This window comes from Streptomyces sp. NPDC049585, from assembly GCF_040675615.1.
GTDB lineage: Bacteria > Actinomycetota > Actinomycetes > Streptomycetales > Streptomycetaceae > Streptomyces > Streptomyces luteosporeus.
Genome location: NZ_JBFAPE010000035.1, coordinates 1 through 54,700, shown reverse-complemented (window position 1 = coordinate 54,700; position 54,700 = coordinate 1). Strand labels below are relative to the sequence as shown.

56 protein-coding genes and 2 pseudogenes (1 of these 58 cut by a window edge) are annotated in these 54,700 nt (G+C 73.1%); 33 read left to right on the top strand and 25 right to left on the bottom strand.

The window, feature by feature from the left end; genetic code table 11:
• Positions 1–228 carry the 3' portion of a pentapeptide repeat-containing protein gene (locus AB0K17_RS26475; RefSeq protein WP_365984485.1) on the top strand. It extends 141 nt beyond the left edge of the window, so 228 of the gene's 369 nt are visible here — the last part of the coding sequence; its start codon lies beyond the left edge, outside the window; its stop codon occupies positions 226–228.
• A 161-nt stretch (positions 229–389) separates the two neighbouring features.
• Here AB0K17_RS26475 and AB0K17_RS26470 read toward each other — a convergent pair.
• From AB0K17_RS26470 to AB0K17_RS26450, 5 genes and pseudogenes are all read right to left on the bottom strand, one after another.
• Positions 390–1,127, bottom strand: a pseudogene (locus AB0K17_RS26470) (serine/threonine-protein kinase); the annotation flags it as partial.
• 235 nt (positions 1,128–1,362) lie between these two features.
• Positions 1,363–1,923, bottom strand: a complete 561-nt coding sequence (locus tag AB0K17_RS26465; protein ID WP_365984480.1) for a CGNR zinc finger domain-containing protein — start codon at positions 1,921–1,923, stop codon at positions 1,363–1,365.
• A gap of 54 nt (positions 1,924–1,977) precedes the next feature.
• Positions 1,978–2,172 (bottom strand): hypothetical protein, encoded by a 195-nt coding sequence (locus AB0K17_RS26460; RefSeq protein WP_365984479.1) that lies wholly within the window; start codon positions 2,170–2,172, stop codon positions 1,978–1,980.
• Positions 2,173–2,247: 75 nt separating this feature from the next.
• Complete coding sequence (locus AB0K17_RS26455) at positions 2,248–3,339, bottom strand: alpha/beta hydrolase (protein WP_365984478.1); 1,092 nt, start codon at positions 3,337–3,339, stop codon at positions 2,248–2,250.
• Between the two features lie 141 nt (positions 3,340–3,480).
• Positions 3,481–4,014: a hypothetical protein gene (locus AB0K17_RS26450; RefSeq protein ID WP_365984477.1), complete on the bottom strand. Its 534-nt coding sequence runs from the start codon at positions 4,012–4,014 to the stop codon at positions 3,481–3,483.
• Between the two features lie 177 nt (positions 4,015–4,191).
• On the opposite strand from AB0K17_RS26450, the gene AB0K17_RS26445 reads away from it, so the two are divergent.
• From AB0K17_RS26445 to AB0K17_RS26430, 4 genes are all read left to right on the top strand, one after another.
• Positions 4,192–4,599, top strand: coding sequence for a peptidase inhibitor family I36 protein (locus AB0K17_RS26445; protein WP_365984476.1), 408 nt, complete (start codon positions 4,192–4,194; stop codon positions 4,597–4,599).
• 30 nt (positions 4,600–4,629) lie between these two features.
• Positions 4,630–5,079 carry a DUF523 domain-containing protein gene (locus tag AB0K17_RS26440; protein WP_365984475.1) on the top strand — a complete coding sequence of 150 codons (450 nt, stop codon included), beginning with the start codon at positions 4,630–4,632 and terminating at the stop codon, positions 5,077–5,079.
• Between the two features lie 127 nt (positions 5,080–5,206).
• A complete protein-coding gene (locus AB0K17_RS26435; protein ID WP_365984474.1) occupies positions 5,207–5,614 on the top strand; it encodes a hypothetical protein in 408 nt (135 codons plus the stop codon).
• Positions 5,615–5,681: 67 nt separating this feature from the next.
• Positions 5,682–8,312: a DUF6185 family protein gene (locus tag AB0K17_RS26430; protein ID WP_365984473.1), complete on the top strand. Its 2,631-nt coding sequence runs from the start codon at positions 5,682–5,684 to the stop codon at positions 8,310–8,312.
• 27 nt (positions 8,313–8,339) lie between these two features.
• On the opposite strand, the gene AB0K17_RS26425 is transcribed toward AB0K17_RS26430, so the two are convergent.
• Both AB0K17_RS26425 and AB0K17_RS26420 read right to left on the bottom strand, forming a co-directional pair.
• Positions 8,340–9,008 carry a response regulator transcription factor gene (locus AB0K17_RS26425; protein WP_365984472.1) on the bottom strand — a complete coding sequence of 223 codons (669 nt, stop codon included), beginning with the start codon at positions 9,006–9,008 and terminating at the stop codon, positions 8,340–8,342.
• Positions 9,005–10,174 carry a sensor histidine kinase gene (locus AB0K17_RS26420; protein ID WP_365984471.1) on the bottom strand — a complete coding sequence of 390 codons (1,170 nt, stop codon included), beginning with the start codon at positions 10,172–10,174 and terminating at the stop codon, positions 9,005–9,007. Before AB0K17_RS26420 ends, AB0K17_RS26425 begins: the two co-directional genes overlap by 4 nt.
• 130 nt (positions 10,175–10,304) lie before the next feature.
• On the opposite strand from AB0K17_RS26420, the gene AB0K17_RS26415 reads away from it, so the two are divergent.
• The 3 genes from AB0K17_RS26415 (at position 10,305) to AB0K17_RS26405 (ending at position 13,114) form a co-directional block, all read left to right on the top strand.
• The gene (locus AB0K17_RS26415) at positions 10,305–11,225 is read left to right on the top strand and encodes an ATP-binding cassette domain-containing protein (RefSeq protein WP_365984470.1); all 921 of its coding nucleotides are present in this window, start codon (positions 10,305–10,307) and stop codon (positions 11,223–11,225) included.
• Positions 11,222–12,049: an ABC transporter permease gene (locus AB0K17_RS26410; protein ID WP_365984469.1), complete on the top strand. Its 828-nt coding sequence runs from the start codon at positions 11,222–11,224 to the stop codon at positions 12,047–12,049. Before AB0K17_RS26415 ends, AB0K17_RS26410 begins: the two co-directional genes overlap by 4 nt.
• An 81-nt stretch (positions 12,050–12,130) precedes the next feature.
• A complete protein-coding gene (locus AB0K17_RS26405) occupies positions 12,131–13,114 on the top strand; it encodes a MerR family transcriptional regulator (RefSeq protein ID WP_365984468.1) in 984 nt (327 codons plus the stop codon).
• Between the two features lie 33 nt (positions 13,115–13,147).
• On the opposite strand, the gene AB0K17_RS26400 is transcribed toward AB0K17_RS26405, so the two are convergent.
• Complete coding sequence (locus tag AB0K17_RS26400; RefSeq protein ID WP_365984467.1) at positions 13,148–14,266, bottom strand: FAD-dependent monooxygenase; 1,119 nt, start codon at positions 14,264–14,266, stop codon at positions 13,148–13,150.
• Positions 14,267–14,415: 149 nt separating this feature from the next.
• Here AB0K17_RS26400 and AB0K17_RS26395 point away from each other — a divergent pair, with 149 nt between their 5' ends.
• Positions 14,416–15,399, top strand: coding sequence for a TetR/AcrR family transcriptional regulator C-terminal domain-containing protein (locus tag AB0K17_RS26395; RefSeq protein WP_365968844.1), 984 nt, complete (start codon positions 14,416–14,418; stop codon positions 15,397–15,399).
• Here AB0K17_RS26395 and AB0K17_RS26390 read toward each other — a convergent pair.
• The 5 genes from AB0K17_RS26390 to AB0K17_RS26370 all read right to left on the bottom strand — a co-directional run bounded on the left by AB0K17_RS26390 (position 15,353) and on the right by AB0K17_RS26370 (position 18,918).
• On the bottom strand, positions 15,353–15,883 hold the full coding sequence (locus AB0K17_RS26390; protein ID WP_365984466.1) for a GNAT family N-acetyltransferase: 531 nt from the start codon (positions 15,881–15,883) through the stop codon (positions 15,353–15,355). The two genes, AB0K17_RS26395 and AB0K17_RS26390, sit on opposite strands and share 47 nt — an antisense overlap.
• Before the next feature lie 48 nt (positions 15,884–15,931).
• Positions 15,932–16,666, bottom strand: coding sequence for an SOS response-associated peptidase (locus AB0K17_RS26385; protein ID WP_365984465.1), 735 nt, complete (start codon positions 16,664–16,666; stop codon positions 15,932–15,934).
• Between the two features lie 45 nt (positions 16,667–16,711).
• Positions 16,712–17,497 carry a VOC family protein gene (locus AB0K17_RS26380; RefSeq protein ID WP_365984464.1) on the bottom strand — a complete coding sequence of 262 codons (786 nt, stop codon included), beginning with the start codon at positions 17,495–17,497 and terminating at the stop codon, positions 16,712–16,714.
• A gap of 82 nt (positions 17,498–17,579) precedes the next feature.
• Positions 17,580–18,530 (bottom strand): carbohydrate kinase, encoded by a 951-nt coding sequence (locus tag AB0K17_RS26375; protein ID WP_365968840.1) that lies wholly within the window; start codon positions 18,528–18,530, stop codon positions 17,580–17,582.
• A gap of 49 nt (positions 18,531–18,579) precedes the next feature.
• Positions 18,580–18,918, bottom strand: coding sequence for a nuclear transport factor 2 family protein (locus tag AB0K17_RS26370; protein ID WP_365984463.1), 339 nt, complete (start codon positions 18,916–18,918; stop codon positions 18,580–18,582).
• A 262-nt stretch (positions 18,919–19,180) separates the two neighbouring features.
• On the opposite strand from AB0K17_RS26370, the gene AB0K17_RS26365 reads away from it, so the two are divergent.
• From AB0K17_RS26365 to AB0K17_RS26305, 13 genes are all read left to right on the top strand, one after another.
• On the top strand, positions 19,181–20,050 hold the full coding sequence (locus AB0K17_RS26365; RefSeq protein ID WP_365984462.1) for a poly-gamma-glutamate hydrolase family protein: 870 nt from the start codon (positions 19,181–19,183) through the stop codon (positions 20,048–20,050).
• A gap of 130 nt (positions 20,051–20,180) precedes the next feature.
• Entirely contained in the window at positions 20,181–20,684 is a 504-nt protein-coding gene (locus AB0K17_RS26360; protein ID WP_365968837.1) for a SigE family RNA polymerase sigma factor, read from the top strand.
• A 61-nt stretch (positions 20,685–20,745) separates the two neighbouring features.
• Entirely contained in the window at positions 20,746–21,993 is a 1,248-nt protein-coding gene (locus tag AB0K17_RS26355) for a hypothetical protein (RefSeq protein WP_365984461.1), read from the top strand.
• A gap of 109 nt (positions 21,994–22,102) precedes the next feature.
• Positions 22,103–23,410 (top strand): hypothetical protein, encoded by a 1,308-nt coding sequence (locus AB0K17_RS26350; RefSeq protein WP_365984460.1) that lies wholly within the window; start codon positions 22,103–22,105, stop codon positions 23,408–23,410.
• Positions 23,411–23,554: 144 nt separating this feature from the next.
• A complete protein-coding gene (locus AB0K17_RS26345; protein ID WP_365984459.1) occupies positions 23,555–24,946 on the top strand; it encodes a cytochrome P450 in 1,392 nt (463 codons plus the stop codon).
• Between the two features lie 7 nt (positions 24,947–24,953).
• Entirely contained in the window at positions 24,954–25,514 is a 561-nt protein-coding gene (locus AB0K17_RS26340; protein WP_365984458.1) for an SRPBCC domain-containing protein, read from the top strand.
• A 4-nt stretch (positions 25,515–25,518) separates the two neighbouring features.
• Positions 25,519–25,989 (top strand): MarR family transcriptional regulator, encoded by a 471-nt coding sequence (locus tag AB0K17_RS26335; protein ID WP_365984457.1) that lies wholly within the window; start codon positions 25,519–25,521, stop codon positions 25,987–25,989.
• Positions 25,986–26,870 (top strand): ATP-binding cassette domain-containing protein, encoded by an 885-nt coding sequence (locus AB0K17_RS26330; protein WP_365984456.1) that lies wholly within the window; start codon positions 25,986–25,988, stop codon positions 26,868–26,870. The genes AB0K17_RS26335 and AB0K17_RS26330 overlap by 4 nt, the downstream gene beginning before the upstream one ends.
• Entirely contained in the window at positions 26,830–27,696 is an 867-nt protein-coding gene (locus tag AB0K17_RS26325) for an ABC transporter permease (RefSeq protein WP_365984455.1), read from the top strand. The genes AB0K17_RS26330 and AB0K17_RS26325 overlap by 41 nt, the downstream gene beginning before the upstream one ends.
• Positions 27,697–27,737: 41 nt before the next feature.
• On the top strand, positions 27,738–28,415 hold the full coding sequence (locus AB0K17_RS26320; protein ID WP_365984454.1) for a hypothetical protein: 678 nt from the start codon (positions 27,738–27,740) through the stop codon (positions 28,413–28,415).
• 51 nt (positions 28,416–28,466) lie between these two features.
• Entirely contained in the window at positions 28,467–28,997 is a 531-nt protein-coding gene (locus AB0K17_RS26315) for a GNAT family N-acetyltransferase (RefSeq protein ID WP_365968828.1), read from the top strand.
• Between the two features lie 381 nt (positions 28,998–29,378).
• Positions 29,379–29,822, top strand: coding sequence for an NUDIX domain-containing protein (locus AB0K17_RS26310; RefSeq protein WP_365984453.1), 444 nt, complete (start codon positions 29,379–29,381; stop codon positions 29,820–29,822).
• A complete protein-coding gene (locus tag AB0K17_RS26305; RefSeq protein WP_365984452.1) occupies positions 29,819–31,831 on the top strand; it encodes an ABC transporter ATP-binding protein in 2,013 nt (670 codons plus the stop codon). Before AB0K17_RS26310 ends, AB0K17_RS26305 begins: the two co-directional genes overlap by 4 nt.
• Here AB0K17_RS26305 and AB0K17_RS26300 read toward each other — a convergent pair.
• Positions 31,795–32,634, bottom strand: a complete 840-nt coding sequence (locus AB0K17_RS26300; RefSeq protein ID WP_365984451.1) for a hypothetical protein — start codon at positions 32,632–32,634, stop codon at positions 31,795–31,797. The two genes, AB0K17_RS26305 and AB0K17_RS26300, sit on opposite strands and share 37 nt — an antisense overlap.
• Positions 32,635–32,817: 183 nt before the next feature.
• Here AB0K17_RS26300 and AB0K17_RS26295 point away from each other — a divergent pair, with 183 nt between their 5' ends.
• Positions 32,818–33,312, top strand: a complete 495-nt coding sequence (locus tag AB0K17_RS26295) for a peptidylprolyl isomerase (protein WP_365968824.1) — start codon at positions 32,818–32,820, stop codon at positions 33,310–33,312.
• Positions 33,313–33,340: 28 nt separating this feature from the next.
• Here the strand turns inward: AB0K17_RS26295 and AB0K17_RS26290 are convergent, their stop codons facing one another.
• Positions 33,341–34,276, bottom strand: a complete 936-nt coding sequence (locus AB0K17_RS26290) for an aminoglycoside phosphotransferase family protein (RefSeq protein WP_365984450.1) — start codon at positions 34,274–34,276, stop codon at positions 33,341–33,343.
• Between the two features lie 71 nt (positions 34,277–34,347).
• Between AB0K17_RS26290 and AB0K17_RS26285 the strand changes: the two genes are divergently transcribed.
• Both AB0K17_RS26285 and AB0K17_RS26280 read left to right on the top strand, forming a co-directional pair.
• Positions 34,348–35,247 (top strand): aminoglycoside phosphotransferase family protein, encoded by a 900-nt coding sequence (locus AB0K17_RS26285; protein ID WP_365984448.1) that lies wholly within the window; start codon positions 34,348–34,350, stop codon positions 35,245–35,247.
• Positions 35,248–35,359: 112 nt separating this feature from the next.
• A complete protein-coding gene (locus tag AB0K17_RS26280; RefSeq protein WP_365984447.1) occupies positions 35,360–35,707 on the top strand; it encodes a DUF1330 domain-containing protein in 348 nt (115 codons plus the stop codon).
• A gap of 17 nt (positions 35,708–35,724) precedes the next feature.
• Here the strand turns inward: AB0K17_RS26280 and AB0K17_RS26275 are convergent, their stop codons facing one another.
• Positions 35,725–36,357 carry a TetR family transcriptional regulator C-terminal domain-containing protein gene (locus tag AB0K17_RS26275; RefSeq protein ID WP_365968820.1) on the bottom strand — a complete coding sequence of 211 codons (633 nt, stop codon included), beginning with the start codon at positions 36,355–36,357 and terminating at the stop codon, positions 35,725–35,727.
• 99 nt (positions 36,358–36,456) lie between these two features.
• Here AB0K17_RS26275 and AB0K17_RS26270 point away from each other — a divergent pair, with 99 nt between their 5' ends.
• The 3 genes from AB0K17_RS26270 to AB0K17_RS26260 all read left to right on the top strand — a co-directional run bounded on the left by AB0K17_RS26270 (position 36,457) and on the right by AB0K17_RS26260 (position 39,674).
• Positions 36,457–37,953 carry a carboxylesterase family protein gene (locus AB0K17_RS26270; RefSeq protein WP_365984446.1) on the top strand — a complete coding sequence of 499 codons (1,497 nt, stop codon included), beginning with the start codon at positions 36,457–36,459 and terminating at the stop codon, positions 37,951–37,953.
• 141 nt (positions 37,954–38,094) lie between these two features.
• Complete coding sequence (locus tag AB0K17_RS26265) at positions 38,095–38,748, top strand: DUF3592 domain-containing protein (RefSeq protein WP_365984445.1); 654 nt, start codon at positions 38,095–38,097, stop codon at positions 38,746–38,748.
• A 65-nt stretch (positions 38,749–38,813) separates the two neighbouring features.
• A complete protein-coding gene (locus AB0K17_RS26260) occupies positions 38,814–39,674 on the top strand; it encodes a hypothetical protein (protein ID WP_365984444.1) in 861 nt (286 codons plus the stop codon).
• A 96-nt stretch (positions 39,675–39,770) separates the two neighbouring features.
• Here the strand turns inward: AB0K17_RS26260 and AB0K17_RS26255 are convergent, their stop codons facing one another.
• The 3 genes from AB0K17_RS26255 to AB0K17_RS26245 are packed head-to-tail and all read right to left on the bottom strand — an operon-like array spanning position 39,771 to position 42,506.
• Positions 39,771–40,850 carry a hypothetical protein gene (locus tag AB0K17_RS26255; RefSeq protein ID WP_365984443.1) on the bottom strand — a complete coding sequence of 360 codons (1,080 nt, stop codon included), beginning with the start codon at positions 40,848–40,850 and terminating at the stop codon, positions 39,771–39,773.
• Positions 40,847–41,503 (bottom strand): HAD-IA family hydrolase, encoded by a 657-nt coding sequence (locus AB0K17_RS26250; RefSeq protein ID WP_365984442.1) that lies wholly within the window; start codon positions 41,501–41,503, stop codon positions 40,847–40,849. Before AB0K17_RS26250 ends, AB0K17_RS26255 begins: the two co-directional genes overlap by 4 nt.
• 49 nt (positions 41,504–41,552) lie before the next feature.
• Positions 41,553–42,506, bottom strand: a complete 954-nt coding sequence (locus AB0K17_RS26245; protein WP_365984441.1) for an oxidoreductase — start codon at positions 42,504–42,506, stop codon at positions 41,553–41,555.
• Between the two features lie 81 nt (positions 42,507–42,587).
• Here AB0K17_RS26245 and AB0K17_RS26240 point away from each other — a divergent pair, with 81 nt between their 5' ends.
• On the top strand, positions 42,588–43,562 hold the full coding sequence (locus AB0K17_RS26240; RefSeq protein ID WP_365984484.1) for a winged helix-turn-helix domain-containing protein: 975 nt from the start codon (positions 42,588–42,590) through the stop codon (positions 43,560–43,562).
• A 29-nt stretch (positions 43,563–43,591) separates the two neighbouring features.
• Here AB0K17_RS26240 and AB0K17_RS26235 read toward each other — a convergent pair whose 3' ends face one another.
• Entirely contained in the window at positions 43,592–45,118 is a 1,527-nt protein-coding gene (locus tag AB0K17_RS26235; protein WP_365984440.1) for an MFS transporter, read from the bottom strand.
• Between the two features lie 169 nt (positions 45,119–45,287).
• Between AB0K17_RS26235 and AB0K17_RS26230 the strand changes: the two genes are divergently transcribed.
• On the top strand, positions 45,288–46,307 hold the full coding sequence (locus AB0K17_RS26230; RefSeq protein ID WP_365984439.1) for an AsnC family transcriptional regulator: 1,020 nt from the start codon (positions 45,288–45,290) through the stop codon (positions 46,305–46,307).
• A 21-nt stretch (positions 46,308–46,328) separates the two neighbouring features.
• Here the strand turns inward: AB0K17_RS26230 and AB0K17_RS26225 are convergent, their stop codons facing one another.
• The 3 genes and pseudogenes from AB0K17_RS26225 to AB0K17_RS26215 all read right to left on the bottom strand — a co-directional run bounded on the left by AB0K17_RS26225 (position 46,329) and on the right by AB0K17_RS26215 (position 49,173).
• On the bottom strand, positions 46,329–47,147 hold the full coding sequence (locus tag AB0K17_RS26225; protein WP_365984438.1) for a DUF1206 domain-containing protein: 819 nt from the start codon (positions 47,145–47,147) through the stop codon (positions 46,329–46,331).
• 74 nt (positions 47,148–47,221) lie between these two features.
• Positions 47,222–48,433: pseudogene (locus tag AB0K17_RS26220) on the bottom strand (cytochrome P450).
• Positions 48,434–48,507: 74 nt separating this feature from the next.
• Positions 48,508–49,173 carry a DJ-1/PfpI family protein gene (locus tag AB0K17_RS26215; protein ID WP_365984437.1) on the bottom strand — a complete coding sequence of 222 codons (666 nt, stop codon included), beginning with the start codon at positions 49,171–49,173 and terminating at the stop codon, positions 48,508–48,510.
• Positions 49,174–49,386: 213 nt separating this feature from the next.
• Between AB0K17_RS26215 and AB0K17_RS26210 the strand changes: the two genes are divergently transcribed.
• The gene (locus AB0K17_RS26210; RefSeq protein WP_365984436.1) at positions 49,387–50,325 is read left to right on the top strand and encodes a helix-turn-helix domain-containing protein; all 939 of its coding nucleotides are present in this window, start codon (positions 49,387–49,389) and stop codon (positions 50,323–50,325) included.
• Between the two features lie 27 nt (positions 50,326–50,352).
• Here the strand turns inward: AB0K17_RS26210 and AB0K17_RS26205 are convergent, their stop codons facing one another.
• Both AB0K17_RS26205 and AB0K17_RS26200 read right to left on the bottom strand, forming a co-directional pair.
• On the bottom strand, positions 50,353–52,419 hold the full coding sequence (locus AB0K17_RS26205) for a SpoIIE family protein phosphatase (protein ID WP_365968807.1): 2,067 nt from the start codon (positions 52,417–52,419) through the stop codon (positions 50,353–50,355).
• Positions 52,420–52,527: 108 nt separating this feature from the next.
• Entirely contained in the window at positions 52,528–52,764 is a 237-nt protein-coding gene (locus AB0K17_RS26200) for a hypothetical protein (protein WP_365968806.1), read from the bottom strand.
• 222 nt (positions 52,765–52,986) lie between these two features.
• Here AB0K17_RS26200 and AB0K17_RS26195 point away from each other — a divergent pair, with 222 nt between their 5' ends.
• The gene (locus tag AB0K17_RS26195) at positions 52,987–53,652 is read left to right on the top strand and encodes a 1,4-alpha-glucan branching protein (protein ID WP_365984435.1); all 666 of its coding nucleotides are present in this window, start codon (positions 52,987–52,989) and stop codon (positions 53,650–53,652) included.
• Between the two features lie 85 nt (positions 53,653–53,737).
• Positions 53,738–54,613 carry a HemK/PrmC family methyltransferase gene (locus AB0K17_RS26190; RefSeq protein WP_365984434.1) on the top strand — a complete coding sequence of 292 codons (876 nt, stop codon included), beginning with the start codon at positions 53,738–53,740 and terminating at the stop codon, positions 54,611–54,613.
• The last annotated feature ends 87 nt before the right edge of the window (positions 54,614–54,700 follow it).

The window sequence follows — 54,700 nt, the reverse complement described above, 5'->3', positions numbered from 1 at the left end:
CGTTTGCGTGGGGGCCGCTCCACGATGCCGTCACCGATCAGGTTCAGCGCGTCGCCCTTCCGCTGGACGGTGAGGGTCGTGGGGTGGCGGGGCTCGAGCCGCAGCACGCGGGAGACGCTGCCCAGGTGGCCCGCGTTGACCCGGAGGGTGCGGGCGGAGGTGGTCCCGGTCCGGAAGACGGTGGTCGCGCTGTCGGCGACCCAGCCGAGGTGGTCCACTCCGAGGTAGAGGTGGACCGGTTCTCCGCACCGGTTGGTGACCTTCAGCGTCGCCTTGCCGGCGGATTCCTCGGCGGCCGGGGAGGCGGGGACGATTTCGGTGGGAGTTCTTTGCTGCGGCGTCTGCTGCTTCGGCTGCTTGCCGCTCGTCTTGAGCAGGGCCACTGCCTCGGCCATCGTCGGCCGGGCCTTCGGGTCCTTGGCCAGGAGCGCGGATATCAGGGGCTCGAGGCGGCCGGCGCGGCGCATCGGCGGGGCCTCGTCGTAGCGGACGGCGTGGGCGGAGGCCACCCAGGAGTCGCGCAGGAACGGCGAGACGCCCTCCACGGCCTCGTACAGCGTCACCCCCAGCGAGAACAGGTCGCTGCTCGCCTTGCCGGGCTGGCCCGCGGCGCGCTCGGGGGCGAGGTAGGGCGCCGAGCCGATCACGACCCCGGTCGAGGTGATGCCGGTGCCGGACTCGGGGGCGGCGATGCCGAAGTCGCCGAGCAGGACCTGGTCGTCCTCGGTGACCATGACGTTCGCGGGCTTGACGTCGCGGTGCACGATGCCGAGCCGGTGGGCGGCGTCGAGCGCGGCGAGCAGGGCCGTGGCGACCCGTCTGGTTTCGGAGACCGTCAAGGGGCCGGACCTCAGGCGATCTTGGAGTGTGCCGCCGGCGACCAGCTGCATCACGATCCAGGGAATGTCGCGCTCGACGACCACATCGTGAACGGTGACGATGTTCGGGTGGTCGCGCAGCCGGACGGCGCTGAGCGCCTCCAGCTCGGCGCGTTTGAGGAGCGCGGCCCGCTGTTCGGGCGGCATGGGCCCGGTGAGCCAGAGCTCCTTGACCGCGACATCGGTCTGCAGACGGGCGTCGTACGCCTTCCAGACGCGGCCCATGCCGCCCGAGGCGATCGCCTGCACCAACTGGTAGCGGCCACCGATGACGTCGCCCGCCTGTGCCCCCTGTGTCACTGTGCCCCCGCTCACCGTGAATGTGTGCGGCGAGAATATAGCCGGGGGCGCTGCTTCAGCCCGGGGGGAAACAGCACCTGACGGCAGCCGGGGCGTTCGCAACAGCAGTGCCTCGACAGGCCGTTGGGCCGTGAAGGGCGCGGCCGGAGGCGGGTGGGCCCGGCCTCCCGGCGCTGACCGCTCCTCAGGGCGCCGGGGTGGGCATGGTCTTCTTGCGGGCACGGTAGGCGGCTGCCTTGATTTTGTTGCCGCAGGACTCCATGCCGCACCACTGGCGGCGCTTGCCCCGCGAGCGGTCGATGTAGGTGCGGGTGCACTCCGGGTTGCCGCATTCCTTGAGCAGGGGCACGTCCGTCCCGCTCAGGAGCTCGATGGCGTGCCTCGCCACCATGGAGAGGGCCTCCTCCGGTGTGGCCTGCGTCCATCGCCCGGACGGGGTGAGCTGCGGCGCCGCGGGGGGCTTGCGGGCCGCGTTGTTCACCACTGCCAGGGCCGCCCTGTCGTACTCCTCGCCGAGCCGACGGGCGGTCACCAGTTGGTAGACGGCCTCCCGTACGGTCGTCGCCTGCTCGACATCGGCCTGTCGGGCGGGAGAGACCGCGTCGACGAGGCCGGACTCCACGTACCAGGCGTTCAGCCTGTCGGGCGTCGTGAACATCTCGAAGCGCACGGAGCGGCGTGCTCGCAGGGTTGCGGCGAAGTCGAGTGCCGGGTTTCCGCACACGAAGACATGGTCGAGATTCACATCACCATTCTGGCAGGTGACGGCAAGGTGCGGCAAGATCCGCCGCCTGCGCGGTCACAGGCCGAGGTCGACGGCGAGGCAGGAGAAGGACGTCCACGATCTCTCGGGGTCGTGGGCGTGACGTGCCGGGTCGTTCGTCGTGACGGCCTTCTCCTCGACCATGTCCTCGTAGCGTATGCGCGCGGGCAGCCGGCCGAATCGTGCCCGGCGTACCGCCGCGGCGCCGTCCGTGGTGTCCCTGTTTTCCATGGGTGAGCTCCGTTCGGTGTCGGTTCGGTGTCGGTTCGGTCTCCGGCTATGACGTGTTCGGTTTCGGCTTCGGCTTCAGAAGTGGTCCACGTCGACGACGGCCCGGGCGAAGGCGGTGGGCGCCTCCTGGGGCAGGTTGTGCCCGATCCCCGGCAGGGTGCGGTGTTCGTACGGGCCCGTGAACCTGTCCCGGTAGGAGGAACCGTTGCCGGCCGGTGTGAAGGGGTCCCGTTCGGCGTCGAGGGTGAGGGCGGGCACCTCGATGAGCGGCCTCGCGGCCAGCCGCTTCTCCAGTGCGTCGTAGCGGCGCTCGCCGTCGGCGAGGCCGAGCCGCCAGCGGTAGTTGTGAATGACGACGGCCGCGTAGTCGGGGTTGTCGAAGGCTGCTGCGGTGCGCTCGAAGGTGGCGTCGTCGAAGTCCCACGTCGGGGAGACGGTGTCCCAGACGAGCCTGGTCAGATCGTGCCGCAGGGTCTTGTCCTCCATGGCGAGCCGGCCCCGCTCGGTGGAGAAGTAGTACTGGTACCACCAGGCGTATTCGACGCGGGCGCCCAGCGGCTCCAGGTTCGCCCGGCGGTCGGTGACGAGGTATCCGCCCGCCGAGACCAGCGCCTTGCAGCGTTCGGGCCACAGCGCGGCGACGATGCCGGCCGTGCGCGAGCCCCAGTCGAAGCCGGCCAGCACGGCCTTGTCGATGTGCAGGGCGTCCATCAGGGCGATGAGATCGAGGGCGAGGGCCGACTGCTGGGCGTTGCGGAACGTCCGCTCGGAGAGGAATCGCGTCGTACCGTGGCCGCGCAGGTACGGGACGATCACCCGGTAGCCCTCCTCGGCCAGCAGCGGGGCGACGTCGACGTAGCTGTGGATGTCGTACGGCCAGCCGTGCAGGCAGACGACCACGGGGCCGTGGGCGGGGCCGAGTTCGGCGTAGCCGACGTCCAGCAGACCGGCCCTGATCTGCTTCACCTGCGGAAAGGCACTGGTGAAGGTACTGGTGGGTGCCCCTGGGGCCGCCGCGGGGGCGGTCGGTGCGGCGGTTGCGGTCTGCGGTCGCTGCAGGCCGGCTCCGGCCAGGGACACGGCGGTCGCCCCCGCTCCGAGCCCGAGGGCCCTGCCGAAGCTGCGTCTGCTGACGCTGCGTCTGGTGAAACCACGACTGTCGATCATGCGAATCACTCCGTGCGTTCGTGTGCACCGGCTTCTGCGGGATCGACTCTCGCACAGAGAGCATCACCAGTCCAGCAGGTGACGCACGTTCGCGTCACGGTGGCCGGCCGGCCGCACGCCGACCGGGCCGGCCCCCGCCTTTCAGGACGTAGCGCTCCGTATCTCGCGGGACAGGTCGATCAGTTCACCGGCGAAGAGATCGACGACGCGCTTGCGGAACTCCTCGGGCGTCAGCCGTAGGGGAACGTCGTCTCCGACCCGGCCGACGATGACGCCCGACGGCGCCTCCGCCTTGGCCTCGTCCTCCTCGTCGGTGGTGTCGAGGGTGCCGGCGAGCGCGCCGGCGACCGCGGAACGGGCCGACTTGGCCACGCTGAGGTCGTCCAGGGCGAAACCGATGTAGGCGGCGATCAGCGTGCCGGAGTCGTCGACGACGCGGATCCCCTTCGGGATGCCGTTGCCCCCGCGTGCGGTGAGCGTGACGATGCCGGACTCCGCGCCGGTCAGGGAGAGCACCGCCCGGGTCGTCCGCAGGTCGGCGAGCGCGTCGTCCGACTCCTTCCCCGCCAGGCGTTCCGCCGCACGACGGCCCTGGGCACCCCCTTCCGCCGCCCTGCGGTCGGCTTCCGCGCCTTCCGCCTCGCGGATTCCGGGCACCTGATGCTTCTTTGTCATGACGACCACCCCTCCCGCTCGCTCCCCGGCGTGCCCGTGTCGCCTACCCCGGCATCGGGCGGCAATGCGGCCCGCGCGGTGGGCAGGGCACCTCCCCCGCGCGGCGCACTCCCCCTCCAAGGGTGAAGCTCGGAAGACGACTTGGCGCCCGGCGCCTTCTCCTCGATCCTTGACACTATGAGAAACACCTTGCGTGCCCTGCTGGTTGCCGTGGCCACCGCGGTCGCCCTCCCGCTGCCGGCCCCCGCGGCGCACGCCGCCGACGGGTACGACCGCTGCCCTGCCGGCTACTACTGCATGTTCTCGGGCCTCGACGGCACCGGAGACATGATCAAGCTGCGGGGGAGCACACCGGACCTGTCCGCGCTCGGCATGAACGACCGGGCCAAGTCGGACTGGAACCGGACCTCTTCGACCATCCACCTGTGGTCCGACGTCAACTACAGCGGCTGCACCGCCGTCACGTCCGCCGGGCCGACCGGCAAGGGCAACTTCTTCCCGGCCTACCGGGACTACTTCAGCTCTGTCCAGTTCGACGGTCCGGGCGGGCAGAGCTGCGGCACACCACCCGGCGAGGGGCGCTGACCCGCGCGCCCCGGTGGCTACCCTGGTGGCATGGAAGCCATGCTGGTCAGCGCGTGTCTGCGCGGGGTGCCGTGCCGGTTCGACGGGAAGCACAAGGCCTCGCCGGAGGTCGAGGACTTCGTGGCCGGTCGCACAGTCGTGCCGTTCTGCCCGGAGGTCGCGGGCGGGCTGGTGACACCGCGGCGGCCCGCGGAGCTGGTGGGTGGTGACGGGTACGACGTCCTCGACGGGACGGCGCGCGTCGTCGAGGACACCGGGCGGGACGTGACGGCGGAGTTCCTCGACGGCGCGCGCCGTGCACTGGCGGCGGCGCGGAACGGCGGCTGTACCGAGGCGCTGCTGATGCCGCGCAGTCCCTCCTGCGGACGCGGCGCGGTGTACGACGGGTCGTTCGCCGGGAGGCTGGTGCCGGGGGACGGGGTCACGGCGGCGCTGCTCCAGCGGAACGGGATCGCCGTGCGTCCCGCGCCCGGGGTGTGACGCGGTCCCCCGACCGGCTCGGGCCGCTGCATTGCACACAGTCACGATTTCCAGCAGGCTGGAAGAGCACGGCCGGTTGAATTGCACCCCTTCCTGCGCATATTTACGCTGCTAATGCCCGCCGAATATGCCGTCAAGGAGTGAGATCACGGGAAACCCGACAATCTCTCCTGACCGGGCGCTTCCCTCCTTCGAGGAAGCCGAAGGCCTGGGACCGCAGGACAGCCCGTTCGTCCGCGACCTGGTGGCCGTGCTCGAGAAGCACGGGAACCTCGACAGATTCGGCCTGTGCCTGCTGCACGACCACTTCCCCGTCGCCGACGACGAGGTGCTGGTCGAAACGCACGACGTCGCCGCACGCACCCTGAGCATCACCGTCGAGAAGGCCGTGAGCACCGGCCACACCAAGCCCTCCCAGTGGCACTTCGTCAAAACCGGTGGAACTGGCGGCGAGCCCGAGGGCCAGGCCTGCCAGGTGATCCTGCAGTGCACTCCCGTCAGCGGCTGCCCCGGTAGTACGGGCACCGCCTCGTGAGACCCTCCCGGGCGCCGTACGACGGCAGGCGGCACGGCCCGCACCGCACAGGCCGGCACACGCCGCCGTGACCACCGGCGCCCGGGCCCATCGAAGACGGCGGACCGGACGCTGCCACGGCCCTGCGCGGCGGGGAGCGTGGCTGCGCTGCGCGCTGCTGCTCGCCTGCCTGATCTGCTGGTGGGGCGGTCTGTCCGGTGCGTCGTCGGCCGCCGGGGCCGTTCGGGCCCCGGCGGCCGACGACTGCCACACGACGCAGCTGGCCGCCACCCACACGCAGGTCCGGCTGCGGCTGGAGAACCGGGCCCGGACCGTGCCCCAGGCCACGGGGCTGATGACGGTACGGGTGCCGGCCGGCTGGATGTACGCCGACGACCTGCTGCTGGGCGAAGAATCCGAGGACTACCGGCATGCGATGCGCTGCCTGCTGCGCGGGCCGACCACCATGCAGCGCCCGGAGGAGTGGCGCCCGCACGGTCCGCGGGTGCAGGCCGGAACGTCGTGGGTGGAAGTCCGCTACGAGACGCTCTTCCGCTTCCACGCCGGCGGACACTTCTTCATCGGCCCCTGGGCGATGGACGTCGGCAACAGTACCTGGGGCCTGCAGCTCGCCGTCCCGCCCGCCCTCACAGCCGCCTACTGGGACCGGGTCGAGATCGACCTCGGCGGCCTCGGTACCGCCGCCGTCACCCCCAAACCGGCGACCGCAGGAAGTGGGCACCTGGTGTGGACAGGGTTGCACGGCTCGGCCGGCCACGCCCCGGTGGTGACGGTGAAGGTGACCCCTCCCTGGCAACGGGCCTGGACGGCCATCAACACGAACAGTGAACCCTGGCTGGTCGCCAACGCCGCCGGCATGACCACGTGGTGGGTGGGCACCTCGATCGTCCTGGTCCTGGCCGCCCTGCGCGCCCTCCGTCAGCCCGCCGGACCGCAGCTCAGCGACCTGGAACACAGCAGCAGCACCGCCCTGTGGCGGTGGGGTGTGCTCAAGGCCGCTCTGGGCGTGATGATCCTGCTGCTGTACAAGGTAATCGTCGACGCCGTCCACGCCGCCGTCAGCCGGCCCCCCGGCTGGCTCGGCTTCACCATGCGCTGGCCGGTGCTCATCGGCGCGGTGGCCGGGTGGCTCCTGGTCGTCACGGCACGCCCGAAGAGGTCTGTGCTGGTGGCCTCCTCGGCGGTCGCGGCGGTCGCCGTCGCGGTGACCGTGACACCGCCCCTGCTCGGGCTGGCCCCGCAGATGACCGTTCCCCGTCACCCGTCCGACACAAGCGGATTCGTCGTGCTGGTGGTGCTGGACGCAGCCCTCCAATGGCTGTGGCTGGTGGGCTTCGTCGTATGGGCCTGGCACCTCGCGCACCAGGGCGGCCTGCTGCCTCCGTCGGCCCGCCCCTGGCGACTGCGCCGGCTCGGCCCCGCGCTGGTGGCGTTGATCGCGCTGCTTCAGGTGTGGGCGGTCTGGGTCCTGGAACGCAAGTGGCAGCGCACCACCTGGCTCGCCGCTCACAATGTGGCCTCCTACCACACTCAGCACCTCGCGGCCCTCGACCGGGACGTGGCCTCCTACGCCGCGCAGATCCCCACCTGGTACTACACCCACACCTGGGTCCTGACCGGCCTGGCCATCGTGGCCCTGCTGCGGGCCAGGGACCTCGCCCCCGCCACGCCCTTCGCCAGCCCGGCACCACTGGACCGGCTCCTGCTGGCGGTGTTCTTCGCCGTCGTGGTCGCCTGGCGCCAGGGTTCCTACGCCGGCAGCCAGGCGTTCGCCGCGATCTGGCTCGTGCTCGACATCGCCGCGCTGTACGGCCTGCTCGCCGTTGGTCAGCGCCGCTCGGTGCTCACCCAGCATTTCGAGGGCTGCAGCGGCGACTGTTCCCCACAACTGTGCGAGACCATCACCGAAGCCGAGCGCGACGAGCTCATCGCCCGCGCCCGCCGCTACCGTGAACTGACCGCGGCCCTGCGCGCCATGGAGCAGCAGGGCGGCGAGGGCGCCCTCGGCCGGCACGCACTCGAGAAGGAACTCAGCCGGCTCCACCGCTGGCGCCCGACCTCCGACACCGATGCCGCACGCCCCTGGCTGCCGTTCCAGGTCACCGTCGTCGACGTCGCCCTGAGCTGGGGGCCGCACGCCAAATGGTGGGACAACGCCCGCCATGCCGCCGTCCTCGCGGCCGCGTTCGGCCTCCCGGGCAGCATTCTCATGGTCTGGATGGCCTACTCGCCCGAGCCCCAATGGGAGCAGCGGGGCGTGTACCTCTTCGGCGCCCCCGAGATGCTCTTCATGTTCGTCTACTGGGAGTTGGTCTGGGCCGGTGCGGGCCTGGTCCTCGGAGCACTGTGGCGCCTGCTGCCGGGCCGTCGCGGGCCCGCCCGGGCGTACGCGCTGACGGTCGCCTATACCCTGCTCATCGCCCTGGGCATCGTCGGCAGCCTCATCACCAATCAGGAGATCGGCAACGTCGCCGTGGCCATCTCCCTCATGCTCCTGGTGCTCACCCTCACCAGCCTGGCGATGGATGCGGACACCTTCCGCTCCGAACGCCGTTTCTGGCCCAACCGCATGGCGCTCCTGTTGTCCATCTACCAGATCCGCAGCTTCTCGGCGCAGGTGGCCTACATCCTGATGCAGCTTGTTGCCGTCCTGACCATTCTCAAGTTCTTCGCCGGAGGCGAGATCCGCTTCAAGTGATCGGCCGGTCCGTTCGTACGGGTCCCGTCAGCCGGTCGGGGTGACCAGCCCCGCCTCGTAGGCGGTGATCACGAGTTGGACGCGGTCCCGGGCGCCCAGTTTGGCCAGCAGCCGGGAGACGTGGGACTTGGCGGTGGCCACGGTGATGAAGAGGTCCTGTGCGATCTCGGTGTTCGACCGGCCGCGGCCGACCAGGGTCAGCACTTCCCGTTCGCGTTCGGTGATGCCCTCGACCGGTCGTGGGGAGCGCTGCGCGGCACCGGTGGGTTCGGGGCGCGCGGCGAAGTCCGCGATCAGACGGCGCGTCACGCCCGGGGCGATCAGTGCGTCGCCGGCGGCGACCACGCGGATCGCCGCGAGGATGTCGTCCAGCGCCATGTCCTTGACCACGAAGCCGCTCGCGCCGGCCCGGAGCGCGCCGTGGACGTGGTCGTCCTCGTCGAAGGTGGTCAGGACCAGGACGCGGGCGCTCGCCGGGCCGGCCGTGATGCGGCGGGTGGCCTCGATGCCGTCCATGCCGGGCATGCGGATGTCCATCACCACGACGTCGGGGTCGACCTCGCCGACCAGCCGGACCGCCTCCTCGCCGGTGGCGGCCTCGCCGACGACCTCCAGGTCGGGGTGGTCGGCCATGATCACGCGCAGGCCCGACCGTACGAGCGGCTGGTCGTCGGCCAGCAGGACACGGACGGTCATCGGGTGGCCTCCGCCGGAACGCCGACGGGTGCGGGCAGCGGCAGCCGGGCCGCCACCCGGAAGCCGCCCTCGGGACGCGGGCCGGCGCTGAGGTGACCGCCGAGCAGGCCGACGCGCTCGCGCATGCCGACGATGCCGAAGCCGTGGGCCGGGCCGTTCCCCGTGGCACCGTGCCCGTCGTCGACGACCTCCACGGACAGCTCCTCGCCCCCGTGGTCGACGCTCACCCGGCACTGCCCGGTGCCCGCGTGGCGGACCACGTTGGTCAGCGCCTCCTGCACGATGCGGTAGGCGGCAAGGTCGATGTCGGCGGGCAGCGGACGCTGCTCCCCGCTGCGGTGCACCTCGACGCGGACTCCCGCGTCGGCCGTCGCCGCCACCAGCCGCTCGATGTCGGCCAGCCCCGGCGCGGGTGCGAGCGGCGACCGCCCCGAGGCGGCCGTCGCCGCGTCCGCCTGACGCAGCGACACCAGGGTGCGGCGAAGACCCGACAGGGTCTGCCTGCTGGTGGCCTCGATGACGCGCAGGGCCTCGCGGGCCTCCGCCGGCTGGGTGTCGATGACCCGGCTGCCCACGCCGGCCTGGATGGCGACGATGCCGATGCTGTGCGCGACCATGTCGTGCAGCTCCCGTGCGATCCGCAGCCGTTCGGCGGTCACGGCCTCGGCTGTCTCCTGTGCACGCAGTGCCACCGCGTGCTCGCGGCGCTCGCGAGCGAGCAGACCGGCCGTGCAGGACGCGGCCATCGCCAGGAGGGCGATCATCTCGTTGACGGTCAGGGCGTCCCCGTGCGCGAAGACGGCGATCACCAGGAGCTGTACGACGAAGGACACGGCCACGGCGGCGATCGAGGCCCGCCGTGCGCAGGTGGCGACGACGAAGCCCAGGACGAGGTCCACCGCCAGGTACGACAGGAACCGGCCCCCCGAATCAGGCTGAACGGAGCTCGGTGCGCCGGCCACCACGGCGGTGGATCCGAGGAGCGCCACGGTCAGCGCCGCCAGCGGCGCCCGTCGTACCGCTCCGAGGAGCAGGCTCGCGGCCAGCAGTGCCCCGACACCGTGGACCGTGCCCGACGCCCGCGGCGCGCCTGTCACCAGCAGGCCCACCGCAAGGAGGTAGGTGACGGCCCCCGCCCAGGCCACGGTCTTCGTTCTCGTGTTCACGCCGGGAGACTAACCGGCCGCCCTCCACACGGCATCGGCCCGGGGACGTACGCCCAGGGGCGAATCCGGCCGCACGATTGCCGCCCACGGCCCCATGCCCGGCGGGGCGCCTCCCGGCAGTGTTGCCGTCGTGATCGAAGTCAACGAACTCACCAAGCGCTACGGCAGCAGGACGGCCGTCGACCATCTCTCCTTCACCGTGCGCCCGGGCCGGGTCACCGGATTCCTCGGCCCCAACGGAGCCGGCAAGTCCACCACCCTGCGGGTGATCCTCGGCCTGGACGCGCCCACCACGGGCACCGCCACCGTCGGCGGCGTTGCCTTCCGCCGTCACCCGCGCGGGCTGCGGCACGTCGGCGCCCTTCTCGACGCCGGTCGGGTCCACGGCGGCCGCAGCGCCGCGGCCCACCTGTTGGCCCTGGCCCGCAGCAACGCCATCCCGCGGCGCCGGGTGGACGAGGTACTGCAGGAGGTGGGCCTCACCGAGGTGGCCGACCGCCGCATCGGCGGCTTCTCCCTCGGCATGAAGCAGCGGCTGGGCATCGCCACCGCCCTCCTCGGCGACCCGCCCGTGCTCGTCTTCGACGAGCCGATCAACGGCATGGACCCGGAGGGCGTGCTGTGGGTGCGCCGGCTCTTCCGACGCCTGGCCGCCGAGGGGCGCACGGTGTTCCTCTCCAGCCATCTGATGTCGGAGATGGAGAACACCGCCGACGAGCTCGTCGTCATCGGCCGGGGCCGCCTGATCGCCGCGGAGTCGGTGGAGGACTTCGCGGCCCGCGGCACCGGGCGCAGTGTCGTGGTGGCGACGCCGCAGGGCGCCGAGCTGACGGCCGTACTGACCGCGGCGGGCGCCTCGGTCGGGCCGGAGGGCTCGGCCGGTGCCGAGAGGCTCGTGGTGACCGGGCTGCCGGCGCAGCGGATCGGCGCACTCGCCTTCGAGCACCGCATCCGGGTGGACGAACTGACCACCCGCACCGCCTCGCTGGAGACGGCCTTCATGGAACTCACCGCCGACAGCGTCGAATACCTGGCAGGACAGACCCGATGACCGCACTCTCCTCCGTCCCCCCGGCCCACCCTGCCGTCGCAGGACCGCCCGCCCGCTTCCGCGACCTGCTCGCCTCCGAGTGGATCAAGATGCGGTCCCTGCGCTCCACCCCGTGGACGATCGCGCTCACCGTCCTGTTCGTCCTCGGGTCCGCGGCCGTGGCCGCGACGACGGACAGCACCGCGGAATCCAGCCCCACCGAATTCCTGCCCTTCGATGCCTATCCGCCGGCCGGCTACTGGACGCTGATGCTCGTCGCCAGCTGCGTCGGCGCCCTCACCGTGGTGAGCGAGTACAGCAGCGGCCTGATCCACACCACCACGGTGGCCGTACCCGCCCGGGGCTCGGTGGTCCTGGCCAAGGCGGCCGTCACCGCCGCCGTATGGACCGCGGTCGGCACGATCACCTCGACCGGTTCCTTCCTCGTCTCCCAGGCCGTACTGAGCACACGCCACGCCGGCGTTGTGCTCACCCACCCCGGGGTGGTCCGGGCGCTGGTGGCCTCCGCGGTGCTGGCCCCGGTCTGTGCACTGGTCGGCCTGGGCCTGGGCGTTGTGCTGCGGCACGCCGCAGCGACCATGGTCACCAGTGTGTTCGTCCTGCTGATGCTGCCCACCATGTTCTCGGAGAGCAATCGCTGGTCGGCGGACATCAAGCACACGCTGGTGTCATCCGCCTGGAAGCGCCTGGTCGAGACCTGGGAGCCGGGCCCCGACTCCCTGGCCTACACCGCCACGGTCCCCGGCTCGTGGCTCGTGTACGTGCTGTGGCCGCTGGTCGCGGTCGTACTGGCCGTGTTCGTCGTGAGGCGCCGCGACGTGTGAGCGGTCCTCGTGAGGGCTTCCCCATCTCGGGGTTGACCTTGCCCTCCAGGGCAAGGTTTAACGTCCTTCGAGGTGAGAGGCATGCGCATCAGTGAACTGGCCCGCCGGGCGGGCGTGACGACGAAGGCCGTGCGGTACTACGAATCGCTGGGGCTGCTCGCGCCCGAGCGGCTGGCCAACGGCTACCGGGACTACACGCAGGAGGACGTCCGGCTCGCACGGGAGATCCGGGCGCTCAGCGGGCTCGGCATCCCTGTCGAGGGCACCCGGCCGTTCCTGGACTGTCTGACGGCCGGCCACCGGCACGCCGACGACTGCCCGGCCTCGCTGGCCGGCTACCGGGACGCCATCGACGACCTCACGCACAGGATCGAGGGACTCACCGCCCGCCGGACGCTGCTGATGGCGCACCTGCGGGATGCCGCCCACCGCAACAGCCGCGCTGCACCGATGCGCACTTCACCGATGTGCGCTGCACCGATCGACGAAGGAGACCACCCGATGCCCGACCACGCGCATGTGCCCGCCACCCCGCCGGTCCCCCTGGACGACGGCGCGGCCGCGCATCTGCCCGGCATGACGATGCCGCGCCTGGAACTGCAGGGGACCGGCGGGAAGACGATCGGGCTCGACGCGCTCGGGGCGGGCCGGACCGTGCTCTACGTCTACCCGCTCACCGGTCGTCCCGACGCCGACCTGCCCGAGGGCTGGGACTCCATTCCGGGAGCGCGCGGCTGCACCCCGCAGGCCTGCGGGTTCCGCGACCACCACCAGGACCTGCTCGCCGCCGGCGCGGACGGCGTGTACGGCCTGTCGAGCCAGGACACCGCCTATCAGTGCGAGGTCGTCGAGCGGCTCCGGCTGCCGTTCGAGATGCTGTCCGACCCCGGGCGGCAGCTGGCCCGGGCGCTCGGGTTGCCCACGTTCGAGGCCGGTGGGCTGACGCTGTACAAGCGGCTGACGCTGATCGTGCGCGACGGTGTGATCGAGCACGTCTTCCATCCGGTCTTCCCACCGGGCGAGCACGCCGAGCAGGTTCTTGCCTGGCTGCGGGCACAGGGGTGAGGGCGACCGGCCGGTCGTTGCACCGCGGCGGTGTCAGGCGTCGAGCGTGAGGGCGTTCTTGGCCTTCTCCAGTGACTCGTCGGCCGGTGTGCCGCCCTGGTTCTCCAGAGCGAGGGCCTGGTTGAGGGCGACGAAGGGGCGCATGCGCTCCTCGTAGCGGGCGAAGGCGACGGTGTGGTCGCCCTGGGCCCGGGCGAGTTCGTCGGCGAGGACGTATCCGCCCACCAGGGCCAGGCTCGTGCCCTGGCCGGAGAGCGGGGAGGCGCAGTAGCCCGCGTCGCCGGCCAGCGCGACGCGTCCGCGAGACCAGCGGTCCATGTGGATCTGGGCCATCGAGTCGAAGAAGAAGTCGGGTGCCCGGCGCATGGCCTGGAGCAGGCGCGGCGTCTCCCAGCCGGTGCCGGCGAGGCCGGCGGTCATGAGGGCCTTCTGCTGCTCGGTGTCGCGGTGGTCGTAGGCGAGGGGCTGCTCGGAGCGGAAGCCCAGCGTGGCCCGTATCTCGCGGTTGTCGCGCACCGGGTAGACGCAGTAGGTGGCGGCCTCGTCGTCGAGCCAGATCTGCCAGTTGTCCAGGTCGAGGAAGTTGTCGGTGCTGAAGACCGTGACGTAGGCGCCGAGGTGGCGGATGAACTGGTCCTCGGGTCCGAAGGCGAGCTGCCGGACCTTCGAGTGCAGTCCGTCGGCGCCGAGGACGAGGTCGAACGTGCGGTCCGCGCCCCGCTCGAAGCCCACCCGCAGGGCGGCGCCGTCCTGGTCGTCGAGTGCGGCTGTGGAGTCGTCGAAGAGGAACTGCACGCCAGCCTCGCGGGCCTGCCGGTACAGGAGCCCGACGAGGTCGTCGCGCAGCAGCTCGATGTCGTCGCTGTCCAGTCGGCCGCTGCTGTAGGTCATTTCGGTGGAGCGCCACTGTTCCACTCCCCGCGCGTCGAGCATCGACATGCCGCGCATGCGGGTCCGCAGGTCGCGGGCCTCGCCGAGGATGCCCGTCCGGTCCAGGACGTCCAGGGCGACGCCGCGTACGTCGATGGCCTGGCCGCCCGGGCGGACGTCCGGTGCGCGCTCGACGACGGTGACGGCGAATCCGCTGCGGCGCAGCCAGTGGGCGAGGGTGAGGCCGGCGATGCTCGCACCGGAAACGAGGACGTTCTTCACGGGATGCTCCTTGGTCGTGGGCGTCATGGCCGTCGCGGCCGTGGCTACGCCGTACGCCACTGAATGTACAGCGTACGCACAGCATGGAACAAGGGACGGCCTGGATTGCGCGCTAATCTGTACTAGGACAGAGGGAAGGGGATCGATCCGTGGCCGACCACCAGCTGCCGCCGTACCTGCGCATCGCCGCCGAGCTCCGCCGCCGCATCGCGGAGGGTGAACTCGCCCCGGGGGACCGCGTGCCGTCCACCCGGCAGATCGCCAAGGAGTGGAACGTCGCCCTGGCCACCGCCACCAAGGTGCTGACGGCCCTGCGCCAGGAAGGCCTGGTCGAGGCGCGGCCACGGGCCGGCACGGTGGTGGCGGCCCGCCCGGGACGCGCCGCCGCCGCGCCCGTACCGCAGGGTGCGCCGGCCACTGCGCCCGCTGCCGACGGCGAGCTGACGCGGGAGCGCATCGTGCGGGCGGCGATCGCGATCGCCGACGAGGACGGGATCGCCGCACTGTCGATGCGGACGATCGCCGCCCGGCTGGGTGTCGCGGCCATGTCGCCCTACCGCCACGTCACCGGCAAGGAGGATCTCCTCCTGCTCATGGCCGACGCCGTCCTGGCCGAGGCGTCGTACCCCGTCGACGCGCCGCCGCACTGGCGCGGCCGTCTCGAAGCCGGCGCCCGGACGCTGTGGGCCCTGCACCGCGCCCACCCGTGGCTGGCCCGGATCGCTCCCCTGACCCGCCCGGTGGCCGTGCCGAACCTGATCGCCTACTCGGAGTGGATGCTCGGCGCCCTCGACGGTCACGGCCTGGCCCCGGCCGCCATGTTCAACATCAACGTGCTGCTCTACAGCTACGTCCAGGGCACGGCCGTCCACCTGGAGCGCGAGGACCGGGCCCGGCGCGCCACCGGGATGTCGGAGGAGCAGTGGATGGACGCCCAGTCGGCGGCCTTCGACTCCCTCATGGCGTCCGGCGCCTACCCCACGTTCACCGAAGTGATCGGCGCCTTCGGTGAAGAGGGCTACGACCTCGATCTCGACGAGGTCTTCGAACTCGGCCTGACCTCGATGCTGGACGGACTGACCGGGCTCATCGACGGCCGGCCGGCGCCGGCACGGGCTTCTCGAGAAGCGTGAACGACTTCGGCGCACCGCCCGGCTGCGGCTTGCCCTCCTTGCGGCCGACGGCCCGGTAGCCGGCGCCGAGGTAGTAGGCGTTCAGGCGTGCGTTGCCGGCGAGGCAGTCCAGACGCACCAGCGTCCTGCCCGCCTCGGCCACGCGGTGTTCCGCGGCCTGCAGGAGCCGGCGTCCCGTTCCGGGTGCGACGCTGCCGTGGTCGACCATGAGCCGGTGCACATAGCCGGCCGTCGGCGGCTGCGGGCCCCAGGCGTCCTCGTCCTGCCACCACAGCTCCCAGGCCCCGACCACACGGCCGGCGGCCTGCGCGAGCCACACCTCCCCGCCGTCCATGACCCGGCGGAAGTGGTCCGCGTCCAGCTCGCCGGGCCGCCACTGGTCGCTGACGCCCCGGGCCAGGATCCACCGGGCCGCGTCGTCGCGCAGGCGCACCAGAGCGGCGAGGTCGGTGTCGTCGGCGAGGCGGAAGCACAGATCGTTCACGCGGCGATCCTCGCACGGTCCCTCAATTGGTCCGGGACGGTGTCGGCCTCACTGGTTGTCGGCCGGGTCCAGCAAATGCGGGCCGTTGTTGCGGACGTTGTTGACGGCCGTGGACACCGCGCGGGCGTCGAGGTGACCGGCGGCCGGCGTGGTCAGCAGCGCGTGGAGCTCGGCGGGCTCGTCGTGAGCGGGGTCGAGCCAGGTGTCCCAGTCGTCCGGTGCGACGGCCAGGGGCATGCGGGGGTGGATCCGGCCGGCGGCGTCGGTGGCTTCGGTGGTGATGACGGTGCACGTCGCCACCCATGCGGCCGGGTCGTCGTCCGGGACGCCGGGGTCGCGCCACCATGCGTACAGCCCGGCCATCGCCATGACCCGGCCGTCGGTGGGGGTGATGAAGTACGGCTGCTTGTACGCCTTGGTCCTCCCCGTGGCCGGCACGGACACCCATTCGTAGAAGCCGTCGGCCGGCAGCAGGCAGCGGCGTTTGGCGAACGCGCTGCGGTACGCCGGCTTCTGCGCCACCGTCTCGGCCCTGGCGTTGATCATCTTTGCGCCGGTGTCCAGGCTCTTCGCCCACGACGGCACCAGGCCCCACCGCAGCGGTCGCAGCCGCCGCACCACCTCGCCCGTGTGCCGGTCCGTCCTTTCCAGGACAGACCACACGTCGTCGGTCGGCGCGACGTTCCAGGACGGGGCCAGGGCCTCCTGCGGCTCCCAGGACGTCACCCGGAACAGGCCGGCCAGATCCTGCGGAGCGCGAGTGGAGACGTATCGACCGCACACGCGTCCCACCCTACGCCGGGCGGGCGCTGCGGCACGGGCGGCTCGTCAGGCGTCGACGCTCGTGATGACCGCGAACGGGGCTCCGACGGGGTCGAGGAACATGGCCATGCGCCCGATGCCGGGGGCGTCCATGGCCGGGATGATGACGGTGGCGCCGTGCTCCGTGGCCGCCGCCACGGTGGCGTCGCAGTCGGCGACCTCGAAGTAGGGGTGCCATTCGGAGCGGGAGCCCGCGGCCAGGTGTTCCGCGGGCAGCTGCATGAGGCCGCCGTGCATGGTGTCCACTCCCCCGCCCGCGGGCCCGGCAATGCTGTAGGCGAGGTCGCCGCCCACCGGCAGGTCGCGGGTGTCCCACGGCAGGACCGCGCGGTAGAACGCCTTCGCCGCCGCCAGGTCCGTGGTGTACAGCTCGACCCAGCTGGTCGAGCCGGGGGCGTTGACCAGGTCCATCCCCGCCACGTCACCGGCCTGCCAGACGGCGAACTCGGCGCCGGTGGGGTCGGTGAACCCGGCCATGCGGCCGGCGGTGAAGACGTCTCCCGGCGGGATGCGGACCTCGCCGCCCGCCTGCTCCACGGCCCTCGCCGTGGCGTCGGCGTCCTCCGTGCGGAAGTACACCGTCCAGGCCGGGCCGGCCCCCTCCTCCGTCAGCGGTCCGACGCCGGCGACCGTTCGGCCGTCCAGGCGGAAGAAGCCGTAGCCCACGGCGGGGCCCGCCGAGGCGTACTCCCAGCCGAGGACCGCGCCGTAGAAGGAGATGGCGGCGTCGAGGTCGGGGGTGCCGAGGTCGAGCCAGGCCGGCCCGCCGGGGACATGGGTGGACGTCAGCATGGGGTGTCCTTCCGGCCGCAGGAGCGCGTCGGGTCCCAGCATGGCAGGGGGCACCGACAATCCCGCCGAGGCGCGGGCGCGCTCAGCGCCCGACCGGAGCTTGCCCGTCCGCCAGTTCACGGGCGTACGGCGGCTGGGCGCCGGCCCGGGAGCAGGTCAGTGCGGCGGCGCGGGCGGCGAAGGAGAGGACGTCGTGCCACTGGTCCGCGTCCAGGGCGGGTGGGCCGGTGAGGGCGCCGTGGTGGTCGAGGCGGTGCAGCAGCGCGGCGTTGACGGTGTCGCCCGCCCCGATGGTGTCCACGACGTCCACCTCCGTCCCGGGGACGGACACCTCGAGGCCGTCGCGGGTGCGGACGGTCAGGCCGGCGCCGCCCCGGGTGAGGACCACGGCGTACGGGCCCGAGGCGAGCCACTCCTCGACGGCGGCCGCGGTGTCGGTGGACTGCGCGAGCCAGGCCGCGTCCTCCTCGGAGAGCTTGAGCAGGGTGGTGCGGGGCAGCCAGGAGCGGAAACGGGCCCGGTGGGCGGCGGGGTCGGGGACGAGGCCGGGCCGGATGTTCGGGTCGAGTGCGGTGAACAGGCCGCTGTCGAAGGCGCGGCGCATCAGCTCCTCGTAGGCGGTGGCCCCCGGCTCCAGGACGAGGGAGCAGGTGCCGAAGGCGATGGCGCGCGCCGTGGCGGGCAGGGCGGCCGGGAGCCGGAAGAGGCGGTCCGCGGTGCCCTGCGCGTGGAAGGTGTACGTGGCGGAGCCGCCGTCACCGACGTGTGCCACCGCCAGGGTGGTGGGCTCGGGGCCGCGCTGGACGAGGGAGGTGTCCACGCCGTCCGCCGTCAGGGCGCGCAGGAGGGCCTCGCCGAAGTGGTCGGTGGACAGCCGCGAGCAGAAGGCGGCCGGGGAGCCGAGGCGGGCGAGGGCGAGGGCGGTGTTGTAGGGGCCGCCGCCGCGCCGGGGCAGCAGGGCGGGCAGCTCGTCGTCGGCTGCGGGCCCGGCGGGGACGAGATCGATGAGGGCTTCCCCGGCGACGACGATCACGGGTGGTGGGTCCTTTCGACGTGTGGTGGTGGGGGCGTGTGCTGCGCGGTCAGACCGCGAACCAGACCTTCTCGATGCGGTCGGCGCCGACTTCGTACAGGGCGACCGCGGTGCGCACACCGTCGCCCAGGAAACCGGTGACGACCTCCTGGTCGATCACGAGCCGGCCGTGGACGACCCGCGAGACGAGTTCGGCGTGCAGGTGCGGGCTCGCGTCGAAGAGGGCGGCGTAGCGTTCCCGGAAGGCCGGGCCCGAACGGTCGGTCAGCACCTCGCCGGACGGGAAGGCGTGCACGGGGACGTCCGGGGCGTAGTAGCCGAGGAACGCCTCCAGGTCACGGGCGTTGTAGGCGGCGAGCTGGCCGTCGACTATCTCTTCGGGGGACAACGGGCACACCTTTCGTCGATCACTTCTCCTGGAACGATTGTGGATCACGCCGGTGTGTTCAGGGCAGGGCCTGCGTCTCGATCCGCGGCCGCACGCACGTCGCCGCCCTTGCCCCGCCGGGTCCTGGCGGCGGTGTCGTGCGCCGTGCTCGCGGCCCTGAACCGCGGCACAGGACAAGTACTGAACATTTGTTTGACGCCCGGTCACCGCCGACGAGAGACTCGACGGTTGATAACCGGCCAAACAAACCCGATGGAGCCGTATGTCCCAGCCGACGCCGCCCCCGTCCCGTGCCAGCCGGAGGACGATCCTCGCCGCCCTCGCGGCGGCGACCGCCGCAGCGCCCCTGCTCACCGCGCTCGGCACGGGAACCGCCCACGCCACGGGCGCCGATGACCACTTCGCGTCCAACACCGACCTGTACACCCGGCTCCCGAACGGCGAGGGCACCGACTACGCGCGCCGCTACAAGCGGCACGAGATGGCCGACGCGAGCCTCGAGGGGCGCTTCCCCTTCGCCCGCACGACCGTCATGGCCCTGCACGGCGGCGGCATCGAGGCCGGTACGTCCGAGCTGTGCCTGGCCGTCGCCGGCTACCACCCGGCCACGCTGGAGCCGATGCAGGCCGACGGGGCCGTCCACGACTACTGGATGTTCGAGGGCCTGCGCAGCAAGGACAACGACGAGCTGCACGTCACCTCCCGCAACTGCGACGACCGCGTCGCCCGGGCCATGGCCGCCGGCAGCCTCAACGTGCTGAGCCTGCACGGCTGCACCGCCGCCCAGGCCGGTGCCCCCGCCTCCCGCCCCGAGGCGGTGGTGATCGGCGGCCGCAACGCCGACTTCCGGCGCCACCTGCAGCAGGAGCTGGCAGCCGCGGGCTTCCAGACCGTCGACGGCACGAAGATCTCCGCCCTCGACGGCGACGACCCGCAGAACATCTGCAACCGCACCCTGCTGGGCAAGGGCGCCCAGCTGGAGCTCACCACCGAGCTGCGGCGGAGCCTGTTCGGCACCTTCACCCGCCAGGGGCGGGGGCAGAGCACCAACGTCGCCTTCCGCCGCTTCACCGATGCCTGCCGTGCGGCGATCGCCCGGCTGGAGGCGGGAGCGGACCAGGTCATCCTCTAGGGCCTGTCCGGCGGATCGTGCAGCCCCGTCGGGGGCATGACGCTTTCGCGGGTCGCGTGACATGTGCGTGTAACGCGACCCGCTTCCCACCGCGTGTATGGAGTGACGTCAGATCACGGAAGGAAACACGGTGGGGGAAGCACCCGGCGACTACCTGGAGTTCGCGACCGCGCGCAGCGGCTATCTGTTCCGTACGGCGTGCCTGCTCACCGGTGGCGACTGGCACCTCGCGGAGGACCTGGTCCAGGAGACCCTCGCCAAGATGTTCCGGTCGTGGCGGCGGATCAACCGCAACCATGCGCCCGTCGCCTACGCGCACACCGTGCTGGTGCGCACGTTCCTCTCGCACCGGCGGCTGCGCAGCTCCGGCGAGCGGCCGAGCGACTGGTTCCCGGACGCCGCCGGGCACGCCGACGACGCGGCGCTGCGGCTGACACTGCTGGACGGCCTGGCGCGGCTGGCCGCCAAGGACCGTGCCGTGCTGGTGCTGCGCTACTGGGAGGACCGCACGGTGGAGGAGACCGCCGCGGCCATGAAGCTCTCCCAGGGAGCGGTGCGCGTGCGCAGCCTGCGGGCGTTGCAGCGCCTGCGCGAGCTGCTCGGCGACGAGCTGTCCGAGCTCGCGGCCCGCTAGGGCCCGCCGTCGTCCCTCTCACCGCCTGTACGAGCCGTACGTACGAACGGAGCTGTCCCCCATGTCCCTCGACCACCACGACGACACGTTCGAGCGGCGGCTGCCCGCCGCCTTCGAGGACGCGGTCCGCGTCTGTCCCCCGCACTCCCCCGACCTGGTCGACCGCGCGACCGCGCGGGGCCGCCGGCTGCGCCGGGTGCGCGCGTTCCAGGTCGGTGCGGGGTGCGCCGCGCTGACGCTGGTCGCGCTCGGCGGCACGCTCCTGGGCACCGGCGGGGCCGGTGGGGCGGCGGCCCCCCGGGACGTCTCCCCCGCGGCGTCCGGCACCGCGCGGCCGGCCGCCACGCCGGTCGGCGGGGAGGAGATGGTCGCGACGCTGAAGAGCCTGCTGCCGAAGGACGGGACGGTCTCGGGCACGTCGGGCACCGGCTCGGACGGCTCGGGCAGGTCGGCCCCGGCCGCCAAGCTCACCTACACGAACGCGCGCGGCAGCTCCGGCATCGACATCGCCGTCCACCGCCAGGCCCCCGGCGACCGGCCGGACGGCTGTCTTCCCGTGCAGGTACGGCCGTACGACCAGTGCGAGGCCCGCACGTTGCCCGACGGCTCCGTGCTCCACACCACCAAGTCCTTCACCCATCCCAGCGGCAACACCGGCCAGCGGCGCTGGTACGCCGAGCTGGTCACCCCGGACGGCGCGGTGCTGTTCCTGCAGGAGTTCGGGGGCGGCGAGGAGAAGGGATCGGACAGCGGCGCCGAACCGGTGCTCGGCCTGGAGCAACTGGCCGCGATCGTCCGCAGCCCGGCCTGGCGCAAGGCGGTCGCCGCCGTGCCGGCCCCGGCCTCCGGCGCGCCCCGGCAGCAGGGCGTTGCGGGCGAGCACCTGACCGAGGTCCTGACGTCGCTGCTGCCGCCGGGCGGCCGGATCACGGACCGCAACGCCGACGCCGGCCTCGTTCAGTTGGTCTACGACGACGGCCACGGCAAGGCGATGATCGAGGCGGATGTGCAGCAGGGCATGACCGACCTGCTGGCCGGGCAGATGGACTGCCCGTCGGGCTCCGACGACGCCGACTGCCGCAGCCGGACCCTCCCCGACGGCACCCGGGTCAAGGCCACCCGCGCGCCCTCGGAGAAGGGCGGCTCCGCCGTCGTCCGGTCCGTCGACACGCTGCGCCCGGACGGCCGCCGCGTTCTCGTCCGCGAGATCAACTCGTACGCGGAGAGCGGCCCGGTGACGCGTCCGGAACCGCCGCTGGGCCCGGAGCGGCTGGAGACCATGGCGCTCGATCCGCGATGGTTCCGCTGAGGCGGCGAGGTGCGGGGGCATCGTGGCCCGTTGTCGTCTTGCCCGCGCCGCCCCGCAGCGGATTGGCTGCGCCCCGGAACGTACGACTGGCGCACGGTGTGGGGGAATCATGCGGCGTTCGAGACGATGGGTGTTCCTGACGGCGGCACTGGCGACCTGGGCGGCGGCCGCGGTGCCGGCCGCCGCCTCCGGCGGGCAGCAGCCGCGCCCGCGGACGGAGCGGGTGAGCGTGGCCGCGGACGGCACGCAGGCCGACGTGGCGTCCCATACCCCCGCGATCACCGCGGACGGCCGCCACGTCGCCTTCCTGACGCGGGCGAGCGTATTCGTGCCCGGCACCCCGCGCGGCAGGCATCTCTACCTCAAGGACCTTCGGACCGGCGCTGTGGAGCGGGCGAACGTGTCCGAGGACGACAACCCGGATCTGCGGTGGGTGTACGAGTACTCCCTCAGCGCCACCGGACGGTACGTCGTCTTCGCGTCCGCCGCCGAGGAGATGGGCCCCGGGCATGTCGTGGACAAGCACCTCTACGTGCGTGACCGGGCCACCGGCCGGACCGAACCGCTCCTGGACGACGGCCGACCGGGCGGTGCCGGCAATCCGGTCATCAGCGCCGACGGCCGCTATGTCGCCTTCGACTCCCCGCGGACCGACCTCGTCCCCGGCGGGGGCAAGCGCGAGTATCAGGTGTACGTGCACGACCGCGTACGGCACACGACCCGGCGGGTCAGCGTCGCCTCCGACGGCGCTGCGGCCGACGGCTTCTCCCACCTGCCGGTCATCAGTGCCGACGGCAGCGAGGTCGGCTTCCTGTCGGTGGCCGACAATCTGGGGACGGCCGGCGGCCCGCGGCCGGCACCGCGGGACACCAGCTTCTACGTGCACGACATGCGCACCGGGCGCACCCGGCCCGCCGCCCAGCGGCAGGACGGCACGCCGGCGGCCGTGGTGACCGAGCGCAGCCTGACTCCGGACGGGCGGTATGCGCTCTTCTGCTCCTCCACGCCCGGCATCGTGACCGGCTACACCGGCACGGTCCAGCAGTGCTACGCCAAGGACCTGCGCGCGGGCGTCACCCGGATGGTCAGCCTGGCCCCCGACGGCGCCCCGGCCGACGGCCACACCTCCGCGGTGGTGATGGGCGCCGACCACCGCCGGGTGTTCTTCACCTCCTGGGCGCACAATCTCCTGCCGGGCGGCGCCGGCGAGTTCTCGGCGGTGTACGCGCGGGACCTGCGTACCGGTGCCGTCGAGCGGATCGACGTCGCCGCGGACGGCACGGGGGCCGACGGCCTCGCGGGCGGGACCTCCGTCGACCGGTCGGGGCGCGTGGTGGCCTTCGAGAGCTGGGCGGGGAACCTGGTTACGGGAGACACCAATGACACCGGGGACGTCTTTGTGCGCCGGCTGACCTGACCGCGTTTCCCCCGGCACGGAATGTCGGGTATGAGGTGCGGCGGTGGACGGGTAGTCATCACTTGTACCCATCACGGCGTTTTGCCCGGAATGGCGAATCGGCGTGTGCAGTGATGTCCTCGCGCAGCCCGGAAGGCACCCGTCATGGCCGCCCCCGCCGTTCCGCCCGTCCGTCCCGTCGCCGGCCCGCGCGGCCTGCCGCTGCTGGGGAACCTGCCCGCGTTCGGCCGGGACCCGCTGGGGTTCCTGGAACGTCTGCGCGACGAGCACGGCGACGTGGTGAGCTGGTCGCTCGGTCCGCGGCGCGGCCTGTTCCTCTTCCACCCGCAGCACATCGCCGAGCTCCTCGGCGCGGTCGAGGTCACGTTCGAAACGCTGGAGATCGGCTGGGTGTTCCGGCAGGTGACCGGGCACAGCGTCATCCTCAGCCGGGGTGCGCAGTGGCGCCGCAAGCGGGCCCTCGTCCAGCCCACGGTCCGCCCGCGCCAGGTCCGCGCGTACGCCGCCGTCATGACGGACTGCGCCGGTGCGGCGGCCGACGGCTGGCGGGACGGGCAGTCGGTGGACGTCCACCGGGAGATGTCGCTGATCACCCAGCGGATCGTCCTGCGCACCCTGTTCGGCAACGATCTGGGCCGCCGGGCCCGCACGCTGGGCGATGCCATGGGGGTCGCCCAGCGTGCGGCGGGCGACGAGATCCGCAGCCCCACCCTCTTCCTGCCCGGGTGGGTGCCCACCCCCACGCGCCGCCGGGTCCTGCGGGCCGTCGCCGCCATCGACGCCGAGATCCACCGCCTCATCGCCGCCCGCCGCGCCGACCCGGCCGGCGCCGCCGGCCGCGACGACCTGCTGACCCGGCTGCTGCGGGCCCGCGACGAGCAGGGCCGGCCGCTGAGCGCCCGGGAGGTGCGCGACGAGGCGGTCACGCTCTGGGCCGCCGGCCAGGAGACCACCTCCACCGCGCTGACCTGGATCTGGTACCTGCTGTCCACCCACCCGGCCGCCCGGGCGCGACTCGAGGAGGAGCTCGATCGGGTGCTCGGCGGACGGCCGCCGGCCATCGACGACCACGAGGAGCTGACGTGGACCCGGTGGGTGGTCAAGGAGGCGCTGCGGCTGTACCCGCCCGCCTGGCTGATCCCGGCCGTCGCCGGCCCGTCCGCCACGCTCGGCGGCGCGCGCGTACGCCCCGGGACGATCGTGTGGTGCAGCCAGTGGACCACCCACCGGGATCCGCGCTGGTTCCCCGACCCCGCCGCCTTCCGCCCCGAACGCTGGGACCCGGCGGCCCCGGCGCCCGTGCCGGACCACGCCTGGTTCCCCTTCGGCGGCGGCCAGCGCACCTGTCTGGGGGCGCGGTTCGCCCAGGTGGAGGCGGCCCTCGTGCTGGCGACCGTGGCCCAGCGCTTCCGCCTCGACGTGACCCCCGGCCCCGTCACCCCCTACCCCGGTCTCCTCCTCCAGCCGACCGTTCCCCTGCGCGCGACCCTGCACGCCCGGACGCGCCCGCGGGCCCGCCGGGTGCAGGCGGGATGATGCATTCATGACCGACAACCGAGACCATGCGATACAGCAGGATGGCGCGGTCCTGCACGACACGTTCGCGGTGAGCCTGCGCCTGTCCGCGGCCCCCGGCGACGTCTTCCGCGCCTTCGCCGACGCCGAGGTGCGGCGGCGGTGGTTCAGGCTGCCGGGCAGCGGGGCGACGTACGAGCACGACTTCCGCGTCGGTGGCGGTGAGACCGCCTCCAGCACTTTCGCCACCTTCGCCATGGAGCCGCAGCAGCTGGCGTACTGGTCGCGGTACCTTGACATCGTTCCCGATACGCGCATCGTGTACGTCTACGAGTCGCACGTGGACGGGGTGCTGCGCTGGACCTCGCTCGTCACCGTCGAGTTGCGCGCCGATGCCGATGCCGGTGCCGACGAGACCGTGCTGACCTGGACGGAGCAGGTCGCCTTCGTCGCGCCGGCAGGCGACGGGAGCGACGATCTGCTGCATGTGCGTGGCGGCACGCGGCTGCGCCTGAACGGGCTGGCCGTGGCTCTCGCACAACGCCCTCGCACAGCAGTGCCCGATAGCTCGCACCCAGAGCTAAAATGATGGTATGCCCGCAAAGGGTGCGGATGTTGTGGAAGGCACGGCCGAGGAGCTCGCCGGGCTCGTGGCGGGGATCCACCGGCTGGCCCGGCGCAGGCTGTGGCAGTCCATGCCGGTGCCGCGGCTGCGGGGAGCCGAGGCCGAGCTGCTGCGCGTGGTGTCGGCGCGGCCCGGCATCGGGGTGTCCGGGGCGGCCAAGGAGCTGTGCCTGGCCGCGAACTCGGTGAGCACCCTGGTCAACGGGCTGGTCGCGGACGGCTTCCTGCGCAGGGAGAGCGACCCGCGGGACGGCCGTGCGGCGGCCCTGTTCCCCACGGCCGCGTGCGCGAGGCGGCTGCGGGACTGGCAGGAGCGGCGCGCGTCGCTGTTCCGCGAGGGCATGGGTGCGCTGCCGGCGCAGGACCGGGCGGCCGTGGCGGCGGCACTTCCCGCCCTGCGCCGGTTCGCGGACGCGCTGCGCGAGGAGGAGGCGCCATGAGCACCGAGGGCGGGAGCACCGAGGGCGGCGTGGCGGCCGTCCGCTGCACCGGGCTGACGTACTCCTTCGGTCGGACCAGGGCGGTCGACGGCGTGGACCTGCGCGTCGAGCCGGGCGAGGTCTTCGGGCTGCTCGGCCCGAACGGCGCGGGCAAGACGACGACGCTGCGGTCGATCACCACGCTGCTGCCCGTGCCCCCGGGCGTGATCGAGATCTTCGGGCGGGACGTCTCCCACCGGAAGATGACGGTGCGACGGCTGCTGGGGTACGTGCCGCAGCAGTTGTCCGCCGACGGCGGGCTGACGGGCCGGGAGAACGTCGACCTGTTCGCCCGGGTCTTCGACGTCCCGCGCCGCGAGCGGCACGAGCGGGTGGAGCAGGCGCTGGAGGCGGTGGGGCTCGCCGGCGCGGCCGACCGGCTGGCGGCGACGTACTCGGGCGGCATGGTGCGCCTGCTGGAGCTGGCCCAGGCGCTCGTCAGCGCGCCGCGACTGCTGGTGCTGGACGAGCCGACGATCGGCCTGGACCCGATCGCGCGCGGCAACATCTGGGAGCGCATCGCCGGCATCAGGGCCGCCACGGGGATGACGGTGCTGGTCACCACGCATTCCATGGAGGAGGCCGACCGGCGCTGCGACCGCCTGGCACTGCTGCACCGGGGGAAGGTACGGGCGCTGGGCACGCCCGAGGAGCTCAAGCGCGGGCTCCTGGCCGACCGCCGCGCCAGTGGGGACGGGAGCGGGGAGGGCGAGGGTGCCCTGCCGTCCCTGGAGGACGTCTTCCGTCATGTCGCCGGCGGCGAGCTGGCCGGCTTCGAGGACCAGCGAGGGGAGTTCGGTGATGTCCGCCGTACCCGCCGCACCGCCTCCCGCGTCGGCTGACGGCGCGGGGTCCGTCGAGCAGCAGTACGCGCTGCTGCTCCGCCCACCGCCCGCCCGCAGGGGGTGGCGGGTCCTGCCGGCGCGCGTCGTAGCCCTGTGCGTGGTCGAGCTGCGCAAGCTGCGCCACGACCGGGCGGAGCTGTACACGCGTGCCGTCCAGCCCGTCCTGTGGCTGCTGATCTTCGGGCAGACGTTCAGCCGGATCAAGGCCATTCCCACCGGGAACGTCCCGTACGTGGACTATCTGGCGCCGGGGATCATCGCCCAGTCCGCGATGTTCGTCGCCATCTTCTACGGCATCATGATCATCTGGGAGCGGGACTCCGGGGTCCTCACCAAGCTCCTGGTCACGCCCACGCCACGGACGGCGCTGGTGGCCGGCAAGGCGTTCGCCGCCGGCGTCAAGGCCGTCGTCCAGGGCGCGGTGGTCGTGGTGATCGCGGCACTCATGGGCGTCGCCCTGACCTGGAATCCGCTGCGCCTGCTGGTCGCCGCGGTGATCGTGGTGCTCGGTTCGGCGTTCTTCTCGTGCCTGTCGATGACGATCGCGGGGATCGTGCTGACCCGTGACCGGCTGATGGGCATCGGTCAGGCCATCACCATGCCGCTGTTCTTCGGCTCCAACGCCCTGTACCCACTGGCCCTCATGCCCGGCTGGCTGCAGGCGGTCAGCAAGGCGAACCCCCTCAGCTACCAGGTGGACGCCCTGCGCGGGCTGTTGATCGGCACCCCGGCCCATCTCGGCACGGACTGTCTCGTGCTGCTCCTGGCGGCCCTTGCGGGCATCACCGCGTCGGCGGCCCTGCTGGGCCGCCTGGCCCGGTGACGCCGGTGCGGTGACGTGACCGCTCGCCATGGTTGGTGATCATGCATGTACACCGACAAATCACGGCTGCGCGCGCCGTGATCGCCTCCCTGGCGTTGTCCCTGGCGACGACGACGCTGACCACCGGCTGCGCCAACGGTTCCGGTTCCGGTTCCGGTCCGGTGGCGGGCCCCGCCCAGCAGCCCGTACCGCTTCCATCGGCCGATGTGGTCCTGGACACGGGCCGGCTCGAGCCCGCGCTGCCGGATCGGTTCAGCGTCCCTGCGGACGTCTCGCAGTCCCGCACCAGGAAGGCGTGGGACTCCCACGACACCGCCATCTGCCGGTCCGAGCAATGGCCGTCCGCGTGGTGCTCCCAGGCCGTCGCCTTCGGACTCGCCGCGTACACCAACGCCCGCGACCAAGAGCTTTCGGTGCGGCTCATCTCCTTCCCCACGGCCAAGGCGGCCGAGGCGCTCTTCGTCGGCGACGGGACCGGGGGCGAGGTGGGGAAGAACCCTCCCGGCGACCGGATCGAGGGCTTCGAGATCTTGGCGGACGGCTCCTGGGAAGGCCGCGGATTCCACGCCCGCCAGGGGGCGGTGATCGCCAGCATCAAGTACACCTGGAAGCAGGGAACGAACATCCCCCCGGACCGCCTCATGGCGGTGACCAGGATGACGGTCGAGCGCATCAAGCAGGCACAGCACGGCGACGTGCCGAGCGCATCGGCCCGCTAGGTGCAGGGCGAGAACGACGGGTGCAGGCGGATACCTGCTTAGGCTTCCGCCATGAACGACACCACGCATGGCATAAAGATCCGACCGGGCGGCCTGGCCGACGCACCGGCCATTTTGGACATGCTCGACTCCGCGGTCGTCTGGATGAACGGTCGTGGCAACACCGAGCAGTGGGGCACGACACCGTATTCACAGAAGCCGGGCGGCGTGGAGCGCGTCGAGCGGTACACGACCGAGAACGTGCCGTACATCGCCGAGTGGGACGGCACGCCCGTCGGAGCCATGGTGCTGGACTGCGGTCCCAGCCCGCAGATGCCGATCGCGCCGGCCACGGAACCCGAGCGGTACGTCCGGCTGCTGGTCTCCGACCGGCGGTACGCCGGTCGGGGCATCGGTGCGGCGCTGCTGGCCCATGCCGCCGAGGAGACCCGGCGGGCCGGAGTGGAACTGCTGCGGGTCGACTGCTGGGCAGGCGGCGGGGGCGAACTGGTCGCGTTCTACGAGCGCAACGGCTTCACCTCCACCGACCGTTTCGTCTCCGGCTCCTGGCCGGGGCAGGTCCTGGCCCGGCGGGTGCGCTGACCATGTGATCTCTTGGGCTCACCCATTTCCGCCGGCACGGCCGGATGCGATCAGGTGCGCGAACCGGGCAATACCCCGGAAGAGTGAGCCGCCCCGGGCGGGTGATTCGAAAATGCCGCGGCGGCACGGAGGGGCAAGCAGCACACAGGGCGCGAGCCGTCCTTCGCATTGGTGTTCCGTCGTTCCCCCGTGCCACCTCGTGACGAGCCCTTGATCAGCGGCGTTGTTCCGGGCATCCGCATCGGTCACCGACTCACGGAGGGCGCCATGGATCCCGCGCCCGGCACTCCCGCCCCGTATGTCGCGTTCGAACTCCCTTGGCGCGCGGGTCGCGCGACGACCGTCGTGGTTGACGGTGCCGCTCAAGGAAAGGGAAGCCGTATGTCCTTCCAGCCGACCATCGTGGGCGCGCATCTGTACTTCGAAAGACGCGGAGAGGTGCTGCTGGGGCTGCGGCCGCCGGACGCGCTGTTCGGCGCGCACGCCTGGCACGTTCCGGCGGGGCACGTGGAGCGGGAGAGCGCCCGGGCCTGTGCCGTCCGGGAGGCGGCCGAGGAGCTCGGGATCACCGTCGCGGAGCCCGATCTGGAGCTCGTGCACACCGTGCACCTTCGTGGCCGCGAGGGCGGCCTGCCCCGTCTGCAGCTGTTCTTCCGTGTGCACCGGTGGTCCGGCGAGCCGCAGTTGAGGGAGCCGGACCGGTGCGTGGAGTGGCGGTGGTGGCCACTGCACGCGCTTCCCGACCCGATGGTGGAGTACACGGTCGCGGCACTGGAGGGCATGGCGCACGGCTGGCCGTACACGGACATGGGGTGGTCCCTGTGAGCGACGCGACCGTCAACGGGTCGGAGGTACCCGGCCCCCGCCGGGGTGTGTCCCTGCCACCGCCTCCGGCCAGGGCCGCGGCGGCGCCGGAGGGCGAGGAGGTCGGCGACGAGCTGAAGAGCGCGTACTGGATGCAGTGGGACGGTGAGGCCGCCCGCACCAGCGTGGGGCGGATCCTCGGCCGGCTGCCGTCGATCAGCCGCAGGGTGCTCGGCCTGGCCTACCGGGCCGATGCGCGGGCCACCGTCGCGGTCGTGGTGCTGCAGCTCGCCTCGTCGCTGATGAGCGCCTTCGGGCTGCTGGCCTCCGTGCGGGTGCTCTCGGCACTCTTCGCCCAGGGCGCGACCTCCGAGCGCATCCAGCACGCCCTGCCGTCCCTCGCTCTGGTCGCCGGGCTGCTGGCGGCGCAGGGCCTGCTCGACTTCGGTGTCGCCCGGGGGCAGGCGGTGCTCACTCCGAAGGTCCGGCGCGCGGTGGAGGAGGAATTCCTGCGGCTGAACTGCCATGTGCGCCTGGAGGCCGTGGACGACGCCGCCTTCGCGGACGAGGCGAACAAGGCCAACGACCGCGGCCTGTACTACATGCGCCAGGCCGTGCCGCAGCTGGTCTCGCTCGCGCACGCCGTACTCGGGCTGATCGGGGCCGCCGGCGTCCTGGCCGTACTGCATCCTTTGTTGCTGCCTCTTCTGGTGCTCTCCGTGGTTCCTCAGGGGTACGCGGCGGTGCGCTCGGCGCGGGCGCAGTTCCTCTCCCACAGTCGCTACAGCACCCTTCAGCGGCGTATCCGCCTGTTCACCTGGCTCCTCCTCGACCGCGACTCCGCATCGGAGGTGCGCGCCTGCACGGCGCAGCAGGCGTTGCTGGAGGAGCACGAGCGTTTCGCGCGGCGGATCGAGACGGAGGACGCCCGGTTGGGCCGGCAGGAGGCGAACGTCGCGCTGTGGGGCCGGGCGGTGGGCGGCCTGGCGGTCGGTGCCACGTATGCGGTGCTGGGGTGGATGACGGCGACCGGGTGGCTGCCACTGGCGGCGGGCGGCGGGGCGTTCTTGGCGATCCGCTCCAGCCGGGGCACGCTGGTGAGCGTCGTGCTGGCCATGCACCAGATGTACGAACACGCTCTGTGGATCGACGACCTGGAGCGGCACCTGGAGCGCTGCCGTGCCCTGCAGCCGCATCGTACGGGCAGGCGCCTGGCGGACCGCGTGAAGACCATCACCGTCACCGACGTCCACTACACCTACCCCGAGGCCGGCCGGGACGCACTGCGCGGGGTGTCGATGACGCTGACGGCGGGCTCCACGGTGGCCTTCGTCGGCGCCAACGGGTCGGGCAAGTCGACGATGGCCAAGCTGCTGGCAGGGCTGTACGTGCCGACCGAGGGCAGCATCTGCTGGGACGACGTGGAGGTACGGGAGGTCGACGCCGAGAGCATCCAGGCGCAGGTCGCCATGGTGCTGCAGGACCCGGTCGCCTGGCCGCTGTCGGCGCTGGCCAACGTCACGATCGGTGCGGGGAGCATCACCGAGGCCGATCCGCAGCGGGCCCTTGCGGCGGTGCGGGAGTCGGGCGCGGACCGCGTCATCGCCGGTCTGCCGCAGCAGTGGGCCACCCCGCTGTCCAAGCGCTTCAAGGGCGGCCAGGAGTTGTCCGGCGGCAACTGGGCGAAGGTGGCCGTGGCCCGGGGCCTGTACCAGGACGCCGCGATGCTGGTGCTGGACGAGCCGACGGCCAGCATGGACGCCCGCGCCGAGCACGCGGTCTACGAGGCCGTCCTGCACGGCCGGCGCCGCCCGGACCGCATCACCGTCCTGATCTCCCACCGGCTGGCCAGCGTGACCGCATGCGACATGATCTACGTCTTCCGCGACGGGCGCGTCGTCGAGTCCGGCAACCACCTCACCTTGATGTCCCGCCGGACCGACAGCGGTGAACCCGGGGAGTACGCCCAGCTGTTCACCCTCCAGGCCGCCGCCTACCGGGCGGCGGCGGGAGCCGGAGAAGCACCGTGAGGGGCCTCGGGGGGCTCATGCCAGTAGTGGGCGAGAATGCCTTCCTTGAAGGGCGCGGGCGAGATGCTGAGGTCCCCCGAGAACGGCCGGTCCAGGGTGAGGACGAGCAGCACGCTCACCCCGATGAGCGCCGCGACCGCGCTGATGAACACGAGCTGCACGCGGATGCTGCGGATGCCGTACACCCAGGTGAGGGGGATGACGACCAGGGCGCCGCCGTAGACCAGTGCGGTCAGCAGGACCGGCAGCTGCTCCTGTGACGTCGCGAGCCGACTGCGGCGGGCGGCGGCGACGCCGCCGAGGTTGGAGACGGCCTGGCTGTAGTAGGCCTTCTCCGCCTCGGTGGTGGGTTCGTAGGTCTGGAAGGCCCGGTAGATGCGGGTGATCTCGGGGTTGGTCAGGCCCGGGTCCGGCTCTCCCTCGCGCATGCGCGGCCACTGCTTCTCGACGATGGCGTGGACGTAGTCCCCTATGGCGTCGGAGATCCGGTGCCGCTGCTCGGTGGGGAAGGCCGAGGCGTCCCGCAGCACCTCGGCGGTCTGGGTGGCCTCGGTGGCGACGTTGGTCCGGGCGACGCCGAGGGCCTCCCACTCGGCCACGATGACGAAGGCGAGGATGATGCCGTAGATCGCGCCGTAGATGCCGAGGACGACGCCGATCATCTCGTTGTGCCGCCCCTCGACGGTGTGCGGGAAGCGGCGGCGCACCAGCAGGCCGCCCGTCACGGCGACGAACACGATGCCGCCGATGAAGACGGTGGCCAGAGCCGGGGTGCTGAAGGTGTTGAGCAGCCAGAGTTCCACGGCATCCTTTCACGAGCGGGCCCTGTCGCCCCTGGGGGCATGCTGGTCGGGCACTGCGCCCGGGCGTGGGAGGGATCATGAAGGCTGCACAAGGCCTGCGCATGTGCTTCACCGGCGTGGCCGGGCCGGCGCGGCGTGTGGGGGGCGGCACGGGTGGGGCGGGAGAGGTGACAGGATAGGGGCATGAGCAACGTCTATTTCGACATCACCATCAACGGCGAGGCCGCCGGCCGCATCGTTTTCCGTCTTTTCGACGACATCGTTCCCAAGACCGCGAAGAACTTCCGTGAGCTCGCCACCGGGCAGCACGGCTACGGTTACGCCGGTTCGCCCTTCCACCGTGTCATTCCCGAGTTCATGCTCCAGGGCGGTGACTTCACCAACGGCAACGGCACCGGTGGCAAGAGCATCTGGGGCGGGGAGTTCGAGGACGAGAACTTCCAGCTCAAGCACGACCGTCCGTTCCTGCTGTCGATGGCGAACGCCGGCCGCAACACCAACGGCTCGCAGTTCTTCGTCACCACCGTCGTGACCCCGTGGCTCGACGGCAAGCACGTCGTCTTCGGTGAGGTCGTCGAGGGCACCGAGGTCGTCAAGAAGATCGAGTCGCTCGGTTCCCGTTCGGGCAACACCGCGGCCAAGATCGTGGTCGCCGCCTCCGGCACCGTCGGCGAGTAATCACGCGCCGGCTCATCGGCCCGCCGTTTCAGGCGGTCCTCGCCAGGAGAAGTGCCGACAGGGCGTCCGCGAATGCGGTGAGCCGGTCCAGGTGGGGGCCGCCGCGGGCCGCGCGGAATCCGTGGCGGCGGGCCCAGAAGGCGGCCTGGACGGCGTGGAGCTGGGCCCAGCGCCGGACGCGTTCGCGGTCGAGCTCCGCGGCCTCGGCGAAGACGTCGATCGTGCGGTGGACGGCCCTGGGCAGGTCGTCCGCTCCCGCGAGCGCGAGTGCGCGCGACTTCAGCAACGTCCCCCCGTCGTAGGCCGGGTCCCCCGCGTACCCCTTGGGGTCGACGGCCAGCCATGGCTCGCGGTCGGCGCGCAGGATGTTCCGGGCGTGGAGGTCGCCGTGGATCACGGTGTCGGGCTGGGTGCCGCCCAGCTCGGCGGCGGTGGCCACGGCGGCGTCCACGACGGGGCGCGGCAGTGCGTGCGTCAGTTCCCGGGCGTCCTTGCGCAGCTCCTCCACCCAGGCGCCGGCCTGCTCGCGCAGGCGGGGCAGGCCGGGCGGCGCGGGGACGGCGAGGCGGCGGCTGAGCCGGCCGGCGACCGTCACCACCTCGTCGCCGTCCCCGATCTCCGCGAGCGTCGTGGTCCGCGCGCGTTCCAGGAGCATCGCGTACCGTGCGTCGTCGCGCTCGTGCAGCAGGACGGCCCCGCGCCCTTGCCACACGGCGAAGGCGTCGGGTTCGTGGACGTTGCCGGGGTGGGGGAAGGACACCTTCATCACGGCGGCCTCCCCGGTCCGCCGGCGTACCGGGACGACGACGCCCACGCCGCCGTGCGTGACCTCGCCATCCGGCGTGCACTCCCAGCGCTCCAGCAGCTCGGCCACGATGCCGGGCAGGGCGGCGATCCAGACAGCTCCTGCCTCCCCCTCCCGGGCGACGGTGCTGCGGGCGAATTCCTCCGGTGTCGCGATCATCCCCGTAGCTTAAATACGTTTACCGTAAATGCGTTTGACCTCCGGCGCCGTCCGGGGTCGGATGGCGGCCCATGAGCAGTGGGCAGATGCACCCCGGCATGCACCCCGTCGACGACGATCTCGTACGGCGGTTGGTCGGTGGCCGGTTCCCGCAGTGGGCGGGACTGAAGGTGGAGCGGTTCCCCTCGGGCGGCACCGTCAACGCCATGTACCGGCTGGGCGACGACATGGTCGTACGGCTGCCGCTGGTGGAGGGCGGCGCCGGGGACGTGGTCCTGGAGCGGGAGTGGCTGCCGCGGCTCGCGCCGCACCTGCCGGTCGCCGTCCCCGAGGTGCTCGGGGCCGGGGAGCCGGGCGAGGGGTATCCGTGGCCGTGGTCGGTGTACCGGTGGCTGCCCGGGGAGGTCCCGGAGCCCGGGGAGCTGAGCGAGCCGGTGCTGCTGGCCGAGGATCTGGCCCGGTTCGTGAAGGCGATGCGCAGCATCATGCTGCCGGGCGCGCCGCGCGCCCATCGCGGTGGGCCGCTGGTCGCGCTGGACGCGGGGACCAGGGCGGCGATCGAACAGCTGCGCAGCATCCCGGAGGAGGGCGTCGACTGCGACGCCGCGGCCGCCGTGTGGGAGCAGGCGCTGCGGGCACCGGGTCCGCAGGGCCCGCCGGTGTGGCTGCACGCCGACCTGATGCCGGGCAATGTGCTGGTGGCAGGCGGCAGGCTGACGTCGGTCATCGACTTCGGGTGCATGGGCGCGGGCGATCCCGCGTGCGACCTGTTCCCCGCGTGGAATCTGCTGCCGGCCGGCGCACGGGCGGTCTTCCGCTCAAGCCTGGGTGCGGACGAGGCGACCTGGGTCCGGGGACGGGGGCGCACGCTGTCCCAGGCGCTGATCGCCCTGCCGTACTACCGGCGGACGAACCCGGCGATGGCACGCAACGCCCGGCATGTGATCCGGGAGGTGCTGGCGGAAGGCTGAGGCGGCACTTACCTGACAGGTCATCGACCCGGGCGCGGACCGGCGGCCATCATCGGGGCGTACGCCAGTGGCCAACCCCGCCCCCTCGGCCGGACACCGGAAGGACACCACCATGACCGCCTATGCCATAGCCCACCTCCGGGCTGCCGCCCCGCACCCGGAGATCGCCGAGTACATCGAGCGCATCACCTCCACCTTCGCGCCGTTCGGCGGCCGCTTCCTCGTCCACGCCGCGCAGCACGAGGTGATGGAGGGCTCCTGGCCCGGGCACGTCGTCGTCATCGGCTTCCCCGGCATCGCCGAGGCGCGGGCCTGGTGGGACTCCCCCGCCTACCGGGAGATCGTGCCCCTGCGCTCACGGCACGTGGAGGGGGACATCATCCTCGTCGACGGCGTGTCCGACGCCTATGACCCCGCCGACACGGCGCGGGCGATGCGGCAGGCCCTGGCCGGCGGGTGAGCCGTGCCCATAGGGCGTCACCGACCGCGTGGTGGGCGGTCGGTGCTCCCTGCGTCCGTGGTGAACAGCCTGTCCAGGTGGGCGTCGACCGCGGCGAGCACGCCCTGCGGGGCAATGACGTCCAGTTCCAGAAGGGTCGTGAAGCCGGTGAGGGCGAGGAGCAGGTCGGTCTCGGTCACCGGATCGCGGTCGGCGGCGATGTGGCCATCGGCGATCGCCCGGCGGAGCAGCTGCTCGACGAGGCTGCGGCCCTGGAGCAGCCCGTCGCGGGCGCGGGCGCGGACGGCCTCGTCGTGCAGGGCCTCCAGGACGTAGGCGGCGCTCATGCGGCTGGTCGCCCGGGCGTCCGCGTGCAGGGGAAGCATCTCCGTGATCATCAGCCGGAGCACGTCGCGGGGGTGCGGCTGGTCGCCGAGGTGCTTCAGGCCGCTGTCGACGCGCACGGTCGTCTGCTCGGAGGCGAAGTCCATGGCGAAGGAGAGCATCGCCTGCCGCGAGGCGAAGTAGTGCTGCAGCTGGCCGAGTGACATGCCCGCCTCCTGGGCGACCTCACGCATGGTCAGGTGCACGATGCCGCGCTCCTCCACCACGCGCCACAGGGCGCGGGCGATGGCCTCGCGGCGTTCGCGGTGATCCACCTGTTTCGGCATGTCCGATCCTCCGTCAGGTCCGGGTCTTTTCCCATACACTTGACATAATACAGCTGACCTACAAACCTGGGGAGGGTCGGACGGAACAGGGAGGGCGTCATGACGGAACACCCCCGGGTGCGCACCACTCACGGTGTCGTGGAGGGACGTTGGGCAGGCGGGCATGCGGTGTTCCGCGGAATCCCCTACGCCCGGCCGCCGGTGGGCGTGCTGCGTTTTGCCGCGCCCGCGCCGCCGCGGCCGTGGGACGGGGTCAGGCCGGCGGTGGAGTTCGGGCCTGCGGTACCGCAGTCGGGTCCGGCGCCGGCTCCGGCGGGCGGGCAGGAGGGCACCGACTGGCTGACGGTCGACGTCAGCACGCCGGACCCGGGTGCCGCGGGGCTGCCGGTGCTGGTGTGGATCCACGGTGGCGCGTACGTCTCGGGCACCACGAGCGACCCGATGTACGATCCGGCTGCGCTGACCGCGGGGGGCATCGTCGTGGTCGCCGTCAACTACAGGGTGGGCGCCGAGGGGTTCGCCCTCCTGGAAGGCGCACCGGCCAACCGCGGCCTCCTCGACCAGATCGAGGCACTGCACTGGGTACGGCGGAACGTCACCGCTTTCGGCGGGGATCCGGGCCGGGTCACCGTGGCCGGCCAGTCCGCCGGGGCGGGGTCGATCGCAGCGATGCTGACGATGCCGTCCGCGCACGGCCTGTTCCACCGGGCCGTCACGCACTCCGTGCCGGGCACCTACTGCACCCGCGCGCTGGCCGAGCAGGTCGCGGCCGTGCTCGCCGACCGGCTCGGTACGGACCCCACCACCGCGGCGCTCTCCTGCGTACCCCCCGGGCGGCTGGCCGCCGAGCTCACCGCCCTCGGTGCGCAGCTGTCGCGCCATGAGGAGCGGTGGGGGCGCCTCGCCCGCACGGGCGTCGCGGTGTGCCCGGTCGTCGACGGGGAGGTCCTGCCGGCGTCGCCCTGGCAGGCCCTGGCCGCCGGCCGCGGGGGCGGCATCGAGCTGCTGGCCGGTCACACCCGCGACGAATTCCGGCTGTTCAGCGTGATGAGCGGGCGAGCGGGCACCTTCACGGACGAGGACGCCGCCACGGCCCTCGACCTGTTCGCCCCGGTGCCGGGCGGTGCCGGCGCCTACCGCGCCGCCCACCCGCGGGCGACGGCCGGGGAGCTGGTGGAGACGGTGTACTCCGACGCGCTGTTCCGGATGCCGTCACTGCACCTGGCCCACGCCAACGCCGCGGCCGGCGGCACCTCGTACATGTTCGAGCTGCAGCTGGCCTCGCCGGTGCACGGCGGTGCCCTGGGGGCGTGCCACAGCCTGGACGTTCCCCTGGCCTTCGGCACGACCGGCAGTCCCACGGGGGCGGCACTGCTCGCGGACCCGCCCGCGCCCGAGGCGGTGGCGGTGTCGCGGGAGCTGCGCCAGGCGTGGATCGGCTTCGTCACCACCGGGGACCCGGGCTGGGCCGCCTACCGGCCCGGCGAGCAGCTGACGCGGGTGCTCGATGCGCGGTCCCGGACGACGCGCTATCCCGAGCAGGCGTCCTGGCGGATCTGGGAGGGCCGGCCCCCGACGCCTTTCGCGCTCATATAGCGCCTCGTAGGGCGGGCCGCGGCCGTGCGCGTGTGGTGGAGGACACGGAAATCCGCGTTGCTCGGGGAGGTTTGAGGCGGAAAGATCATTCCTCGTCCGGTACGGGCCGGTGCATCCCCCATGACCTCATCGAGGACTTCATTGATCGAGTACATCCTCCCGGCCGTGCCCGCCTGCATGACCGTCGGAGCCCTGGCCGCCGCTGCCGGTGTGATCGTCCGGCGCCGGCGCCTGAACGCCGCCTGGTACAAAGGCGTCACCGTCGAGGGACGGTGCCTTCGGACATTCCTGACGACGACCACATGGCAGCGCGGCACCCACCGGAGCACGAGCCGGACGATCAGCCACGCGTACGAGTTCACCACCCCGGAAGGACGCACCCTGCGGTTCGAGGAGAACGGCCCCTCCACCGTCTTCGAGGGTGACGTCGTCGCCGTCCGCTACCCGCCGGGCCGCCCGGACCTGGCCACGGCCCGGCCGCCCGGTGACCGCGGGGTGAAGGCCGCCTTCCGCCGGCAACTGGCCTTCCTCACCTTCGCCACGCTGCTGTGCGTGGCGGTGACAGCCGTCTTCTCCATGGTCGGGAGCCTGCTGACGGGCGTCGGCGACTCCCCCGGCCTCCCCTCGTCCCCCGGCTTCCCCTCCTCTCCCTCCGCACCGGCGCCCCTGCCCGCCGCGCCGTCCCCGCCCGCCCTGCCGCCCCTGCCCACCGGCCCGCCCGACGGTTTCCCCACGCCGCCGAGCGGTTGGCCGACCGGCATGCCGCAGATGCCGGAGCCTCCGGGCAGCCGGTGATCCCAAGATCCCATTAGAGTGTCCCGGCCACATCAGCACCACAGCACGAAACGGGGATCGGGACCATGGGAGCGCTCGGCAAGGTCAGAAGCCTGGGCGGAACGGTCGGCGCGGCGGCCACCGCGCTCGGCAAGGGCATCGCGGAGACGGTGCAGCGGGGCGTCGACACCGGGCGCGCCACCACCACCGCCTCCGGCGACTGGGTGGTCTCGGCCCTGCGGGCCCTGCCGGCGCCCGCCGCCCCCGCGCACGAGGAGTGGGAGTTCTCCCTCGGGGCGCTCATCTGCCGGCACCCCCGCATCCCCGCCGTCACCGCCAAGGCGCTGCGCTGCCTCGACGGGCTCGGTGCCGTGCGCTTCGGGCCCGAGTCCGTCGGCTTCGACGGCGAGGACATCCCGTGGTCGAAGGTCGTCCACCTGCACGTGCACGACGCGTTCAGCGCGATGACCACCGAGGCGCTGGACGCCGAGATCGACCGGATACGGGACCTGCTGCCGCCCCTGCCGGGGCGCAAGTGGGCGGTCACCCAGGTGGTGGAGGGGCTCGCGGCCGTCATGCTCGCCGCGCTGGAGCAGGCGGCGGAGCAGCGGCTCGACACCGTGGGCGTCGCCTGCGAGATCACCTACCGGGGCGCGCTCGGCCTCAAGAAGACGCTGCGGGCCAACCTGTTCAGTACGGCCCTGCTCGCCCAGCAGCCGCAGGTCATGCACAGCCTCGTGCGCACGGCGCAGGCCCGGGGCGTTGCCGTCCTGCCGGCGGGGCTCCCCACGAACGGGACGTCCGCGGCCGAGCGCGTCCACGCGCTGCGCGCCCGGACCGACGCGGTGGCGGCCCGGCTGCGGGCGGAGGAGGCGCACGACGGCGCGGGCCCGGTGGCCCTGGACGCCGGCCCCGGCCCGGTCCCGTCGCTGCCGCCCGGGCGGTGACGGGGGGGGCGGACGACGGCGGGGCCGGCCCCCCGCTCGGCCGTCCGCTGCTTTTCGACGACGCCCGCTCGGCGGTGCCGAGCGGCTGAGCGGGCGTCAGTACTCGAGGACGCCCGTCACGTCGTGGACCTCCGCCAGGAGCTGCGCGGCGCCGGCGCGGTCGGTCCGTTCCAGCCACGGGTAGTCACTGGCGCGGTAGTCGGGGAAGCGGCGCAGGTCGTCGGTGTCCATCCAGGAGTCGCCGGCGGCCGGGAACGCTTCGTCGCGGCCGCCTCGGGCGCCCCACACTCTGCGGACGATGCCCTGGGGTCGCCGACCGGCCTCGTGCCGGCGGTAGCTGCTCCAGCAGAGCCAGTAGCCCTGGACCCAGGCCTCCCGGTCCGCCTCCAGCTCCCGGGCCCGCGCGGCGTCGATCTCGCGCAGGTCCAGCTGCTCGGGGCGGTCCGGCGCTTCACCCACCATGCGGGTGCCGCACACGATGAAGACGGGCTCGAAGGCGACGGCCTCGGGGAACCAGCCCCACTCCAGGACGGAGAAGTACTCCCAGCGGTCTTCTCCGTCGCATCGCCACAGGCCCGTGGGACGGTCGGTGCCGGTGCCGGTATCAGTGCCGGTATCGGTATCGGTGTCGGCGCCGGTGACGAAGTAGCGGAAGGGGCTGCCGGGGCGGGCGTCGTCCAGGCCGCACCGCCCGAGTTCCGTCGCTCCCGGACGGCCCTTGAGGCGCTCCAGGACGGCGTCGGCCTCGGCCTGCGGGATCTGTTCCCAGTCGGTGCGGCCGTCGGCCTCCTCGGGGTCGGAGAGGATCCGCGTGCTGATCCACAGGTGGCTGTCGCCGGCGAACTGGCAGCGTGTCTCCTCGGGGCTGATCCGGCGTCGGATCACGCTCTGCGGTACGCGTTCACCGTCCGGGCCGGGCCGGTACTGCACCCAGTACTCGGCCCAGCCCTGGCGGTCGTCCTGCAGTTCGGCCGCCCTACCGGCGGACACGGGGTGCAGCACCTCCGGTGCGGGGATCCCGGTCACCCTGCGCCGTGCGCCGGCCGGCCGCCAGGCCCACTCGGCCGTCGACCAGTACTCCCAGCCCCGGGTCCCGGCTCGCCACAGGGCACGGAGGCGCCGGGGCGTGTCCCCGTCGCGGAGTTCGACGAAGTAGTCGTACGGACCGCCACTCACAGCGCCACCTCCACAATGAGGCGTCCCGACGCGGAGACCTGGACGGAGACGGCGGTCAGATCGGCGACGACCGCGTCCGCCCGGAGTTCCGCGGCCGCGTGCGTGGTGGTCAGGGCGATGGCCGGCATGCCGGCCGCGCAGGCGGCGGCCAGGCCCGCGGGGGAATCCTCGACCACGACGCAGCGCGCGGGTGCCACGCCGAGGCGCTCGGCGGCCAGGAGGAACGGCTGCGGGTGGGGCTTGTGGTGGGTGAGGTCGTCGGAGGTGACGAGGACCTTCGGGTGGATGCCCGCACCGGCGAGCCGGGCCTCGGCCACCTTGTGCGCGCTGGAGGTCACCACCGCCCACCGGTCCGCCGGGAGCGCGGCGAGGAGTTCGACGGCGCCGGCGACGGGGGTGACGTTGCCGGCCAGGGCGTCGGCCCGCTCCGCCTCCTGCAGGCGCCGGACGCCCTCGGCCACCTGGTCGGCCGGCAGGAGGTCGGCGATGACGGCGGCGGCCGAGCGGCCGTGCACCTCGACGCGGGCCATGGCCTCTTCGAGTGTCATCCCGTACGACTCGAGCCACTGCCGCCACACATGGACGACCGATCGCAAGGAGGAGACCAGGGTTTCGTCGCAGTCGAACAGCAGGGCATCGGCCGGAAATCGCATGGGGCGGAGCCTATGCGGTGCGTTCGCCGGCTCCCGGGGCAGGGTGCGTTCACCGGGCCCGGTGCACCAGGTCCAGGATGGCCAGGTCGTCGTCGCTCAGGCGCAGGGCACCGGCCGCCACGTTGTCGGCGAGGTGGGCGGGATCGCCGGTGCCGGGGATGGCCAGCAGGTGCGGACCGCGGTGCAGGGTCCAGGCGATGCGGACCTGGGCCGGGCTCACCCCGTGGGCCCGGGCGACGGCCCAGGTCCGCGGGTCGTCGCCGCCTTGCGCACCGCCCTCGCGGCCGGAGCCGGCGATCGCGTAGAACGGCACGAAGGCGATGCCCAGCCGGCCGCAGGCGTCGACGAAGGCGTCCTGGTCGGGCCGTACGGCGAGGCCGTACATGTTCTGCACGCACACCACGGGTGCGATGGCCCGGGCCTCGGCGAGGTGGGCGGGCGTGACGTTGGACAGGCCCAGGTGGCGGACGAGCCCGGCCTCGCGCAGCTCGGCCAGGGCGCCGAACCGCTCGGCGAGAGAATCGTCGCCGACGATGCGCAGGTTGACCACGTCCAGGTGGTCGCGGCCGAGCTGACGGAGGTTCTCCTCGACCTGACCGCGCAATTGACGGGCGGTGGCGTGCGGTTGCCAGCGTCCCGACGGGTCGCGGCCGGGCCCGACCTTGGTGGTGATGACGAGGTCGTCGGGGTAGGGGGCGAGGGCCCGGTTGATCAGTTCGTTGGCGGACCGCAGGGGGGAGAAGTAGAAGGCGGCGGTGTCGATGTGGTTCACGCCGAGTTCGAGGGCGCGGCGCAGGACGGCGACGGCCTGGTCGCGGTCGCGAGGGACGGCGTGCGGGACGAGTGCGCCGCCGGTCTGCGGCAGGCGCATGGCGCCGAAGCCGATGCGGCGGACGGGGAGGTCGCCGAGCATCCAGGTGCCTGCTGCCGCAGCCGGGGTCAGGTGTGGGGCCGGCTGCGGGGGCGTCCGTGGGGGCGTCTGTGGTGTCTCCTGTGGGGTCATGCCGGAATGATCGGCGGCCCCGTAGAGTTCGGGCCACTGATTCACGCATAGGTGAATGTTCACGGGGGTGGCGTGGCGGATCTGGTGTTCTCGGCGGGCGATCTGGCGCAGATGCGGTTCGCCGTCTCGCCCATGTGGGAGGTCGGCCCGAGTTTCCGGCTGCTGGCCTCGGGGGGCGCGCATGCGGTGCACGGGGCGTGGGCCGGCCGGGTGCGGCCGCGGCTGGTCGCGGCCGGGCTGGAGCGGGGGTGGCTGGCGGAGCTCGTCCCGCCCTCGGGTTACGTGCCGGACTTCCTGAACCCGACGCCCCACCGGCCCGCGCCCGATCTCGCGGAGGAGCTCGCGGGCATCGCGGCCGCCCGGGCCGAGGACGTGCGCGGCGACCTGGAGCGCCTGCGGCGGGAGCAGGGCGGGCTGGGGCCGCGCGCCCGGGCCCTGTACGCCCGGCCGCGGGAGCGCCTGGCGGAGGTCGCCGAGGAGATCGGGCGCTACTGGCAGGTGGCGCTCGCGCCGTACTGGGCGCGGATCCGGGCGGTGCTGGACGCCGACGTCACCCACCGGGCCCGGCAGGCCGCCGGGCAGGGCGCGGCCCGTGTCCTGAACGACCTGCACGCGTCGGTGCGCTGGGACGAGGACACCTTGCGGGTGCCGCGCCGGCCGGCGGAGCTGTCCCGGCGGGCGGGCCGGGGGCTGCTGCTGATCCCGTCCGTCTTCACGGGCCCGGGGCCGTTCACGCGCATCATCCCGGTCGATCCGCCGCAACTCGCCTACCCGGCCCGTGGTTTCGGGTCCCTGTGGGAGCCGAGGTCCGCGGCCGCACCCGGGGCCCTGACCGCGGTGCTCGGCCGGTCGCGGGCGATGCTGCTGGCGGAGCTGGACGGCCCGGCGTCCACCACCGAACTGGCCGGCCGCACGGGCCTGTCGCCCGCCGGGGTGTCGCAGAACCTGACCGCGTTGCGCGGGGCGGGGCTGGTCAGCGCCCACCGGGTGGGGCGCTCGGTGCTGTACGCGCGGACGTCCGTCGCCGACTGTCTGCTGGCCGCCGCCCGCCCCTGAGGGCGCCATGGGCGGCGGCCGGCGGTCCGTCAGCGGCTCGTGGCCGCCACCGGTGTCTCGCGGTCGGCGGGGCGGACCGTGGTGACGGGGGCCGTGGTGCGGCGGACGAGGAGCAGGGCCGCGAGGCCGCCGAGGATGCCGAGCGATCCCGAGACCAGGAACGTCTCGCGCAGGCCGGAGGCGAACGCCTCGTGCGCCAGCGCACGTCCGGCCGGGCCCGCGTGGGCGATGACGGCCGCGGCCTGGCCTCCGGCGAGGGCGTCGGCCGTGCCGGAGGGGTCGGGCACGGAGGGTCCGTGGTCCTTGAGCGCCCCGGTCAGGCCGGCGTGGAAGACGACGCCGAGCACGGCGATGCCGAGGGCGTTGCCGAGCTGGCGGGCGGTGTTGACGGCGCCGCTGGCCATGCCGGCCCGTTCGGGTGCGACGGAGGCCATGGCGGTGGAGGCGAGGACGGGGGTGGCGAGGCCCACGCCGACGCCCGTCACGGCCAGGCCGGCCACCAGGGTGGTCCAGTCCGAGTCGGCGTCGACGGTCGCCTGCAGCAGTGCCCCGGCGCCGATGAGCAGCATGCCGGCCCCGATGGTCCAGCGGGGCGCGACGCCCTGCAGGAGGCGTCCGGAGAGGGAGGCGACGACGAACGCGGCCGCGCTCATGGGCACGCAGGCCAGGCCGGCGGCGACCGGGCCCATGCCCTTGACCGACTGCAGCCACAGCGAGATGTAGGCGAGGTAGGAGAAGGCGGCCACGGACAGCAGGACGCCGACGATCATCAGGCCGGTGAAGGAGCCGCCGCGGAAGAGGGAAAGGTCCAGCAGCGGCTGTTCCCGGCGCCGTTCGACGGCCACGAAGGCCGCCAGGGCCACGGCGGCGAGGGCGAACAGCCCCAGGGTGGTGGCCGAGGTCCAGCCGTTGTCGCCGCCCTTGATCAGGGCGTACGTGACGCTGCCCGCGGCGAGCGTGAAGGCCGCGGTGCCGGGCAGGTCCACGCCGCGGGAGCGGGCACCGGGCAGGTCGGCGACGTAGCGCAGGGTCATGGCGATGGCGAGCACGCTCAGGGGCAGGTTGACGAAGAAGATCCACCGCCAGTCGAGGTGCTCGGTCAGCAGCCCGCCGAGGACGGGGCCGGCCGCCGAGGCGGCGCCGCTGACCGCGCCCCACACGCCGAAGGCCACTCCCCTGTCCCGGCCCTGGTAGATCCGGCCGATCAGGGCGGTGGTGGTGGCGAGCATCGCGGCGCCGCCGACGCCCTGGACGCAGCGGAAGGCGATGAGGGCCTGCGGGCCGGACGCCAGCCCGCAGGCGAGCGAGGCCAGGGCGAAGAAGCCCAGGCCCGCCACGTACACGCGCCGGTGGCCGGCCCGGTCGGCGAGCGCGCCGATGCCCAGCAGCAGGGCGGCGAGCGCGAGCGCGTAGCCGTCCATGACCCACTGCAGGTCGGCGAAGGACGTGTGCAGGCTCGCCGCCATGTCGGGCAGTGCCACGACCACGATCGTGACGTCCACCAGCAGCATGAACGTCCCCAGGCACACCGCGGTCAGCGGCAGCCACTTGCGCATGGGATTCCTCCGTTGACTTCTGTTGACTCACCCGCCCCACCAGGAGCGGAGGCAGGTGTCCTCGAAGGTCGCACCACGGGGACGGTTTCCGGAAATCAGACCTCACTCCGTGACGGAATCCGACAGGGACCTGGGTCCGTCATGATGGAAACCTGTCATGATGGAAACCATGGACAGCGATGCGTTCGATCCCCTCGACCGGCGGCTGGCGCATGCGCTGATGATCGACGGGCGCGCGGCGTTCAGCCGGATCGCGGCCGTCCTCGGGACCACCGACCAGACGGTGATCCGCCGCTACCGGCGGCTGCGCGGGGCCGGGCTGCTGCGGGTGCTGGGGCTGCCGGTGGCCGAGCGGGTGGGGCTGCTGGAGTCGCGGCTGCGCATCCAGTGCGCGCCCGGTGCCGCCCTCGCCATCGCCGAGTCGCTCGCCCGCCGGCCCGACACCGGCTGGGTGAAGATCTTCTCCGGGGGGACGGAGGTGGGCTGCCTGGTGGCCTCGCGCACCCGTGAGGACCACGAGGCGCTGCTGCTGCGCAAGCTCCCGCGCACCCACCGGGTCATCGGCGTCTCCGCCCAGAGCATGCTGCACCGCTTCTCGGCGGAGCCCGTCCGCTGGCTGGGCGCCGACGGCCTCGACGAGAAGCAGATCGAGGCCCTGACCCCGCCCCCGCCCGAGGCCGGTGAGCCGGGCGGCGACGGCGAGGACGGCGTCGTACGCCTCGACGCGCAGGACCACGCGCTGCTGGCCGTCCTCGCCCGGGACGGGCGCACCGGCTACCCGGAGCTGGCCCGGGCCACGGGGCGCTCGGAGTCCACGGTGCGGCGCCGTCTGGAGCAGCTGCGCCGCACCGGGGCCCTGGAGTTCGACGTCGAGGTGCTCCCCCGCCACCTGGGCTACCAGACCGAGGCCGGGCTGTACGCCACCGTGGCCCCCGGGGACCTCGCCGCGGCCGGGCGCGCGCTCGCCGAGCACCCCCAGGTGCCCTTCGCGGCCGCGACCACCGGTGCCGCCAACCTCGCCGCGACGGTGCTGTGCCGTGACGAGCGCGACCTGTACCGGTACATGACCGAGGGCATCGGCGGCCTGCACTCCGTGCACCGGCTGGAGGTGCTGCCCGTGCTGCGGCACGTCAAGCGGGCGGGGCTGCTCAGCGACGGCAACCGGCTCTACGAACCGCCGCTGCACTGACCGTTGCCGGCCCGGGACCCGTCACAGGATCCGCCAGCGTGCCAGCACCAGGGAGAACAGCCCGAACAGGGCCAGGGCGACCGCGAGGGCCGTCAGCAGCCACGGGCCGGCCGACAGGGCGACGAAGGCGCGCAGGGTGTCGTCCAGGCCCTTGGCCTGGCCGGGGTCGAAGGCGACCGCGGCGCGGACGGTGAACACGCCGGCCGCGGCGAACATCACGCCCCGGCCGACGCCGCCGCCGACGCCGAGCACGTCCACGCTCCTGCGCAGGGCCTCGGGCATGGCCGCGGTGTCCAGGTACCGGCGGTAGCGGCGCTGTACGGCCCGTACGGCGATCCACAGCCCGGCCCCCACCAGGGCGCATCCGGCGGCGGCGACCAGCTCCCGGCCGGCCGGCCAGCCCAGCGCACGGGCCGTGACGTCGCGGGAGCGCTCGTCCGTCGAGCCGGCGCCGCTGCCGCGCCGGCCGGCGGCGAAGGCCAGGACGGACGCGGCGGTCACCGCGTAGAAGAGGAAGCGTGCGGCGGCCGCCGCACGCTCGGCCAGCCGGTGGCCGGACGGCGGCAGGAACACCTGCGACAGCCGCCACAGGGCCATGCCGACGAGGCCGAGGCCCACGGCCCAGACCAGGACCCGGCCGAAGGGCTGCCGGGCCAGTTCCTGGACGGCGCCCCCACGGTCCGCCTGTTCCTGGGTGCCGGTCAGCGCGATGCGCGCCGCCATGACGCCCACCAGCAGGTACAGCACTCCGCGCGCCGCGAGTCCGGCCCGGGCCGCGGCCCGTGTCGTACGGTCGCGGGCGGTCCGTGCGGTGCGGCCGCCCCCGGTCCACCGTCCCATAGCCACCGACCTCCGCCTCTGGTGGGCCGGGCAGGCGTCTTCCCCCTCTCCAGCCTACGCAAACGGCACCGGCGTCAGCAGGCGACGAGCAGTTCCCGCAGGCCGCGGATGACGAAGCCCGGTTTGCGCAGCGGTTCGCGCAGGAGGCGCAGGGCGGGGGCCTGGCGCAGCAGCTCGCCGTGGACGGCGAGGAGTTCGGCGCGGGCGAGCGGGGCGCCGATGCAGTAGTGGATGCCGGCGCCGAAGCCGAGGTGGGGGTTGTCGGTGCGGGTGAGGTCCAGGCGGGCAGGGTCGGTGAAGCGGGCGGGGTCGTGGTTGGCCGCCCCGAGGAGCAGGGCGACTTCGTGGCCGCGCGGGATGCGGGTGCCGGCGATCTCGATGTCCTCCAGCACCCAGCGTTCGAAGAGGTGCAGCGGGGTGTCGTAGCGCAGGAGTTCCTCGACGGCGCGGGGCAGCAGCGCGGGGTCGGCGCGCAGGGCGGCGAGCTGGCCGGGGTTGCGCAGCAGGGCCCACCAGGCGTTGCCGATGCTGCCCACGACGGCCTCGTGGCCGGCGTTGAGCAGCAGGGCGCAGGTGGAGACCATCTCCTGCTCGGTGAGGCGTTCGCCCTGGTCGTGCGCGGCGATCAGGGCACTGACGAGGTCGGTGCCGGGGCGGGTGCGCCGGGCGGCGATCAGCTCGCGCAGGTAGGCGGAGAACTCCTCGCAGGCACGAACGGCGCGGCGGGCGGCCCCCTCGCCGGGGTTGAGCTCGTACATGCCGCAGATGTCGGCGGACCAGGGGCGCAGGAGAGGGCGGTCGGAGGCGGGGATGCCGAGCATCTCCGCGATGACAGTGACGGGCAGGGGCTCGGCGACCCGGGCGATCAGGTCGCCGCCACCGTCGGCGACGAGGGCCGCGACCAGGTCGTGGGCCAGGCGCTCGATGGTGGGGGTGAGGTCCTGCACGGTGCGCGGGGTGAAGGCCTGGGAGACCAGGCGGCGGATGCGGGTGTGGTCGGGCGGTTCCAGGTCGAGCAGGCCGTTGTCGTTGAGCGTGTGGAAGGGCGCGTGGTCCGCCGGGGGCGGTGTCCGGCCGAACTCCTCGTGGGTGAAGCGGTGCAGGTACGTGCGTCCCAGGCGCCGGTCGCGCAACAGGGCGCGGACGTCGGCGTGGTGGGGCACCAGCCACTACCGGGTGGGGGCGAACCAGTGGACGCGGCCGGCCTCGCGCAACCGGGCGAGGCCGGGGTAGGGGTCGGCGGCGAAGCGGGGGGACCACGGGTCGAAGCCGGCGCTCGCATCCATGGGCGGATGCTAGCGCCGTACCCGGATCGGGGCCGAGGGGGCGTCGGGAAGCCGTCGGCCGCTCGAGGAAGGGGTCACAGGGTGAGGGGCGCCGGGCCCTGGGGGCGCCAGACGGTGCCGCGGCGCTCGTGGGCGAAGAGCTCCTCGACGGCGTGGGCGATGCGGGGGCCGGTCCCGCGTTCGAGCAGGTACAGGCCGAGGTCGAGTCCGGAGGTGACGCCGGCGCCGGTGACCAGGTCGCCGTCGTCGACGACGCGGGCGGGCACGGCGTGGGCGCCGGCGGCGCCGAGGGCCTCGGCGGCCGCGTGGTGGGTGGTGGCGTGGCGGCCGCGGAGCAGGCCGGCCATGGCCAGGAGGAGGGATCCGCCGCAGACGGTGGCGACGGTGACCTGCGGGTGGTCCATGGCCTGCCGCAGCAGCCCGGGCAGCGGGGTGGCAAGGGCCCGGCCCAGGACGGCGGAGACGTGTTCCGGGTGCTCCGCGGCTTCGCCGTCCCCTTCCGTGACGCGGCCCAGGGCACCGGGTACGAGGACGAGGTCCGCCTGCCCGGGGGTCAGGGCGGCGGTGGCGCGCAGGGAGACGGCCGGGGTGCCGCTGGGCACCTCGCGGGGTCCTTCGGCGGAGACGAGTTCGACGCCGACCGCTCCGCCGGAGAGGAGTCCTCCGGCGTAGAGCACCTCGTAGGGGGCGATGACGTCGAGCGGGTCGAAGCCGTCGAACAGGACGATCTGTGCGTGCATGGCGGTGCCCCTCTTGTGCCGGTACGGCTCTTGTGTGGACGGCCGGTTCGCTCCGGCCCGCACCCGACGATAGGCAGGCGCCGGGCGGTGTCCCAGTGGCGTGAGTGACACCTTTCAACGGGAAACTGCCACGTCGGCTGCAGGGGTGCCGGCCTGGGGAAATGTGGTGTCCGCCCGGGGATCGCGGGTGTGACGGTCCGGTAGGTTCCCGCCATGCACACCGTCGCCGTTCTCGCGCTGGACCAGGTGGTCCCGTTCGATCTGGCCACGCCGATCGAGACCTTCGCCCGCACCCGGCTGCCGGACGGGCGTCCCGGCTACCGGGTGCGGGTGTGCGCCGGGCAGCCGGAGACCGATGCCGGCACCTTCGCCCTGCGCGCCCCCTGGGGGCTGGACGGGCTCGACGGCGCGGACACCGTCGTCGTGCCCGGCACCGCCACCCCGGCGGCGCCGCTGCCGGCGCAGGTGCGCGACGCGCTGCGGGCCGCGGCCGCGGCGGGCACCCGCATCGCCTCCATCTGCACCGGCACCTTCCCGCTGGCCGCCACCGGACTGCTCGACGGGCTGCGGGTCACCACGCACTGGCAGGCCGCCGACCTGCTGGCCGCCTCCTATCCGGCCCTCACCGTCGACCCGGGGGTGCTGTATGTCGACAACGGGCAGTTCCTCACCTCGGCGGGCGCGGCGGCCGGGCTGGATCTGTGCCTGCACATGGTGCGCCGCGACTACGGCTCGGCCGTCGCGGCCGATGCGGCGCGGCTGTCCGTGATGCCGCTGGAACGCGAGGGCGGGCAGGCCCAGTTCATCGTCCACGACCGGCCGCCCGCCCCGCAGGGCTCCGCCCTGGAGCCGCTGCTGGACTGGCTGCAGGAGAACCTTGCGCGCAGTCTGACACTCGACGACATCGCCGCGCACGCGGGGATGAGCACGCGGACGCTGATTCGCCGCTTCCGGGAGCACACCGGCACCACGCCGCTGCAGTGGCTGCAGCGGGCCCGCGTGCGGCGGGCCCAGCACCTGCTGGAGGCCACGGCGCACTCCGTCGAGCGCATCGGCGCCCAGGTCGGCTTCGGCTCCCCCACCGCCTTCCGCGACCGTTTCAAGAGGACCACCGGGGTCAGCCCCCACGCCTACCGGCGCAGCTTCGGCTGAGGTGGCACGGACCCGCGCGGCGCGCGGTCAGTGCGGGAGGCGGGCGGCGATGAGGCAGATGTCGTCGTTGCCTGTTGCGGAGATGCCGGAGATCAGGGTGTCGCAGAAGACGTCGAGCGGCGCACCGGCGAGCTCCTCGGCCGTACGGGCCAGCCGGGCGAGGCTGTCGTCGATGTCCTCGTCGGGGTGTTCCACCAGACCGTCGGTGTACAGCAGCAGGGTGCTGCCCGGCGGCAGTTCCTCGATGGCGCTGACGCGCCAGTCGTCCGGGACGGGCAGGCCGAGCAGGGGTGAGGTCGCCGCCTCCAGGAAGGCGACCCGGCCGTCCTCGGTCACCAGCAGCGGCGGCGGGTGGCCGGCGACGCTGTAGTACGCCTGCCGGCCTCCCGCCGGGCTCTTCTCGATGCGCACCACGGCGCAGGTCGTGGTGCCGCCGTCGGGGTCGAGCAGCTGGCTGGCGTGGTCCAGGCGGCGGACGATCTCGCCGGGCGGCTCCTCGCGGTCGGCCGCCAGGCCGCGCAGCATGTTGCGCATCTTGCTCATGTTCACCGCGGCCGCGATGTCGTGGCCGGCCACGTCGCCGATGGCCAGCACCAGCGCGCCGTCGGCGAGGACGAAGGAGTCGTACCAGTCGCCGCCCACCTCGGCCGCGGCGGGGCTGGGCAGGTAGCGGGAGACGATCCGCAGGTCGTCGTAGGGCGGGGGTGTGGTGAGCAGGCTGCGCTGCAGGGCGAGGGCGACGCGCTGGGTGCGCTGGAACTCGATGATGTTGCGCAGCGGGTCGTGGGCCTGTTCGAGCAGTTCGCGCATCAGGGCCATGTCGGCGGGGCCGATGGGGTCGCGCTCGCCGCAGACGAAGGCGTCCACGACGGCGGCGAGCGTCCCGTCGATGAGCACGGGCACCAGCGCCATGCCGTGGGCGCCGGCGCGTCTGAGCCAGGAGACCGTGTCGGGTGGGGCGATCTCGTCCGCGACGGTGTGCGGGTCGAACGCGGTGTGGACGGGCCGGCGCTCGCGCACGGCCCGGGCGAAGGCGCTGTGCGCCGGGACGTGCTCGACGCCCAGGCGCGGCGGGTCGGCGGGCAGTCCCTCGCGGGTGCGGGCCGCGATGCGTTCGACGGTGAACGGGCCGTCGCCGGTCAGCTGCCCGGCCGGTTCGGGAAAGAGGTAGATGCCGCATTTGTCGGCGAGCGTCGGCACGATGACGTCGCCGAGGGCGGCGAAGGCGCTGCGGGGCTGGGTGGACTCGGCGAGGACGGCCGCCGCCCGGGCCAGTACGTCCACGCGGCGCCGTTCCTGCCACTGCTGCTCGATGTCGGTGCAGGTGCCCACCCACTCCACGACCCTGCCGTCGTCGTCGCGGACGGGTACGGCGCGGGCGTCGAAGTGGCGGTAGGTGCCGTCGGTGGTGCGCAACCGGTAGACGTCGGTGAACTCGTCGGGAACCTCCTGCAGGGCGCGGTGCCAGGCGATGCGCACCGGCTCCCGGTCCTGGGGGTGCACGGCGTCCAGCCAGCCCGCGCCGCGGAACTCCTCCCACGTCTGCCCGGTCACGCGCTCCCAGCCGGGGCTGGGTTCGATCGCGCCGCCCTTGGCGGCCGACACCCAGACGATCTGCGTACCGGCGGCGACGAGGTTCTCGAACCGGCGCAGGGCGCGCAGCCGTTCCTCGGAGACCCGGCGGCTGCGCTCTGCGGCGTCGACCTGTTCGGTGACGTCGACGGCCACCACGAGCACGCCGTGCCCGTCGCCGGACACGGGGACGCGGGAGAGACTGAAGGTGAAGTAGCGCTTGGTGAGGGCACCGTGCGGCCCGTGGAACTCGCTGGGTGCCGCGGCCAGACGTACCGGCTCCCCGGTGCGGTAGACCTCGTCGACGAGCCCGAAGTAGCTCTGCTGCCGCTGCTCGGCGAACGCCTGCGCCAGCGGCAAACCGAGGGGCCGGTCGCCGAAGGTGTCGCGGTGGACGGGGTTGACGTAGACGAGCTCGTGCCGCGGCCCCCGGGTGATCGCCACGGGCACCGGCACGGGATCGAACATGGTCCAGGAGAAGCGCTCCGCCGATGACGCCGCGCCGTCCGGCCCGCTCACCATGGAGCCCCTCTCCTGCCGCTTCCCTGCCGCCGGTCCTTGCCTCCATCGTCGGGCCGGCCCCGGTGGCGGTCATCGTGCGCGGGGCGAACGGGTGAGGCGGCGGGGCGGCTACTGGCCGTGCCGGCTGCCGTAGAGCAGGAGCAGGACGAGGACGAGCCCGGCGAGGAGTGCTCCCCCGCCGGGCCAGCGTTGGGAATCCCGCGCCTGGATGCCGTCGCCGTCGGGCGCGCCGCCGCCGTGGACCTCGCTGCGGTGCCGCTCGCGCTCCTGCTCCGCCTGGCGCTTGGAGGTCACCTCGTCCCACGTGATGCCGCACGCCGCGCACCGGTACCGATAGCTGGACACGTCGCTTTCCCTCCCGTGAATCCGTAGGGCTCCCGAACCCTAGTGCGGGGCGGATGGGCGGGAGGGGGCTTTCGGGCGACTTCCCCCCTTCGGGGGAGGACGGCCCGGCGCCCTCCCCCGGTCACGGTGATGCAGGCAACAGCCAGTTGAGGGCGGCGCTGCCGGGGATCGGTGGCAGGGTGGCAGCGTCCGTGATCGGCCTCAAGGAAAGAAGGTGCCGGCATGTCCGTCATCCATCGCACGGAGCTCAAGCCGACCAAGCTCGAACTGCTCACCGGTTGGCTGCCCTCCCGCCCCTGGTACCGCGGCGGCGCGGGCGCGCCGGAGCTGCTCAAGGCGGGTGGGTTCCGGCTCGACGACCCCGAGGGCGAGGTGGGGATCGAGTTCATGGTGGTCACCGACGCCTCCGCGCCGGACGGTCCGGCCGGCTACCTCGTGCCGCTCACCTACCGCGGCGCCCCGCTCCCGGACGCCGGGCACGCCCTCGTCGGGACGCTGCACCACGGGGTGCTCGGGCAGCGCTGGGTGTACGACGGCTGCCACGACCCGGTGCTGACGACCCAGCTGCTGGCCCTGGTCGAGGGCCGGGTGCAGGCCCAGGCGCAGAGCATCAGCGACACCCTCGACCACGATGTCACCCGTTCCTTCACCGGGCAGGACCCGGCTCCGGCGGGCTTCACCACCACGGCCGCCGACGACCGGGACGGTACGTCGGTGCCCACCTCGTACGGCGCGTCCCTGCGGCTGCACCGTGTGCTGCAGCCGGGCCCCGAAGCCCCGCTGCCCGAGGGGGCCACCGGGCACGTCGCGGGCTCGTGGGAGGCGGCCGACGGCACGCGCGTCCGGGGGGTGTTCGCCCACCTGGGACCGGCCGGCCGGCAGCAGTAACTGCCTTGCCCGTTCGGCAGATTGAACGATCCCTCCCGGTGCATGATTGCTTCCGCTCGAACAGGACCCCAAAGAGGCGGTGGCCGTGGTGGCGGGAACACTCAAGGCGCACATCGAGGACGCGGTGGAGGTCATGCAGCGCACGGGCGCGGTGATGGTGCCGCGGGGCGAGGCCGAGGTGCTGGCGGCGCACGTGTTCGGGGTGCCGGTCGCGGAGCTTGCCCTGGACGGCGAGCCCGACGAGGAGTCCCTCGCCCGCTACCGCGCTCTCGTGCACCGCAGGAGCGAGGGGGTGCCGCTGGGCTACCTGACCGGGTCGGCGTCGCTGTCGGGCGTCGAGGTGGAGGTCGGACCCGGGGTGTTCGTTCCCCTGATCGTCAGCGAGGCCGTCGTCGCGGCCGGGCTGGGCGCGATCGCGGAGCTGCCCGCCCCGCTCGTGGTGGACCTGTGCGCCGGATCGGGGGCGTTCGCGCTCGCGGTGGCCCACCACGCACCCGGGGCGACGGTGCACGCCGTGGAGCACGATCCGGACGCCCTCGCCTACGCCCGCCGCAACCGCGCGCGGCGGGCCGCGCTCGGCGACCGGCCCGTCGAACTGCACCAGGGCGACGTCACGCTGCCGGCGACGCTGGCCGAGCTGAACGGCACGGTCGACCTGGTGCTGTCCTCCCCGCCGTACCAGCCGCAGGAGGCGGCGGTGCCGGACGAGTTCGGCGTGCACCAGCCGCGGGAGGCGGTCTTCGGCGGCCCCGACGGCCTGCACGTGACCCGGCACGTCGTCGAAGCGGCGGCGCGGCTGCTGCGGCCGGGCGGCACGCTGGTCCTCGAGCACGGGCACCAGCACGGCGAGACGGTGCCGGCGCTGCTGCGGGCCGACGGCCGGTTCACGGACGTCTCGGAGCACCCCGACGCGTACATGAGCTACCCGCTGTACGCCCTGGCCAGACGGGCAGCGCCCTAGGTGTGTTGTTCGGCGAGGTTGGTTCCGCGGCTGGCGGGTGTGTGGCCGCCGATGCCGGTGTGGGGTCGGTGGTAGTTGTACCAGTGC

Excerpts from the sequence above, each read along its gene's own strand:
- AB0K17_RS26460 (WP_365984479.1), bottom strand. The coding sequence starts at position 2,172 with ATGGAAAACAGGGACACCACGGACGGCGCCGCGGCGGTACGCCGGGCA.
- AB0K17_RS26455 (WP_365984478.1), bottom strand. The coding sequence starts at position 3,339 with ATGATCGACAGTCGTGGTTTCACCAGACGCAGCGTCAGCAGACGCAGC.
- AB0K17_RS26450 (WP_365984477.1), bottom strand. The coding sequence starts at position 4,014 with ATGACAAAGAAGCATCAGGTGCCCGGAATCCGCGAGGCGGAAGGCGCG.
- AB0K17_RS26445 (WP_365984476.1), top strand. The coding sequence starts at position 4,192 with ATGAGAAACACCTTGCGTGCCCTGCTGGTTGCCGTGGCCACCGCGGTC.
- AB0K17_RS26440 (WP_365984475.1), top strand. The coding sequence starts at position 4,630 with ATGGAAGCCATGCTGGTCAGCGCGTGTCTGCGCGGGGTGCCGTGCCGG.
- AB0K17_RS26435 (WP_365984474.1), top strand. The coding sequence starts at position 5,207 with ATGCCGTCAAGGAGTGAGATCACGGGAAACCCGACAATCTCTCCTGAC.
- AB0K17_RS26425 (WP_365984472.1), bottom strand. The coding sequence starts at position 9,008 with ATGACCGTCCGTGTCCTGCTGGCCGACGACCAGCCGCTCGTACGGTCG.
- AB0K17_RS26410 (WP_365984469.1), top strand. The coding sequence starts at position 11,222 with ATGACCGCACTCTCCTCCGTCCCCCCGGCCCACCCTGCCGTCGCAGGA.
- AB0K17_RS26405 (WP_365984468.1), top strand. The coding sequence starts at position 12,131 with ATGCGCATCAGTGAACTGGCCCGCCGGGCGGGCGTGACGACGAAGGCC.
- AB0K17_RS26380 (WP_365984464.1), bottom strand. The coding sequence starts at position 17,497 with ATGCTGACGTCCACCCATGTCCCCGGCGGGCCGGCCTGGCTCGACCTC.
- AB0K17_RS26365 (WP_365984462.1), top strand. The coding sequence starts at position 19,181 with ATGTCCCAGCCGACGCCGCCCCCGTCCCGTGCCAGCCGGAGGACGATC.
- AB0K17_RS26355 (WP_365984461.1), top strand. The coding sequence starts at position 20,746 with ATGTCCCTCGACCACCACGACGACACGTTCGAGCGGCGGCTGCCCGCC.
- AB0K17_RS26350 (WP_365984460.1), top strand. The coding sequence starts at position 22,103 with ATGCGGCGTTCGAGACGATGGGTGTTCCTGACGGCGGCACTGGCGACC.
- AB0K17_RS26345 (WP_365984459.1), top strand. The coding sequence starts at position 23,555 with ATGGCCGCCCCCGCCGTTCCGCCCGTCCGTCCCGTCGCCGGCCCGCGC.
- AB0K17_RS26340 (WP_365984458.1), top strand. The coding sequence starts at position 24,954 with ATGACCGACAACCGAGACCATGCGATACAGCAGGATGGCGCGGTCCTG.
- AB0K17_RS26335 (WP_365984457.1), top strand. The coding sequence starts at position 25,519 with ATGCCCGCAAAGGGTGCGGATGTTGTGGAAGGCACGGCCGAGGAGCTC.
- AB0K17_RS26330 (WP_365984456.1), top strand. The coding sequence starts at position 25,986 with ATGAGCACCGAGGGCGGGAGCACCGAGGGCGGCGTGGCGGCCGTCCGC.
- AB0K17_RS26325 (WP_365984455.1), top strand. The coding sequence starts at position 26,830 with ATGTCCGCCGTACCCGCCGCACCGCCTCCCGCGTCGGCTGACGGCGCG.
- AB0K17_RS26320 (WP_365984454.1), top strand. The coding sequence starts at position 27,738 with ATGCATGTACACCGACAAATCACGGCTGCGCGCGCCGTGATCGCCTCC.
- AB0K17_RS26315 (WP_365968828.1), top strand. The coding sequence starts at position 28,467 with ATGAACGACACCACGCATGGCATAAAGATCCGACCGGGCGGCCTGGCC.
- AB0K17_RS26310 (WP_365984453.1), top strand. The coding sequence starts at position 29,379 with ATGTCCTTCCAGCCGACCATCGTGGGCGCGCATCTGTACTTCGAAAGA.
- AB0K17_RS26295 (WP_365968824.1), top strand. The coding sequence starts at position 32,818 with ATGAGCAACGTCTATTTCGACATCACCATCAACGGCGAGGCCGCCGGC.
- AB0K17_RS26290 (WP_365984450.1), bottom strand. The coding sequence starts at position 34,276 with ATGATCGCGACACCGGAGGAATTCGCCCGCAGCACCGTCGCCCGGGAG.
- AB0K17_RS26285 (WP_365984448.1), top strand. The coding sequence starts at position 34,348 with ATGAGCAGTGGGCAGATGCACCCCGGCATGCACCCCGTCGACGACGAT.
- AB0K17_RS26280 (WP_365984447.1), top strand. The coding sequence starts at position 35,360 with ATGACCGCCTATGCCATAGCCCACCTCCGGGCTGCCGCCCCGCACCCG.
- AB0K17_RS26275 (WP_365968820.1), bottom strand. The coding sequence starts at position 36,357 with ATGCCGAAACAGGTGGATCACCGCGAACGCCGCGAGGCCATCGCCCGC.
- AB0K17_RS26270 (WP_365984446.1), top strand. The coding sequence starts at position 36,457 with ATGACGGAACACCCCCGGGTGCGCACCACTCACGGTGTCGTGGAGGGA.
- AB0K17_RS26260 (WP_365984444.1), top strand. The coding sequence starts at position 38,814 with ATGGGAGCGCTCGGCAAGGTCAGAAGCCTGGGCGGAACGGTCGGCGCG.
- AB0K17_RS26250 (WP_365984442.1), bottom strand. The coding sequence starts at position 41,503 with ATGCGATTTCCGGCCGATGCCCTGCTGTTCGACTGCGACGAAACCCTG.
- AB0K17_RS26245 (WP_365984441.1), bottom strand. The coding sequence starts at position 42,506 with ATGACCCCACAGGAGACACCACAGACGCCCCCACGGACGCCCCCGCAG.
- AB0K17_RS26235 (WP_365984440.1), bottom strand. The coding sequence starts at position 45,118 with ATGCGCAAGTGGCTGCCGCTGACCGCGGTGTGCCTGGGGACGTTCATG.
- AB0K17_RS26230 (WP_365984439.1), top strand. The coding sequence starts at position 45,288 with ATGGACAGCGATGCGTTCGATCCCCTCGACCGGCGGCTGGCGCATGCG.
- AB0K17_RS26225 (WP_365984438.1), bottom strand. The coding sequence starts at position 47,147 with ATGGGACGGTGGACCGGGGGCGGCCGCACCGCACGGACCGCCCGCGAC.
- AB0K17_RS26215 (WP_365984437.1), bottom strand. The coding sequence starts at position 49,173 with ATGCACGCACAGATCGTCCTGTTCGACGGCTTCGACCCGCTCGACGTC.
- AB0K17_RS26210 (WP_365984436.1), top strand. The coding sequence starts at position 49,387 with ATGCACACCGTCGCCGTTCTCGCGCTGGACCAGGTGGTCCCGTTCGAT.
- AB0K17_RS26205 (WP_365968807.1), bottom strand. The coding sequence starts at position 52,419 with ATGGTGAGCGGGCCGGACGGCGCGGCGTCATCGGCGGAGCGCTTCTCC.
- AB0K17_RS26195 (WP_365984435.1), top strand. The coding sequence starts at position 52,987 with ATGTCCGTCATCCATCGCACGGAGCTCAAGCCGACCAAGCTCGAACTG.